The sequence below is a fragment of the Streptosporangium sp. 'caverna' genome, assembly GCF_003203775.1.
Classification (GTDB): Bacteria; Actinomycetota; Actinomycetes; order Streptosporangiales; family Streptosporangiaceae; genus Streptosporangium; species Streptosporangium subroseum.
The window spans coordinates 2,063,744-2,120,003 of record NZ_CP029711.1; the positions used below are offsets into that span (position 1 = coordinate 2,063,744).

Below are 56,260 nucleotides of genomic sequence, written 5' to 3' on the forward strand. Positions count from 1 at the left end.
CGCGATCATGTGTCGGAGGAGTCTCTGCACGGGCTTCTCCACTGCTTAGAGTAGTAACTTATAGGAAACTTTCCTTTAAGTTTTCCCGGATCGTAGACCTGGCCGATCTATGCGTCAACGGTCTGCAGGAATTTGCTGCGTAGTCGGCCCATTACTTCGATACCTTCGTGAAATATGGAGCAGGCTTTCTGCAACCGATGCGGCACACAGCTGGACGGGCTGCCGCTATGTCCCCGATGCGGGACCCCGGCCCACGAGCCACCGCCGTCCACGGAGCCCGATTCCGCCGACCGGCAGCAGCCGCCTCGGCCACCCTGGGAGCAGGATTCTTCCGTTCCACAACAGCCTCCACCGCCCGCCTGGGCGCAGGAGCCCTCGCCGTCCGGCTGGGGGCAGAGTCCCGGGGTTCCGCAGTCTCCGCCACCCGCGTGGGGGCAGGATCCTCCTGTTCCGCAGTCCCCGCCGCCTGGGTGGGGGCAGAATCCTTCCGTTCCGCAGCAGCCCTCGCCGTCCGGCTGGGGGCAGGATCCCTCGGCTCCGCAGCCCTCGCCGTCTGCCTGGGGCCAGGATCCTTCGACTCCGCAGTCATCACCGCCCGGGTGGGGGCAGGATTCTTCGACTCCGCAGCCCTCGCCGTCCGCGTGGGGCCAGGATCCTCCTGTTCCGCACCAGCCTGCGCCGTCCACTTGGGGGCAGGACCCCTCGGTTTCGCAGCAGTCCTCGCCGTCCAGCTGGCAGCAAAATCCCTCTGACTGGCAGCAGCACTCGCAGGCCCTGCGGCCCGAATCTCCCGCGGGGCATCAGCTTCCATCGCACGACGCCGCTGACCGGCAACCCCCGCAGCACGGTCCCTCCGACTGGCAGCAGCCCACGCGGCAGCCCGCACAGCAGACGTGGGAGCAGGGACCATCGCAGCCCGCCTGGCAGGAGCCGCAGCCGGGCAACTGGGCTCCGCCGCCCCAGCCGGAGTGGGAGAGAGGCGAACGGTCGGAAAAGGGACGCAGGACGTGGCTCGTGGTCGCGTCGGTCCTGGTGGTGATGATCGCCGCCGGGATCGCGTGGTTCGTCGCGCGGGACGACGGCCCGAACCTGGTGACGGGTGTCGAGACGGCTGCGACTTCGGGGCAGGAGTCCGAGGCCGGATCGTCCCAGGAGGCCGAAGACCCCTCGAAGAGCGCCTCCCCCGAGAGCGAGAAGCAGGCTGAGCAGCAGGCCAAGGTGCTGGACGCCCTGCTCACCGACAGCAGAGGCTCCAGATCGGGTCTCGGCCCCGCCCTCAACCAGCTCCGTTCGTGCACCGACACGGCCCCGGCCCTCGAGACGGTTCGCCGGGTCACCGACGCCCGCCGCGAGCAGGTGGTTCAGGTCAAGGCGCTGGACACCGGCGCGTTCGACGGCGGAGACACGGTCAAGAACCGCCTGACGGAGGCTCTGACCGCCTCGTTCAACGCCGACGAGGCGTTCCTCACCTGGGCGACTCGCCAGGACGCCGATTGCGACAAGGCATGGAGCGGCGACAAGGACTACCAGCGTGGTCTTGCCTTCTCCGGCAAGGCGACCGCCGCCAAGCGGAGTTTCCTGGAGCTGTGGAACCCCCTCGCCCAGCGCTACAACCTGCCCAAGCGGGCCGAACACGAAATCTGAGACACCCGAGACGCATGGAACTCCGGGGTGTGTACGGCCGTCCGCCGCACGCCCCGGAGCCGTTCTGCCAGGCGAATAGGCGGCTCGGAGCCGTCCTCGCGGTCCCGCGAGGACGGCTCCGAGCCCAGGGTTGAGGCCGTACCGGGCCCGCCCGGTGGTCGCGCCGGGCATGGCGGTGGCCGTATCAGGCCCGGCGGTGGCCCGTACCGGGCACGGCACGGGAGACGGCAGACTTGCACCGTGCCATCCACACTTCCCGACGGCGATCCCGTACCGGCCTCAGGCAGGCTTCCCGACAGTGCGCTCCAGGGGCTCGGCGGACGGCCCTTCGGTTTCTACGTCCACGTGCCCTTCTGCGTGACCCGCTGCGGTTACTGCGATTTCAACACCTACACGGCGTCCGAGCTCGGTCCCGGCGCCTCGCACAAGGACTACGCCGACACCGCCATCGACGAGGTACGGCGGGCGCGGGCCAACCTCGGAGACGTGGACCTCCCGGTCGAGACCGTGTTCTTCGGCGGTGGCACCCCGACCCTGCTCGCGGCCGGTGATCTGGTCCGGATTCTCGGGGCGATCGAGGAGGAGTTCGGGCTCGCCGCCGGTGTGGAGGTCACCACCGAGGCCAATCCCGAGTCCGTGGACCCCGCCTATCTGGCGGAGCTGCGCGCCGGCGGGTTCAACAGGATGAGCTTCGGCATGCAGAGCGCCCGTGAGCACGTGCTCCAGGTGCTGGACCGCCGGCACACGCCGGGCCGCCCGGCGCACGCCGTACGGGAGGCGAGGGAGGCGGGATTCGACCACGTCAACCTGGACCTGATCTACAGCACACCGGGGGAGAGCGACGACGACTGGCGGGCCTCGCTGGCCGCGGCGATCGAGGCCGGGCCCGATCACGTGTCGGCCTACTCGCTGATCGTGGAGGACGGCACCAAGCTGGCCGCCAGGATCCGCCGGGGCGAGCTGCCGATGCCCGACGACGACGTGGCCGCCGACCGCTATCTCATCGCCGACGCCATGCTGGCCGAGGCCGGGTTCGAATGGTACGAGGTGTCCAACTGGGCGACCTCCGAGGCCGGGCGCTGCCGGCACAACCTCCTCTACTGGACCGGCGGCGACTGGTGGGGGGTCGGCCCCGGCGCCCACAGCCATGTCGGCGGCACCCGGTGGTGGAACGTCAAGCACCCCGCCGCCTACGCCCAGCGCCTGGCCGCCGGCACCTCACCCGCGCACGCGCGGGAGGTGCTCACCCCCGAGGACAGGACGGTGGAGCGGTTGATGCTGGAGCTCAGGCTCGTCCAGGGCTTCCCGCTCAAGGAGCTCGAACGGCCGCCGGTGGTCGCACGGGCGCTGGCCGACGGCCTGCTGGAGGTGGAGCCGTTCAAGAAGGGCCGCGCGGTGCTCACGCTGCGCGGGCGCCTGCTGGCCGACGCGCTGGTCCGCGACCTCACCTGAGCGTGTGGGAACCTGAGCGCGGCGACCGGCGCGTCAAGGGCCCGGTGAGGGCCGGACGGGGGCATGCGAGAGGCGCCGGCCGGGTGACCGGCGCCTCGCAAGACGCGTCCTGAGCCAGAACACGGCGTTTCGTCAGCTGACGAAACGGATGTTCATTGGATAGCGGTAGTTCTCGCCCCGGTTGGCCGCGATGGCGGCGATGATCATAAAGATGATCGATCCGATCCAGACCACGAACATCAGGATGAAGCCGATCAGCACGAACGCCAGAATCCAGGAGACGGCGTAGGCGATCATCAGGGTGAGCTGGAAGTTGAGGGCCTCGGCGGCCTGGTCCCGTACGTAGGGGGCCTCGTCCTTCTTGGCGAGATACACCACCAGTGGGCCGACGAACCAGGTCAGAAGACCCAGCAGGTGGGCGAGCATGGCCAGGGTGGTGTCGTCGCTGCCGGGCCGCGGGCCGTACGTCCCCGGAGGCGCCTGATACCCGTAGCCGTACGCGCCGGGCTGGGGATAGCCGGCCTGGTGGCCGCCCTGGTATCCGCTCTGGTAGCCGTGGCCGCTCACGTCGTACGGAGGGACCGAGGGAGGCGGGTAGCCGTATCCCTGGCCGGAGGGCGGCTGACCCTGACCGGGTGACGGGTAGCCCTGGCCCTGCTGGTGGTAATTCTGGCTCTGCTGGGTGTGGCTCTGGCCCTGGCCGGGCTGGGGGTAGCTCTGGCCGGGTGGCGGGCTGAACTGGGGGTAGCCCTGGCCCTGCTGGGTGTGGCTCTGGTCCGGGTCGGGCTGCGGGTGACTCTGGCCGGGTGGGGAAGGCCGGTCGATGCGCCGCGTCCGGTCCTCGCCCGCGGACTCGCGCGGTGGATCCTCGGGGTTCTCGCTCATGGCCCCTCCTGGTGGGTTTAGGGACTAGCCATCCTCGCCGGGAACCGTCACAAAGTCGATCAATTCCTCGACCGGGCCGAGGAGCTCCGGCTCCAGATCGGCATATGTCGTGACCGATCCGAGAATGCGGCGCCACGCGTCGCCGGGCTCCAGTTTCCAGCCCAGGGCGGCGATGACGCCTTCCTTCCAGGGTACGCCGCGTGGTACCGACGGCCAGGAGGAGATTTTCAGCGCGGACGGCCTGACCGCCTGCCAGACGTCCACGAACGGATGCCCGACGATCAGCACGTGCGGTGAGGAGACCTGGGCGGCGATCCTGCTCTCCTTCGAGCCGGGGACCAGGTGGTCGACGAGCACGCCCAGGCGCCGGTCGGGGCCGGGGCCGAACTCGTCGACGATCGAGGGCAGGTGGTCGACACCTTCGAGATACTCCACGACCACGCCTTCGACCCGCAGGTCGTGGCCCCAGACCTTCTCCACGAGGGCGGCGTCGTGGATGCCCTCCACGTAGATCCGGCTCTCCTTGGCGACCTGCGCCCGCAGACCCTCCACCGCGATGGAGCCCGAGGCGCTCCGCCTCGGGCTCTGGGGCGCGGCGGCGGGACGGACGAGCGTCACCACCTTGCCCTCCAGGAGGAACGCGGCCGGCTCCAGGGGGAACAACCGCCGGCGCCCGAACCGGTCCTCCAGGGTGACGGCCTCCTTGTCGCAGGCCACCACGGCACCGCAGAACCCGCCGTCGGCGTCTTCCACGACCAGATCGAGCTCCGCGGGGACCTGAGGGATCTTCCCCTTCAAAGGACGTCGCCAGTTTCCCGCCAGCACGTCACGTTCGTACATCACCGACCGCCCACCACCTCGCGCCAGGAACCAGATGGACGTTAGCAAAAGCCGGGATCACCCGCCGTACGGTCCCTGAGGTCCCCACTGCCCCGCCGACGCGGCCTCGGCCTGGCGCCTGCGGGCGCCGCTCCGCCTCACCAGCACGACGATCGTCACGATGACGGCCAGCAGGAGCCCGCCGCTCGGCACCGCGAACAGGGCGATCACCCCGCCCAGCAGCGAGTCGGTGGAGAGCTCCCTGCCCACGCCGAACTCGGTGCCGGCCGCCTCGTCGGCGGTGCAGGTGAGCCGGTAGTCACCCGCCTTGTCGACCCCTACCAGCAGGCCCATCTCCCAGCTGACGCCGTTGACGGTGACGGTCTGCTGGCCCTGGGGCCGCGTGAGCGTGGCTGTTCCCGGACCGCCCTGGAACGCACACTCGAAATCGGTGGGTCCGGTCGTGGAGACGTAGATGACGGAACCGGCCGCGGGGTCGAGTTTGACCGTGACGGTCTTGCCCGAGCCGAAGGACGAGGTGGGCAGGACGTCCCCGAGCGCGCCGAAGACGCCGCCGACGAAGCCGCCGATGCCGACGACCACGCTGAGCACCGCGACAAGCCAGACGCCGACGATCCAGCCGATGCTGGGCTTGATCTTCGCCATGGGCGAAGGGCCCTGGGGGGTGCCGTAACCGGGACCGGGAGGGGCATAACCGTAGGAGGGGCCGTTCTGGTACTGCTGCTGGCCATATGGCTGCTGAGGAACGCCGTAACCGGATGCGCGCGTGGATGCGTCACCCGAAGAAGGACCGAAATCGTGGGACATGTGCCAAATTGTGGTTGGTGCCGCTTGGATAGCGATAGCAGTTGACTTGACGACGGCTTGGTCCGATCATCTGCCCCTCCTGTTATCGCACCTCGCGGCCGTGGGCCGTACACTTGGCACTCGGGAACACTGAGTGCCAGACCTGTGGTTTCCCCCTTCGGACGCAGGCAGGGAGGTGAGCACGTTGGTCGACGACCGGAAGCTCGCGGTGCTTCGCGCCATTGTCGAGGACTACGTGTCCACCAATGAGCCGGTGGGTTCCAAGGCTCTCGTCGAGCGGCACAACCTGGGTGTGTCGCCCGCGACCATCCGCAACGACATGGCGGTGCTGGAGGAGCAGGGCTACATCGCCCAGCCCCACACCAGTGCCGGCCGGGTGCCCACCGACAAGGGCTACCGGCTGTTCGTCGACCGGCTCTCTCAGGTGAAGCCGCTGTCGAGCGCGGAGAGGAAGGCCATCGAGACCTTCCTGGCCGGCGCCGTGGACATCGACGACGTCGTCATGCGCACGGTACGGCTGCTGGCGCAGCTGACCCGTCAGGTGGCGGTGGTGCAATACCCCACGCTGACCAACTCCACGGTCCGCCACGTCGAGCTGGTCCCGCTGAGCGAGCGGCGGCTGATGTTCGTGCTCATCACCAACACGGGACGGGTCGAGCAGCGCGTGGTCGAGCTGCACGAGACGGTCGACGAGGCCCGTGTCGCCCATCTGCGGGCGATGCTCAACTCCTCCCTGGACGGATGCGGTCTCACCAGCGTCCCCGACAAGGTCGTCGATCTGCCCGCGCGCCTCGCGGCCGAGGACAGGCCGCTCGCGGCGACGATCCTGTCGGTGCTGCTGGAGTCCCTGGTGGACCGGCACGATGAAAAGATTGTTTTTGCCGGGGCCGCCAACCTCGCGGGGGCCGACTTCACCGTCGGGCTCCGTGACGTGCTGGAGGCCCTGGAAGAGCAGGTCGTGCTCATGCGCCTGCTCGGCGAGACGTCCGATCTGTCAGCGCTGACAGTGCGGATAGGCTCGGAAAACCCCTATACCGGACTCCAGGGCACGTCGATCGTCGCGGCTGGATACGGTTCAGGAGACAAGCAGCTGGCCCGGCTCGGTGTGCTGGGTCCGACGCGAATGGACTACCCGGTCACGATGGGCGCGGTGCGCGCGGTGGCACGTTACGTCAGCCAAATTCTGGCTGCATCCTAAGAGGTCAACTAAGTGGCTAAGAGTGACTACTACGGCACCCTCGGGGTGCGTCGTGACGCCAGTGCGGAAGAGATCAAGAAAGCCTACCGGCGCCTGGCGCGGGAGCTGCATCCCGACGTGAACCCCGACCCTGAGACCCAGGAGAGGTTCAAGGAGATCACGCAGGCCTATGAGGTCCTGTCGGACTCCAACAAGCGGCAGATGTACGACATGGGCGCCGATCCGTTCGCCGCGGGCGCGGGTGCCGGGGCCGGCGGCTTCGGTGCGGGTTTCCCGTTCAGCGACATCATGGACGCCTTCTTCGGCGCGGCGGGCGGCGGTGGCCGCGGCCCCCGTTCACGGGCCCGCCGCGGGCGCAACGCCACCATCCGGGTCGAGCTCGACCTGAGCGAGTCGGCCTTCGGCACCACCCGCGAGCTGGTCGTCGACACCGCCGTGCTCTGTGAGGTCTGCACGGGCTCCGGCGCGGCGGCCGGCACCCACCCCGACACCTGTGACATGTGTCACGGCCGCGGTGAGGTGTCCCAGGTCACCCGGTCCTTCCTCGGCCAGGTCATGACCTCCCGGCCCTGCCCCCAGTGTGGCGGTTTCGGCTCGATCATCCGCAACCCCTGCCAGGAGTGCTCCGGCGACGGCCGGGTTCGCACGCGGCGGACCATCAAGGTCCGCATCCCGGCGGGCGTGGAGGACGGCACCCACATCCAGCTCGCCGGTGAAGGTGAGATCGGCCCGGGCGGCGGCCCGCCCGGAGACCTGTTCCTGGAGATCGTCGAGCGCCCGCACGACATCTTCGAGCGTCGGGGCGACGACCTGCACTGCACCGTGCAGATCCCGATGACCGCGGCCTCCCTCGGCACCATCCTGACCATGGAGACGCTCGACGGTCCCGAGGAGCTGGACATCCGGCCAGGCACGCAGTCGGGCCAGACCATTCCGCTCTACGGCCGCGGCATCCAGCACCTCAACGAGAGCGGCCGGGGCGACCTGCTGATCCACGTCAACATCGAGACCCCCTCCCGCCTTGACGCGGCACAGGAGGAGCTCATGCGCGAGCTCGCCAGGCTCCGCGGGGAGGAACGCCCGCCCGGCAAGTTCGCCCCCGGGCAGCAGAGCTTCTTCTCCCGCCTGCGAGACGCGTTCAATGGCCGCTGAGCGGGGCCCCTCCCGGGCCCGGCCGCACGGCTCCGACGGCCGATGACGGCTCCGGTCTTCCTGGCCGAGGCCGCCGATCTGGCGCTGGCGGAGTTCACGTTCGGCGGCTCGGAGGGACGTCACGCGGCGGCCGTACGGCGGTTGCGAGCCGGAGAACGGCTCGATCTGACCGACGGCGCGGGCGCCGTGGCCGAGTGCGTGGTCCTGTCCGCCGACAGGGACTCGCTCCGGGTCCAGGTGCTGCGCCGCTACGACGTGCCCGCACCGCGCCCTCGCCTGGTGGTGGTCCAGGGACTGCCCAAGGGCGACCGGGGGGAGCTGGCCGTGGAAATGATGACCGAGGCGGGAGCCGACGTGATCGTGCCCTGGGCCGCGGCCAGGTGCGTCACCCAGTGGAAGGGCGAGCGGGCGGCCAAGTCGCTGGCCCGCTGGCGGTCCACGGCGCGGGAGGCGGGCAAGCAGTCCCGCCGCTTCCACCTGCCCGAGGTGCTCGAACTCGCCACCACCGCGAAGGTCGCCGAGCTGCTTTCCGCGGCGGCGCTGGGCATCGTGCTGCACGAGGAGGCGGCCTCCCCGCTCTCGACCCTGCAGCTTCCCGGCGACGGCGACATCGTCGTGGTGGTCGGTCCCGAGGGCGGGGTCTCCGCAGAGGAGATCACCGCGTTCCACGAGGCGAAAGCCGTACCGGCGCTGCTCGGGCCGACGGTGCTGCGCACCTCGACCGCCGGGGTCGCCGCGGTGGCGGTGCTCCAGACGCGCACCGGCCGCTGGTGATCTTTCCGCGGTCCGGACGGCGCCCTCTCGTGACGGAGCCTCCGGCCAAGGCCGCGGTGGTCTGCACCCACTCCATGCCCACTGCGAGAGAAGGTTTCCCGCGCGGGGCGCGGCCGTGACACCGGAGCGCCTTCGCGCCGGACCCTAGCTGCCCGCGGGGGTGGGGACGGGCGTGCTCGCCTCCGTCGGCAGCGGGGGCGGCGTGTCGTCCGGCGGCGGGCACTCCGCGATCGGACATGGGTTCACCGGGGAGACCGAGGGCTCCAGAAGCGTCGGGGTCGGCGTCGGCGTCGGGGTCTCTGTCTCCTCGCACTTCTCGGGGGTTTCCTCGGGCGGGACCGGCTTGCTGGTGGAGGTCGGACAGGTCGGCGAGGGCGTGGCCTTGACGGTGGGCCTCGGCGTCGGCTTGACGCTCGGGGCGAAGCTCCTGGACTGGGTGGGCAGGGGCGCCGGCGCGGTCGACTTGATGACGGGCGGCGGTGGCTGCACCCCCTGGTTCGACGGAGGGCGTGAGGTGGCGGAACCGTCCGCGGGCGGGGTCGTCTCGGTGTAGTTGACCTCACCGGTGCGGAACTGCGGGATCACCTGCTCACGGAACTGCGGGACCACCATGACGACGGTGGCCGCGACGAGGACGACTCCCGCTACAGAGGCTCCGGCGCGCCACCACATCAGCCCGCGGAGCCCGCGCCTTTCTACGCGAGCGCGGATGATCTCCAGTCCATCCGGGGAGGGAACGACCGAGTTCGCCTCCGCGCTGAGGGCACGGCGAAGCAGCTCGCCGTACTCATCCGGGGAGTCGGTCATGACAGTTGCTCCAGTGATGTTCGTAGGGCGGCCATCCCGCGAGCCGTGTGACTCTTGACGGCGCCTTTGCTGATGCCCATCGCATGGGCGATCTGCGCTTCGGACAGATCTCCGTAGTAGCGCAGAACCAGTGCCTCACGCTGGCGTGTGGGCAGACCGCGGAGCGCCTCGATGACGGCGGACCTCTCGAACTCGCCGATCGCCCCGTTCTCGGCGCTCGGCGCGTCCGGCATGCCCTTGGGCGCGTATTTCTCCACGACCGCCCGGTGCCGAAGCACCGAGCGCGATCGGTTGACGACCGATTGGCGCAAGTAGGCGAGAGCCTTGTCGGTGTCACGCAGTCTGCGCCAGGCGCCATGAATGGCGACGAACGCGTCCTGCACGACCTCTTCCGCGGTTGCCATATCGCGGACGAGGAGGACGGCGAGACGCACAAGAGACCGATAGTGCGCGCTGTAAAGCGCGGTAACGGCCATATCGGCATCCCACCCGACGGGCACCGCCCCGAGCGACCTGTCGGCCACGAGAGTCTCGGTGGTCACATCAGTGGGACGCGCGGCCTTCCCAGACGGTTTACGTTCTTCCGGTTCATTAGGGGGCATGAGCCAGTCGTGTCCTCGCCAGGCGGCCATATCGTGCTAGTCACAGCGGTCTGTCATCGTTGAAGTTTTGCATACTCACCTTATCCGGGTGGATCTTTGTTTGCGGACGGCTAACCATCACCGATTCGCAACGTCCTCGGGGGTAGGGTGCCTGCATGGTAAGCGAAACCGACTGCCTATTCTGCAGAATCGTCGCCAAGGAGATCCCGGCGGAGATCGTCTACGAGACGGATCGCACGCTGGCGTTCCGGGACGTCAACCCGCAGGCGCCGACCCACGCGCTCGTGATCCCCAAGGACCACTACCCGGACGCGGCGGCTCTGGCGGCCGCCGACCACGGCCTGGCCGACGAGGTGCTCAGGACGGCGCACGCGGTCGCGGAGCAGGAGGGCGTCGCCGGCTCCGGTTACCGGATGGTCTTCAACACGGGCCCCGGGGCAGGCCAGACCGTCTTCCACGTGCACGCGCACGTCCTCGGAGGGCGCGGGCTGACCTGGCCGCCCGGGTGAAAACCCGAAGGCACGATCCTGTCGATCACGGATACGATGGCGTTGAAGTCCTACGTCGATATCTGGAGGCGAACAGGCCGTAAGGCCCGCCCATGTCCGAGACATACGATTCCAGCAGAACCCCATCGCCAAGATCCAAAGGTCCAAGCCGGACCCAGGCAAAGGTAGTGATTCCGGACGATCATTCGATGGTCAGCCTGCTGGGCTCGCGCGACGAGCTGCTGCGCGTCATCGAGGGCGCCTTCCGCGCCGACATCCACGTCCGGGGCAACGAGATCACCGTCACCGGCAGCCCGGAGGAGAGCAGCGCAGTGGTGCGCCTCTTCGAAGAGCTGGCCGAGCTCGTCCGCGGGGGCACGGAGCTCACGGCGGACGCGGTGGAGCGCAGCATCGCGATGCTGCGCATGACCTCCGACCGTCCGGCCGAGGTGCTCTCCCTGGACATCATCTCCTCGCGCGGCCGGACCATCCGGCCGAAGACCGTGAACCAGAAGCGTTACGTCGACGCGATCGACAAGTTCACCATCGTCTTCGGCATCGGTCCGGCGGGCACGGGCAAGACCTATCTCGCCATGGCGAAGGCCGTAAGGGCACTGCAGGACAAGAAGGTCACCAGAATCATTCTCACCCGCCCCGCGGTCGAGGCGGGCGAGCGGCTGGGCTTCCTGCCCGGCACGCTCTACGAGAAGATCGACCCCTACCTGCGTCCGCTCTACGACGCGCTGCACGACATGCTCGACCCCGACTCGATCCCCCGGCTGATGGCCGCGGGCACGATCGAGGTCGCACCCCTCGCCTACATGCGCGGCCGCACGCTCAACGACGCCTACATCATCCTCGACGAGGCGCAGAACACCTCGCCCGAGCAGATGAAGATGTTCCTGACGCGGCTGGGCTTCAACTCGAAGATCGTTGTCACCGGTGACGTCACCCAGGTCGACCTGCCCAACGGCACGCAGAGCGGTCTGAGGGTGGTGCAGGATATCCTCGAGGGGGTCTCCGACATCCACTTCAGCCATCTGACCAGTGCGGACGTGGTACGTCACAAGCTGGTGGGCGACATCGTGGACGCCTATGGGCGTTACGACGAGATTCAGCGGCAGAACGCGCCGCAGGCGATCAAGGGCGTCGTCAAGCGCTCCCGGGAGAGAACATGAGCGAGCAATGAGCACCGAGGTCAACAACGAGTCCGGCGTCGAGATCGACGAGGGGCTTATCGTCTCGCTGGCCGGGCACGTGCTGGAGCGGATGGGCATCAACCCGCTCGCCGAGCTGTCCATCCTCATCGTCGACGAGGAGGCGATGTCGGTGCTGCACGAGCAGTGGATGGGTGAGCCGGGCCCGACCGACGTCCTCGCCTTCCCGATGGACGAGCTGCGCCCGGGCCCCGGCCCCGGGCCCCGGCACGAGGGGGACATCCCCACCGATCCCGCGCTCCTCGGCGACGTGGTGCTCTGCCCGCAGGTGGCCGCCAAGCAGGCGGCCGAGGCCGGGCACAGCACCGAGGCGGAGCTGGAGCTGCTGTGCACGCACGGCATCCTCCACCTGCTCGGCTACGACCACGCCGAACCTGACGAGCACAAGGAGATGTTCGGCCTCCAGGGCGAGCTTCTCGAGTCGTGGCGGGAGGTGCGCCCCCAGCGGTGAACATCACCAACGGGTGGTTGTTCTCGGCCGTCTTCCTTGTCGTGGTCGGCGGGTTGATCGCCAGCGCGGAGACGGCCCTGACCCGGATCTCACGGGTGCGCGCCGAGGAGTTCGTCCGTGACGGGCGCCGGGGCGCGGTGCGCCTGCAGGCGATCGTCGCGGACCCGCCGCGTTACCTCAACCTGCTGCTCCTGCTCCGGTTGAGCTGCGAGCTGCTCGCCACGGTGATCGCGACGCTGCTGTTCATCGACTGGCTCGGTGACCAGGGCTGGGCGTACGCCGCCGCGGCGGCGATCATGATCGTGGTCAGCTACGTGATCGTCGGGGTCTCTCCACGCACCCTGGGCCGCCAGCACGCCGAGCCGATCGCGCTCGCCAGCGCGCCTGTGGTGTACGGCCTGACCCGGATCTTCGGACCCCTCCCCAAGCTCCTCATACTGCTCGGCAACGCCGTGACGCCCGGTAAGGGCTTCAGGGAGGGGCCGTTCACCTCCGAGGCCGAGCTGCGGGACCTGGTCGACCTGGCCGAGGAGCGCAGGGTCATCGAGCCCGACGAGCGGGAGATGATCCACTCGGTCTTCGAGCTCGGCGACACCCTGGTCCGCGAGGTCATGGTGCCCCGCACCGACATGGTGTTCATCGAGCGCGGCAAGACGCTGAGCCAGAGCCTGTCGCTCGCCCTGCGCAGCGGCTTCTCACGGATTCCCGTGGTCGGCGAGAACGAGGACGACGTCATCGGCATCGCCTACCTCAAGGACATCGCGCGCCGGGTGCAGGACACCGGGGACGACGGTCGTGCCGAGTCGGTCGAGTCGATCATGCGTCCGGCCACCTACGTGCCGGAGAGCAAGCCGATCGACCAGCTCCTCCGCGAGATGCAGGCCCGCCAGATCCACCAGGCCATCGTCATCGACGAGTACGGCGGCACGGCCGGTCTGGTCACGATCGAGGACGTCCTGGAGGAGATCGTCGGTGAGATCGCCGACGAATACGACCAGGAGGCTCCCCGGGTGGAGTCGCTCGAGGACGGTTCGGTCCGGGTGACCGCCCGGCTTCCGGTGGGCGATCTCGCGGACCTGTTCGCCGTCGAGCTCGAGGTGGACGACGTGGAGACCGTCGGCGGCCTGCTCGCGCACGCGCTGGGCAGGGTGCCGATCGCCGGTTCCGAGGCCGTGGTGGAGGGGCTCAGCCTGACGGCCGAGAGCCTCGCCGGGCGCCGCAACCGGATCGGCACGGTTCTCGTCAGGCGGGTCGCTCAGGCTGAGCCTGACTCGGTTTCGGCTTCCACCGAGCGGAAGTGACGGCAGTACGACCGATCTTCTCCGTGTTGCTCACTTAAGGGCGTTCTCAGCCGTGTCGTGTGGTTGAGGGCGCCCTTAGGCGTTTCCTGATGATTGCCGCTTTTGCCAATGGGGAAGGGAGGAAAGCGGGCGGCGGGGACAAAAACCCCGCACGTGACATCGGGGGAATTATCATGGCGCGGAGGACGTGTATTGCCGCTTTAGTGGTGATCTGTGGGCTTTTATCGGGTTCTTTGGTGAGCTGCGGTGCCGACAAGATGGGGCCCGGAACCGCTGCGAATCCGGGCGAGGAGTTGGCACGGCTACGAGGACTGCTGAAAGAACCGAAGGAACTCCCGGACGGTTTCTCCGCCCGGCAGCGTGACGGGTGGAAGACGCCTTTCCGGCCGGTCGGCAGTGACTGCCGGCTCGTTCTCGACACGGCCGGAGGCAGTCCGCCGCAGTGGGCTCCGGGGGCCCGGGTCGCCGTGACCTACCCGGGCGACAAACTGGGTGAGCTGGCCGGAGTCGGCCTGGCGTCATACACGGGCGACGACGCCAAGCTCCACTTCGCCGAGCTCACCAAGGCGCTGGGCAGCTGCCCGGTGGCGGCGAGCCCCCGGGCGGGCAAAATCACCTCCTTCAGGGTCTCCACCCTGAAGCTGGGAGGGGTCGGCGATGAGGTGCAGGCCAGGCGGCTGAGAGGCCGGCTGAACGGATATCCCTACGAGATGCACCTGGTCTTCGCCCGGGCGGGGAGCACGCTGGTCTCGCTGGTGCACGCCGGGATCTCGCGCGTCGACGTCGGACGCACCCGGCAGCTCGCCCACTTCCTGCTCGACCGGGCCGGGGCCTGACCCGGCCGCTCTGACGGGGCTGTGGTCTGGCCCGCAGGACTGTGGCCTGACCAGGACCGGCCTGACCGGACCGCGGCCCGACCTGATCGACCTGACCGGTTCGAGGCTGACCTGCCCGGATTGCGGCCTGGCCGGGGTCGCACCGCCTCCCACGAGCTGAATACTCTTGTGCCGTGAGTGACGCGACCCTCGATCCCGAGGACAACAAAATCATCGTTCTGGCCCGTTCCGCCCGCGCCCGCAACGGCACGGCCGAGGGTGCGGCCGTGCGTGACGAGACCGGCCGGACCTACTCGGCGACGAATGTGGCGCTGCCGTCGCTGACGCTGTCGGCACTGCAGGTCGCCGTGGCGATGGCCGTGTCCAGCGGCGCCGAGTCCCTGGAGGCGGCCGCACTGGTCACCGCGGGAGACGGGCCGGCCGACGCCGACGCGCAGGCGGTCCGCGATCTGGGCGGCAAGACACTGCTCGTAGCCGATCCCGACGGCACAGTGCGCCAGAGCTGAGAGCGGTCGCTCCGGCGTCTCGCGTCGGGAGTGAGACCGGTTTGCGACGGTAGGCGTGTCAGGGCCCGGGGCCGGTCGCTCCGGCGTCTCGCGTCCGGCCGGGGCCGGTCGCGATGGCGTGTCAGGTCAGGGTTCGGGGCCGGTCGCGGTGGCGTGTCGCGTCAGGGCCGGGGCCCGCGGCGATGGCCTGTTGTGCCAGGGTTGGGACCGTCGCGGCGGTGGATGCGTCAGAGCTGAGGTCGACATCGGCGACAATGGTTGACGTGAGTTCCTCAGCTGCTGATTTCCATGCCGGTTTCGCCTGCTTCGTCGGCCGGCCCAACGTCGGCAAGTCCACGCTGATGAACGCGTTGGTCGGCACGAAGGTGGCGATCACCTCATCCAAGCCCCAGACCACCCGCCGCGCCATCCGCGGCATCGTGCACCGCCCCGACTCCCAGCTCATCATCGTGGACACGCCGGGCTTCCACCGGCCGCGCACGCTGCTGGGCGAGCGGCTGGACAGCCTGGTGCTGTCCACGCTGACCGAGGTCGACGTGATCGGCTTCTGCGTGCCCGCGAACGAGCCCATCGGCAAGGGCGACCGGTTCATCGCGGAGAAGCTCGCCGCGATCAAGAAGACCCCGATCGTCGCCGTGGTGAGCAAGTGCGACCTGGCGAGCCGGGAGCAGATCGCCGAGCAGCTGCTCGCGGTCTCCCGGCTCGCGGAGTTCGCCGAGATCGTCCCGGTCTCGGCGAAGTCGGGGGAGCAACTCGACGTGCTGGCCGACATTCTGATCAAACGGCTTCCGGAGAGCCCGCCGCTGTACGCGGGTGGTCAGCTCACCGACGAGCCCGAGCAGGTGCTGGTGGGCGAGTTGATCCGGGAGGCGGTCCTGGAGGGCGTTCGCGACGAGCTGCCGCACTCGATCGCGGTCGTCGTCGACGAGATGGCGCCCCGGGAGGGTCGCGAAGATCTACTCGACATCTACGCGCACATGTTCGTCGAGCGTTCGTCCCAGAAGGCCATCGTGATCGGGCACAAGGGCAGCCGGCTCAAGGACGTCGGCAGCCGCGCCCGCACACAGATCGAGGCGCTGCTCGGCACCCGGGTCTACCTCGACCTGCGGATCAGCGTCGCCAAGGACTGGCAGCGCGACCCCAAGCAGCTGCGTCGCCTGGGCTTCTACGACTGACGTCTCGTATCTCAGCCCTCACGATCCATGCCCATGTCTCATGATCCAGGACTGACGCTTGGCGATCGATGCCGAGGCCTCACGCCTCGATCGACGGCTGACGCTTCACGATCGACGTCCTACGGCTGACGCTTCACGGCCGCCGCCTCGCCCCGCAGCAGGCGCTGCCGCAGCTCCACGGCGTCCCGGCCGAGGGCGGAGACCAGGGTGCCCGGTCCGGCCAGGGGAAGAACCGCCCAGCCGTCGCCGATGACCGGCTCGGGCGCCCGTCCGGTCATCAGGGTGCTGCCGACGCAGCGGGCGTCGCCGTAGACGGCCGGGCTGCCGTCGATCGCCGGTTCGCCCACCACGAACTCCTGCCGGAGCAGCGGGCCGCCCGCGAACGTGGCGTCGAAGCGGGAGTGGCAGCTGCCGGGCTGCTCGCCGTACCTGCCGAAGACGATCTCCTCGCGCCAGAACACCCGCGTGTCCTCGGCGAGTTCCAGCCGTACGACCATGCGGTGCAGGCAGCCCACGGCCAGCACCGTCGGCTCGGGCGTGAAACGCAGCGACGCCCCCGCCCCGACCCGGGCGGTGACCGTCATCAGTGACTCGCCCCCGGCGGTGCCGGGCAGCACCAGCGTGCTCGCGACCGACCGTACGTCCAGCGTGGTGCCCGGTGCCACCTCGATGTCGAGCGCGAGGTCGTCACCGCCGAGCGGTCCCGCCGCGGTGGACACCAGGTGCACCTGACCCGGCCCGGTCCTGCGCAACGTGATCGGCGGATCGGACCGCATCGTGGCGAGAAGGGTCCGGCCGTCCGCGTCGCGTTCGGTGACGATCGCCGCCCGAGCCCTCATCGAGCGCCGGGGGGCCGATCCCTGCCCTGATCGCCGAGGCGGGGTCGCGGTGATGCCGCCGAGGGCGGGCGGGACCGTGTCGCCAGGATCGGGAGAGACCGTGGCGGCGCCGTTGTGGCCGGGCGGGATCACGGTGGCGTTGTCGGGGCCGGGGGAGATCAGGACGGTGCCGTCGGGGCCGCATGAGACCCCGATGACGTTGTCGAGGCCGGGCGGGGTCGGGGCGGCGCCGGGGGCGGGATGGTTTTTGGTTATTTCGATGAGAGTGGTGGTTTCTGGTCTGGCGTTGCCGGAATCGGGTGGGGTCGCGGTGACGCCGTGAGCGGGTGAGGTCATGGCGAGCCGGTCAGGCGGGGACATGGTCGGGCTCGTGGCCGTGGTCAGGCTCGTGGCCGTGGTCGCCGGCCCAGGACTCGACGATGCCGCTGACCCACGTCGCGACCGCGTGCGCGCTCGGCTCCTCCCTGACCGAGGTGAACAGCACGGGCTTGCCGTCCCGTACGGCCGCCGCGTCGCGGGACATGACCGTGAGGTCCGCGCCGACCATCGGGGCGAGGTCGATCTTGTTGATCACGAGCAGGTCTGCCGCCGTCACGCCGGGACCACCCTTGCGGGGGACCTTGTCGCCGCCCGACACGTCCAGCACGAAGATCTGCCTGTCGGCCAGGCCTCTGCTGAAGGTGGCGGTGAGGTTGTCGCCGCCGCTCTCCACGATCACCAGGTCGAGCGGGCCGAACCGCTCCTCCAGGGTCTCCACCGCGTCGAGGTTGGCCGCGATGTCGTCGCGGATGGCGGTGTGCGGGCAGCACCCGGTCTGCACCGCGGCGATCCGCTCCGGATCGAGCACGCCCGCCTTCCTCAGGAAGTCGGCGTCCTCGGTGGTGTAGATGTCATTGGTCACCACGCCCAGGCGCAGGCTCTGGCCGAGGGTCCGGCACAGCGCCGCGGTCAGCGCGGTCTTGCCGCTGCCGACGGGGCCTCCGATGCCCAGGCGCAGCGCCCGGCCGTGCGGGTCGGCCGCGTGATGGTGGTCGTCGTGGTTGGCGCCCATGGGGTCACCGTCCTTAACTGGTCAGGAGACGAAAAGCCTCAACTCGGCGCGGATATGATGTTCGGCGAGCAGGTCGAGCGCGGGGGCGGCGTGCGCGGGCAGCGCCTCCCAGTCGGTGGGGGTGGTGGCCGCGACCCGTTCCAGGTCCGGAGCGAGGCCGGCGAGGAGGCCGTGGACCGCGACCGGGTCGAGGCCGAGCAGCCGTACCGCCGCGGTGGCCGGGCCGGTGACGGCGGTGTAGGCGGCTGCCAGAGCGGCCTCTCCGGGGACGCATCCCGCCGCGGCCGCCACCGCGCCGAGTGCCACCGGATGATGGGCGCCCTGCGGCAGGCTCTCCGCCAGGACGTCGAGCACCGGTGACGGCCAGATCCGCCGAGCGGTCCGCAGCAGCAGCCTGCCCTGCGTACGGCTGGCGTCCCGCTGGGCGGGGGAGGAGGTCCTGGCGTCGGCCTCCGCGTTCAGCCGGATCCATCCCGTACGGCTCGCGGACGATCCGTACTCGCAGGCCGCCGCCGCGAGAGCGGCCGTCACCAGGCCGGTGGTGGCCAGGCGCCCTCGCAGGAACGCGGCGAGGCTGGGCAGGTCGTGGATCGCGCCGATCCTGACCGCCTCCTCGACGCCTCCCGAGTGCCCGTGACCCCCGGCGGGGAGCCGGGAGTCGGCCAGCAGCAACAGCGCGGCGTGCATCAGAGGACGCCCCCCGAGTGTTCCTGACCCCCGGCGGGGAGCCGGGAGTCGGCCGGCGGCAGCGGCGCGGCGTGCATCAGAGGACGCCTCCCGAGTGTTCCTGACCCCCGGCGGGGAGCCGGGGGCCGTCCGGCAGCGGCGCGGCGTGCATCAGAACAGGAAGTAACGCTGGGTCATGGGCAGGGACTCGACCGGGGCGGGTTCGATCAGGTCGCCGTCCACGCGGACGGCGAAGGTGTCGGGATCCACGTCGATCCTGGGCATGGCGTCGTTGAGCGGCATGCTCTCCTTGCCCCGGCGGCGGACGTCGGCCACCGGAAGCAGGCGCCGCCGTACGGCCAGCCGGTCGGCCAGGCCGTCCTCGATCGCCAGTGGGGCGACGAAGTGGACCGAGGTGGCGGCGGCGGTGACGGGGGAGGCGCCGAACATCGGGCGGGGCATGACCGGCTGGGGGGTCGGGATGGAGGCGTTGGCGTCGCCCATCTGGGCGTAGGAGATCACGCCGCCCTTGACCACCAGGTCCGGTTTGATCCCGAAGAAGGCGGGGTCCCACAGGACCAGGTCGGCCAGCTTGCCGACCTCGACCGAGCCGACCTCGCCGTCCAGGCCGTGCGCCACCGCCGGGCAGATCGTGTATTTGGCGACGTAGCGCCGGGCACGGAGGTTGTCCGCGCCGCCGTCGCCCGACAGCGCGCCCCGGCGGCGCTTCATCACGTGCGCGGTCTGCCAGGTCCGGATGATCGTCTCACCCACCCGGCCCATCGCCTGGGAGTCCGAGCCGATCATCGAGATCGCGCCCAGGTCGTGCAGCACGTCCTCGGCCGCCATCGTGGACGGCCGGATCCGGGACTCGGCGAAGGCCAGATCCTCGGGGATGGAGGGGTTGAGATGGTGGCAGACCATCAGCATGTCGAGGTGTTCATCCAGCGTGTTGATGGTGTGCGGGCGGGTCGGGTTGGTCGAGGAGGGCAGGATGTTGCGGTAGGAGGCGACCTGGATGATGTCCGGCGCGTGACCGCCTCCCGCCCCCTCCGTGTGGTAGGCGTGGATCATCCGGTCGCCGATCGCCGCCAGCGTCGACTCCACGAACCCGGCCTCGTTCAGGGTGTCGGTGTGGATCGTCACCTGGGTGCCGGTGGCGTCGGCGACCGACAGGCAGGCGTCGATGGCGGCCGGGGTGGTGCCCCAGTCCTCGTGCAGCTTGAAGCCGGAGGCCCCGGCGCGCAGCTGCTCGTACAGGCCCTCGCTGCTGACCGTGTTGCCCTTGCCGAGCAGTGCGACGTTGATCGGGTAGGAGTCGAGGGACTCCAGCATCCGGGCGAGATACCAGGTGCCGGTCACCGTGGTGGCCTTGGTGCCCTCGGCGGGTCCCGTGCCGCCGCCGACGATGGTCGTCACCCCCGCGGCGAGGGCCTCGTCCAGGATCTGCGGGCAGATGAGGTGGACGTGGGAGTCGATCGCCCCGGCGGTCAGGATCTTCCCGTTGCCCGAGAGGATCTCGGTCGAGGGGCCGATGACCAGATCGGGGTGGATGCCGTCCATGGTGTCGGGGTTGCCGGCCTTGCCGATCGCGACGATCCGGCCGCTCCTGATCCCGATGTCGGCCTTGACCACGCCCCAGTGGTCGAGGACCACCGCACCGGTGATCACCAGGTCGGGCGAGCCTTCGGCCCTGGTGGTCCTGGCCTGGCCCATCGACTCCCTGATGACCTTGCCGCCGCCGAACACGGCCTCGTCGCCCGCCCCCGAGGGACCCATCGACAGGTCCTCGGTGACCTCGATGAGCAGGTCGGTGTCGGCCAGCCTGATCCGGTCGCCGACGGTGGGGCCGTAGAGCGCGGCGTAGCGTGATCGTTCAATGAACATGGGGGCTCCCGTCGAGAGGTCCGGCCCACTCGGAGCGGAGCCCGGGGACGATCCGGTTCCCGGCGATCGGCACGAGGGTCACGTCGCGCTCGACGCCCGGCTCGAACCGCGCCGCCGTGCCGGCGGGAATGTCGAGGCGGGTGCCCCAGGCCGCCTGGCGGTCGAACGCCAGACCGGGGTTGCACGCGGCGAAGTGGTAGTGCGACCCGACCTGGATCGGCCGGTCGGCGGTGTTGACGACGCGGACGGTGACGCGCTCGCGGCCCGGGTTGAGCGGGATGGGCGCCTCGCCGTACTGGATCTCACCGGGGGTCATCGGCGCTCACCGCTCCTTGGGAACTCGCCGGGTGCCGATCTTTGAGGATCATGGGATCGGCTGGTGGACGGTGACGAGCTTGGTGCCGTCGGGGAAGGTGGCCTCGATCTGCACCGAGGCCAGCATCTCGGGCACGCCGTCCATGACGTCCTGCCGGGACAGGACCTTGCGGCCCGCCTCCATCAGGTAGGCGACGGTCTGCCCGTCTCTGGCCCCCTCCATGAGGAAGGAGGCGATGATCGCGGTGGCCTCGGGATGGTTGAGCCGGAGGCCCCGGGACCTGCGGTCACGGGCGACACCGGCGGCGACGTGGATGAGCAGGCGTTCCTGCTCGTGTGGTGTGAGCCGCATTCCCGGACCATAAGAACCGACGGTTTCCACAATGTTGCACGGCGATGTCGAATCGGTTTCCACGTGCCGCATGTCCAAAATATGGAAAAGGGAGGGGGTGAAGCCGCCCTATGCCCGCCAGGCCGAGCCGGTACGGCCGCCGCCACCATGACTAATTAGCATATTTAAGCTCTTTGCCCGTTTTGGTGATGAAACTGGCATGAAGCGCCCTGGCGAAGAGCTGGCGGATGGAGCTCGTCGTCTGGCCTGCGTGCATCAGAGGTCCGTTTCTACTGCTCGCTGTCATCTGAGCTGGCGATTTGTCCGTACAGGTTTGTGCCTATTCCTCGCGATGCACTTGTACTGCCGCTTTCTGTCACCGCGGTGATATTCCGGTAAGCCGCAATTAACAAATGCGATCTCAACGGGAAACCTCACTCAGTCACCTTGGCGGCAGATAGATCGGTGCGGGGGCCGTACCGGCAAGGAGGAAAGTCATTGAGGAATTCAGTCTGGCGCTCCGGTGTCGCCATCGCGGCGCTGGCCACCGCCCTCACCGCGTGTGGCGGCGAATCCCCGGCGAGCGAGAGCGCCTCGGTCGCCGGTGGCGCCGGCGACACCATCAAGGTCGGCATCCTGCATTCCCTGAGTGGCACCATGGCCATCAGTGAGGTGACCGTCAGAGACGCCGAGCTGCTCGCCATCGAGGAGATCAACGCGTCCGGCGGCGTGCTCGGCAAGAAGCTCACCCCCGTCGTGGAGGACGGAGCCTCCGACTGGCCGACCTTCGCGGAGAAGGCCACCAAGCTGATTCGCCAGGACAAGGTCGCCACCACCTTCGGCGGCTGGACCTCAGCCAGCCGCAAGGCGATGCTGCCGGTCTTCGAGCGGAGCAAGGCCCTGCTCTGGTATCCGGTGCAGTACGAGGGACTGGAGAGCTCGCCGTACATCTTCTACACCGGCGCCACCACCAACCAGCAGATCATCCCCGGCCTGGACTACCTCAAGGAGCAGGGCAAGAAGAAGATCTTCCTGGTCGGCAGCGACTACGTCTTCCCGCGCACCGCCAACAAGATCATCAAGGCGTACGCGGCGGCGAACGGGATGGAGATCCTCGGCGAGGAGTACACCCCGCTCGGCCACACCGAGTACAGCACGCTGACCAACAAGGTCGTCCAGGCCAAGCCGGACGCGGTCTTCAACACGCTCAACGGCGACAGCAACGTCGCGTTCTTCAAGCAGCTCAACAGCGCCGGGATCACCGCGCAGGAGATGCCCGTGCTGTCGGTGAGCGTCGCCGAGGAAGAGGTCAAGGGCATCGGCGTGGACAACATCGCCGGCCACCCGGTCGCCTGGAACTACTACCAGACCACCGAGACCCCGGCCAACGAGAAGTTCGTCGCCGCGTTCAAGGCCAAGTACGGCGCCGACAAGGTGACCTCCGACCCGATGGAGGCCGGATACAACGCGGTCTACCTCTGGGCGGCGGCGGCCAAGAAGGCCGGGACCGTGGAGGTCGAGGCCGTCAGGAAGGCCGCCGGGGGAATCGCCATCGAGCGCCCCGAGGGCCTGGTCACCATCGACGGCGAGAACCAGCACATGTACAAGACGGCCCGCATCGGGGTCATCCAGCCCGACGGCCTCATCAAGGAGGTCTGGAACTCCGGCGAGCCGATCAAGCCCGACCCCTACCTGAAGGGCTACCCCTGGGCGAGCGGTCTGGCCAACGGCTGACGCCTCCCCGCAGACCGGCTTCGGATCCGGGTCGTACCTGATCACGGGCAGCACCGTGACGCGCCCACAACGCGGCACGGCCCGGTTCCGGAGCCACACACTCGTAGGAAAGGGGACACCGGTGGAGGCATTTCTCAACCAGCTCCCGATCGGCCTGTCCATCGGCGCCGTGCTGCTCCTCATCGCGCTCGGACTGACGTTCACGTTCGGCCAGATGGGCGTGATCAACATGGCCCACGGCGAGTTCATCATGGCCGGGGCGTACACCGCCTACCTGCTGCAGGACCTCACCGGCCGGATGGCCGTGATCGTGGCCCTGCCGGTGGCGTTCCTGGTCGCGGGACTGATGGGACTGATCCTGGAGCGGACCGCGATCAGGCACTTCTACGGACGCCCGCTCGACACCCTGCTTCTCACCTGGGGCGTCAGCCTCGTGCTCCAGCAGCTCGCCCGCGACCTGTTCGGGGCGCCCAACGTCCAGGTCCAGGCGCCGACCTGGCTGCAGGGCGGGATCGGGCCCCTGCCGTACAACCGGCTGTTCATCTTCGCCCTCGCGCTCGCCACCGTCGTCGGCATCTGGGCCTACATGAACCGCACCGGCCAGGGCCGCCGGATGCAGGCCGTGATGCAGAACCGGCAGCTCGCCGCGGTCAGCGGCATCAACACCGGCCGGGTGGACCAGCGCACCTTCTTCATCGGCTCGGGTCTCGCCGGAGTGGCCGGGGTGGCGCTCACCCTGATCGGCCCGGTCGGACCGGCGCTGGGCACCTACTACATCGTCGACGCCTTCCTCGTGGTCGTCGCCGGAGGGCTCGGTCAGCTGCGCGGAGCGGTCATCGCCGCCGCGGGGCTCGGCCTGCTCAACTCCTACGCCGAGTTCTGGAGCGACGCCAGCCTGGCGAAGGTCATCGTGTTCGCCGCGATCGTCGCCTTCCTCCAGTTCCGGCCGCAGGGACTGTTCGTACTCCGATCGAGGGCGCTGACATGAACCTCGCACGCCTCAAGGGACCGGGTGTCTTCGCGGCGGTGGCCGTGCTGGCCCTGGTCGTGGCCCCGCTCCTGCTGGAGCCCTTCCGTCTCGGCCTGCTGGCCAAATATCTCTGCTTCGCGATCGTCGCCCTGGGCATCGGCCTGGCCTGGGGACAGGGCGGCATGCTGGCGCTCGGCCAGGGGGTGTTCTTCGGGCTCGGCGGCTACGCGATGGCCATGCACCTGAAGCTGGTGGACGCCCAGGGAGACCTGCCCGACTTCATGGTCTGGAGCGGGGTCGAGCAGCTGCCCGCGCTCTGGAAACCGTTCGCCAATCCGGTGTTCGCGCTGGCCATGGTCGTCCTCGGGCCGATGCTGATCGCGACGGTGCTGGGCCTGCTGGTGTTCAGGCAGCGGGTGCGCGGCGCGTACTTCGCGATCCTCACCCAGGCGCTCGCCGCCGCGTTCGTCATCCTGCTCGTCGGCCAGCAGGGCCTGACCGGCGGCACCAACGGCCTGACCAACTTCTTCGACCTGTTCGGCCAGGACCTGGCGGCCGACTCCACCCAGCGGGGACTGTACTTCGCGGTCGCGATCACAACCGGGCTGCTCTATCTCGGTGCGCGGCAGCTGGTGAACAGCCGCTTCGGGCGGTTGCTCGTCGCGGTCAGGGACGGCGAGGACCGCGTCAGGTTCCTCGGCTACGACCCGGCCAGGGTCAAGACCGTCACCTTCGCCATTTCGGCGGGTATGGCCGGGCTCGCGGGCGCGCTGTTCGTGCCCGTCGTCGGGATCATCTCGCCGGCGCTGCTGGGGGTGGTCCCCTCCCTCGAACTCGTCGTCGCGGTCGCGGTGGGCGGCAGGTTCGCCCTGGCCGGGGCCATCCTCGGCGCGGTTGTCATGGGATACGCCAAGACATCCTTCAGCGAGCAGTTCGCCGACGGCTGGCTGTACCTGCAGGGCGCGCTGTTCATCCTCGTCATGACCCTGGCCCCCAAGGGGATCCTCGGCCTGGCGGCGTCGGCCCGCGAAGCCCTGGCGCGGCGGCGGACGGCCCGGAGCGGCGATCCCGAACCCCCACCCGCGGACGCCCCCGGCAGAAGAGTCATGGAGGAGGTCGCGTGAGCGCGATGATCGAGGTGCGCGGGCTGTCGGTGGTCTTCGACGGCTTCCGGGCCATCGACGGCATCGACCTGACCGTCGAACAGGGTGAGCTGCGGTTCCTGATCGGGCCCAACGGCGCGGGCAAGACCACGCTCATCGACGTCATCACCGGTCTCACCCGCCCGACCACCGGCGAGGTCGTCTTCGACGGGCGCAGCCTGGTCGGCCTGCGCGAGCACCAGATCGTACGGCTCGGCGTCGGGCGGACCTTCCAGACCTCGGTGGTCTTCGAGGAGCTCACCGTCCTGGAGAACCTCGATCTGGCCGCGTCGTTCCGGCAGCCGCTCTGGTCGCTGGCGCGGCGGAGACGAGGCGTTTCCGACGCCGTCGCCGAGGCGCTGGAGATCACCGAGCTCGGACCGCTGGCGGACCGTCCCGCCGGGGTGCTCTCCCACGGGCAGCGGCAGTGGCTGGAGATCGGCATGCTGCTCACCCAGGGGCCCAAGCTGCTCCTGCTGGACGAGCCGGTGGCCGGAATGTCGAAGGACGAGCGGGAGCGCACCGGCGAGCTGATGACGTCGGTGGCGCGCGACCACACGGTGATCGTGATCGAACACGACATGGAGTTCCTGCGCAGGTATGCCTCGCAGGTCACGGTCCTGCACGAGGGCAGGGTGCTCATCGAGGGATCGGTCGATCAGATCCGCGACGACCCGCGCGTGCAGGAGGTCTATCTCGGAAGGAAGCCAAGCGATGCTGTCGGTAAGTAATCTCGACGCCGGATACGGCAGGGCCAGGGTTCTGTTCGGGGTCTCCCTGGAGGTGGAGCCCGCGCAACTGGTCTGCGTGATGGGCCGCAACGGGGTGGGCAAGACCACGCTGCTCAACACCGTGATGGGCGTGCTGCCCGCCACCGCCGGATCGGTCACCTTCGAGGGCCGCGACGTGACGCGCCTGCCGCCCCACGAGCGGGTACGGCTCGGCATGGCGTACGTCCCCCAGGGGCACGAGAGCTTCCCCCAGCTCAGCGTGCTCGGCAACCTCCAGGTCACCCTGGAGGCCTCCGGCGGGCCGCAGGAGGCGCTGGAAGAGGCACTGGAGACCTTCCCCCGCCTGAAACCGCTGCTCAAACGGCGCGCCGGATTCCTGTCCGGCGGGCAGCAACAGCAGCTCGCCATCGCCCGCGCCCTGGTCACCCGTCCCAAGCTGCTCATTCTGGACGAGCCCACCGAGGGCATCCAGCCGTCGATCATCATCGAGATCGAGGAGGCGATCGAGCGGCTGCACGCCTCGGGCCTGTCGCTCCTGCTGGTCGAGCAGTACCTGGATCTGGCCCTGCGCCTGGCCGACCGCTTCCTCATCCTCGATGCCGGGCACGTCGTCCACTCGGGGGCGGCCGAGGAGCTGCGTGGAGAGGAGATTCACCGCCTCCTCGCCGTCTGAACGGGGTTTCCCACATCCGGAAAGCCGTATTCGACGTCCCGAAAGCGGCATTCGATCTCTTCTTGGTGAAGATGCTCCTGTGGCGGATGAGGGCGGCATACTCTGTCAAAAAACGGAGTCCGGGGGCGTTGTGGCGGATAAACCTACGGACGGGGGAACGCGTCCGGAGGAGTCTTCGGCTCCTTCCGAGCGGCATGCCCAAGAGCGCCACGGGTCGGCTGGTGACGCGCACGATCCGCCGCCCGTCGAGGATGACGACCAGGAAGCTCGGTGGGTCGGCGACGAGCATGATCCGCCGCTGGTCGCCGACGACGATCGGCAGGTCCGGTGGGCCGGCGACGAGCACGACCCGCCGTCCGGGGAGGGCGCTGACCAGCAGGTTCCGCAGCCCGGTGACGAGCGTGATCGATGGTCCGGGGAGCAGCGGGCCGAGGGCTCGGAGAACGCCGAGGTCGCCTGGCCGGGACCGTCGCTGAAGCCCCGCCTGCGCAGGTTCCGGCGATTCCGGCTGTCCGCGTGGATCGCGCTGGTCCTCGCCGCGGCAGTGGTCGGGGTGTCCGTCCTGTGGGGGAGCGGGCCGCCCACCGAGGCCGAGCTGTGGGAGCAGGCGGGACTGTCCAACAACAGGACCAAGAACACCAACGGGACCAACAACAAGATCCGAATCGGCGTGAAGGGCGATACCCCGTACATCGCCGAGCGCAAGCGGGGCGGCGGGTTCGAGGGCTTCGACATCGAGATCGCGCGCATGATCGCCGCGGACCTGGGTTACCTGCCGAAAGAGATCGAGTTCCTGTCCATCGAGACCGAGGACAGGGCGCGCATGCAGGGGCGGAACGACGACCTCATGCAGGGGAAGAACGCCGAGGGCAAGTCCGTCAGGGCGGACCTCGTGGTCGCGAGCTTCAGCGTGACGCCCGACCGACAGGCGAACCCCGCCGTCGGCTTCTCCAAGCCCTATTTTTTCACCGAGCAGTCCGTGGTGACGATGGAGGCGGGGACCAAGCTCCCCAAGAAGATCACCGATTTGAAGCAGCTGAGGGACAGCAGGGTGTGCACGCTCGGCACCTCGACCTCCGAGAGCGCGCTGTTCAACGCGACGGGGGGCCGGGAGTCGGGGACCGACATCACCGGCATGAACTCGCTCAAGGACTGTGTGGAGGGGCTGAAGAAAGGGGACTTCGACGCGGTGACCACGGATGCGGCCCTCCTGGCGGGATTCGTCAAGGACTCCGCGAAAAAGGGGCCCGCGGAAAGGCTGATCCACCACGATCTCGGGTTGGAGAAGACGGAGATGTGGGCGGTCAACGCGGGCAGCAACGCCGCACTGCGCACCCTGGTCGACCTCTCCCTTTACCGTTCCTACGCCGACCCCCGGGACCGGAGGTGGGAGGAGGCCTACGACAAATACATCCTTCCGCTGGACGACGGCTCCGGCGGCTACCAGGGGAGCGTGGCCCGGGCGGAGCAGCCCTGCATGCTTCCTCCCCCGGTACGCAGGTGGCCATGGGAGCGAACCCTCTCCGTTCTGGGGTGTTAGCCCGGATGAAGCCCAACACCCGGATCAAGAACGCGCCGAGGAACCAGGAATGGTTCCTCGCGCTGCTGCCGGTGTTCCCGCTCGTCCTGCTGGTGTTGCGGCTGTGGTACGCCAGCAAGCAGGACACCCAGACGCTGCTCCTGCTCGTGCAGACCGTCAGCCCGCTGGGCATGTTGAGCGCGGTCCTGCTGGCGATGCTGTGGGTGCTGCCCGTCGTCGTCCTCGGCGGACGGCTCCTCGGCACCCTCTACCGGATCAGTACGGGCCACTCGTCGTGGCTGGTGCGCGTCGCCGAGCGGTTGCCCGACTGGGTCGTGGTCCTGACCGTCGTGGTGGGCGCGTTCACCTGGCAGCTGCGATTCCTGCCGACACTGGCGATGCTCGCGCTGGCCGTGACGGGCCTGACGGTGCGCGATCGGTTCCCGGGCCACGCGGAACTGCGGACCACGTTCTGTTACGCGCTGCCGCTGATGGCGGCGGTGCTCTCCTACGTGCTGTTGTGGCCGGCCATCCTCATCGCGTTCGCCGAGGGGGATGTGGCGACCGTGCTCCTCCTCGTGCTTCCGCCGGGGTTCACGGCGCTGCTGACCGGCCCGGTGCCCGTGGCACCCGCCAAGGTGCTGACCCACGGCATCGCGATCGCGATAGCGACGCTCACGCCGTTCCTGGTCGGCGTGGTCGTGATAAAGGCGCCGATCCTGCCGCTGATCGCCATGACGATCACCGATGACGAGAAGGAGAAGGACTCGAGCAGCGTGATCGTGGGCTACCTGGTCGGCAGCGATGACCAGATGTCCACCGTCCTGGACCGCGAGGGCCGCGTCAGCTTCGTCCCGAACGACCGGCTCCGGTCGAGGGTTCTCTGCCCCGATCCCGGAGAGGTGCCCAGGACGTCCGTGAACCTGCACGGTTGGTACGTCGAGCAGAGCATGATCTCCTGGCTCGCCCCGGCCCTGCCGGTCACGCCCCCCGACTCACCTGACCTGGCCTGCCAAGGTCGCTTCACGGAGTCGGCCCCCGTTCCCGGCCCCACCCCGGACCCCGGCTGACCGCGGCCGTCCGCCGCCGGTCCCTCATCGATCACGCCCGCTTGGCCGCCCGCCGCGACCTGCCGGGCGTGTCCGCAGGGGTTTCCCGGAGCGGGCGACTACTGACGGTAGCCCTCGACCTCGTCGATCGGGCGCGGTGCCGCAGAGTCGGGGTCCTCCCCGAACTCCCGGCGTGCCCGGCGCTGCCTGAGCAGGTCCCAGGCCTGGTCGAGCGCCTCTTCCAACTGCTTGATCCGGTTGTTCTCCTCGTTCGAGGAGATCGCGTGGGTCCCCAGCCGGTCGCGGAGCTCGCGCTCCTCGGCGATGAGTTTGTTGATGTGGGCGAGAATATCGACGTCGTTCATACCGTTTCCCCTGTCAGAGTTTCCCTGGGACTTTATCCGATCAGCACGTGACCGTTCCGTCGGAGACGGGCCGGCGGCGGTGGCGCGCTCGACCGGGATCAAGCGGTCGGTGACCCCGGCCGCCGTCACCGGATCGGCGCCCCGACGATCCGGCGAATCGTCGGGGAGAAGCCCTCCGGAACGGCTCGCGGAGGCCGGAGATCTCATCATGTGGGCTTCGGTCTCAGGAATTCAAGGCCGTCTGCTAGCCTGCTAGTCATGCTGCGCGGCCTGCTTCTTAGCTGCCGCGACGAGGGCCTGTAGAGGTCGGCTCCCTCGTCGCGGAGAGAGCCATGCGCGTCGGCCGCGATTGTTTCACCAGTCGAGGAGCCATTGCATGTACCCGCAGCAGCAGCCCAGTCCCATGCCGTTCAAGCGTTATCAGCCCTTTGTCCCGGTCCGGCTCGATGACCGCACCTGGCCCGGCGAGGTCATCGACAAGGCCCCCCGTTGGTGTGCCGTTGACCTGCGTGACGGCAATCAGGCGCTGATCGACCCGATGGACTCCCACCGCAAGCTCAAGATGTTCGAGCTGCTGGTGAAGATGGGCTACAAGGAGATCGAGGTGGGCTTTCCGGCCGCCTCGCAGACCGACTTCGACTTCGTACGGCAGATCATCGAAGAGGGCCGGGTCCCCGACGACGTGGTCATCCAGGTTCTGACCCAGGCCAGGCCCGAGCTGATCGAGCGGACCTACGAGTCGGTGCGCGGCGCCAAGCAGGCCATCATCCACCTGTACAACTCCACCTCGACCCTCCAGCGCCGGGTCGTCTTCGGCCAGGACAGGGAGGGCATCACCGCCATCGCGGTCGAGGGCGCCAAGCTGTGCAAGAAGCTGGCCGCCGAGATGGACGACACGGAGATCTACTTTCAGTACTCCCCGGAGTCCTTCACCGGCACCGAGCTGGAGTACGCCGTGGAGGTCTGCGACGCCGTCAACGACGTCTGGCAGCCCACTCCCGACCGCAAGGTCATCATCAACCTGCCCGCCACCGTCGAGATGGCCACGCCCAACATCTATGCCGACCAGATCGAGTGGATGCACCGCAATCTGGCCTACCGCGACTCGATCGTGCTGTCCCTGCACCCGCACAACGACCGGGGCACCGCCGTGGCCGCCGCCGAGCTGGGCTACATGGCCGGGGCCGACCGGATCGAGGGCTGCCTGTTCGGCAACGGCGAGCGCACCGGCAACGTCTGCCTGGTCACGCTGGGCATGAACCTGTTCTCCCAGGGCGTCGACCCGGAGATCGACCTCTCCGACATCGACGAGGTCCGCCGGGTCACCGAATACTGCAACCAGCTGCCGGTCCACCCGCGTCACCCCTGGGGCGGCGAGCTCGTCTACACCGCCTTCTCCGGCTCCCACCAGGACGCCATCAAGAAGGGTCTCGAGCACCTGGAGCGCGACGCGGCCACCGCGGGCGTCCCGGTGGACGAGTTCACCTGGGCGGTGCCGTACCTGCCGATCGACCCCAAGGACATCGGCCGCACCTACGAGGCGGTCATCCGGGTCAACAGCCAGTCCGGCAAGGGCGGGGTCGCCTACATCATGAAGGCCGACCACCACCTGGACCTGCCGCGCCGCCTGCAGATCGAGTTCTCCCGCGCCGTACAGGCCCGTACCGACGCCCTCGGCGGCGAGGTGAGCCCGGCCCAGATGTGGGAGGCGTTCGCCGACGAATACCTGCCGAACGCGGCCAGCCCGTGGGGCCGCCTGGGCCTTCTGGCCCACCGTCACGTCTCCGGGGCCGACGAGAAGGACGCCATCAGCGTCGACCTGCGTGTCGGCGGTGAGATCCGCGAGGTCGAGGGGGTCGGCAACGGTCCCATCTCCGCCTTCTGCGACGCCCTGGCCGGAGTCGGGGTAGAGGTCCGCGTCCTGGACTACGCCGAGCACGCGCTGAGCTCCGGCGCCGAGGCCAAGGCCGCCTCCTACATCGAGTGCGAGATCGCCGGTCAGACGCTGTGGGGCGTCGGCATCGACGCCAACACCACCACCGCCGCCCTCAAGGCCGTCGTCTCCGCCGTCAACCGGACCGGACGCTGATCATCCGCGCCTTCCGCTGACGTACGGCCCGCGCCGCCCGGCACGACCTGCCGGGCCGCCGACACCCGCTGCCCGGTACGACCTGCCGATCAGTGCCGCCCGACAACCGCCCACAAGGCATCAACGTCGCTCACCCGACCGCGCCCACCGCGAAACCCGCACGGGCGCGGTCGAGTCACGTCCAGCCCAGCGCCGCCGGATCCCACGTGAAGCAGTGGCCACATGGTCTTCTTCGGCGTTGAACCGCATCGTTTCCCGATGGCCGGCACCATCCGCCTGCCGCGGGCTCGGAGGGGACAGCTGTGACCGAGATCGGCTCTCATGGCGACGGTTTTGGTGAGTTGGGAGCCGTAAAATGGGGAGAATCCCCAGATCAGCGCGTTTGTGCGGAGCGTCGGTATCGCCTCCGGCAGGGAACGCGGACCCGGTGTAGAACGGGGTGAATCGCCGATGGGCAAGCGGCTTTCCGGAGCTGCCCTCTCCCTCTCGGAGCGGGCGGCCATGCAGGATCTCCTGACCGCGGATCGTGAGAGCACGATGGTTCAGATCGCGGCGCTGCGGCGTGACTGGGACGACATCGTCGAATCGTCGACACTGGTGGCGAATGACGACGAGCATGATCCGGAGGGAGCGACGCTCGCCTTCGAGCGAGCCCATCTCGAAGCCCTGCTCGACAGGGCCCGCAGCCGCCTCGAGGACCTGGATCAGATGACCGAACGGCTCCGCGAGGGCACCTACGGCGTGTGCGAGGGCTGCGGACAGCCCATCGCCTTCGAGCGCCTGCAGGCGCGCCCGGTCGCGCGGACCTGCATCGGCTGCGCGGCCCACAGGCGGTGACAGCCCGGGGACGGTAATGGCCCGCGAGCGCGGTGACGGCTCGCGGGCAGTGCCGGCCTGCGGACGGTGACGGCTCGTGGGCAGTGCCGGCGTGCGGATGGTGACGGCTCGTGGGCAGTGCCGGCGTGCGGATGGTGACGGCTCGTGGGCAGTGCCGGCGTGCGGATGGTGACGGCTCGTGGGCAGTGCCGGCGTGCGGATGGTGACGGCTCGTGGGCAGTGCCGGCGTGCGGATGGTGACGGCTCGTGGGCAGTGGCGGTCCGTGGACGGTGACGGTCCGCAGGTGGTGTCACCCGCGGATGGGCGGGACAAAACCCTTGAACTACGCTTGGTGCGTCAGTGCCGCTGTCGTGCCCCTGTACGACCCGGCGTGAGGCGTGCATTGATCGCGCGCGGCCTGGCGTAAGGCGTAGAGAGGGCATACCTTGACCGGACGGCTGACGAACTGGGCCGGCAACATCACCTACGGTGCCGCGCGGATCCATCGCCCCGGCAGCGTCGAGCAGCTCCAGAAGCTGGTCGCGAAGAGCGACGCTGTGGGGGCGCTCGGCACCCGCCACTCCTTCAACGAGATCGCCGACAGGCCCGGTGGGGATCTCGTCTCGCTGGAGGACCTCCCGGGCCAGGCGGAGCTGGATTCAGCGCGCCGTACGGTCACGGTCGGTGCCGGGGTCCGGTACGGCGAGCTGAGCCGGTGGCTGCACGGGGAGGGCTACGCGCTGCACAACCTCGGCTCGCTGCCGCACATCTCGGTCGCCGGCGCCTGCGCCACGGCCACGCACGGCTCGGGTACGGCCAACGGCAACCTGGCGACCGCGGTGTCCGGCCTCGAACTGGTCACCGCCGACGGTGAGATCGTCGTCCTCAGCCGGGAGAAGGACGGTGACCGCTTCGCCGGTGCGGTGGTCGGGCTCGGCGCGCTGGGTATCGTCACCCGGGTCACCCTGGACGTCGTCCCGACCTTCGACGTGCGGCAGTACGTCTACGAGAACCTGCCGTGGGCCCGGTTGGAGGAGCACTTCGAGGAGATCATGTCCGCCGCGTACAGCGTGAGCCTGTTCACCGGCTGGAGTGGCCCTCGAATCGACCAGGTGTGGGTGAAGCAGCGCGTCGACGAGCCGGGTCCGTGGGAGGCGGCGCCGCGCTGGCTGGACGCCACCGCGGCGCCGGCCGACCGGCATCCCCTGCCGGGGCTGTCCGCCGTCAACTGCACCGCGCAGATGGGCGTGCCCGGGCCCTGGTACGACCGGCTGCCGCATTTCCGCCTGGACTTCACCCCCAGCAGCGGAGAGGAGCTCCAGTCGGAGTATCTGCTGCCGCGCCGCCACGCGATCTCCGCGCTCCGCGCGCTGGACCAGGTCAGAGACACGGTGGCCCCCGTCCTGCAGGTGTCGGAGATCCGCGCCGTCGCGGCGGACGACCTGTGGATGAGCACCTCCTACGGGGAGGACGTCATCGCCTTCCACTTCACCTGGAAGAAAGACTGGCCGGCCGTGCGCCGGGTGCTCGCGGTGGTGGAGGAGGCGCTGGAACCCTTCGAGGCGCGGCCGCACTGGGGCAAGCTCTTTGTCATGAGTCCCCAGCGGGTGCGATCCCTGTACGGGCGGCTCCCCGACTTCCAGCGGCTGCTCACCGACTACGATCCCACCGGCAAGTTCCGCAACGCGTTCGTCGACGGCCATCTCTTCGGCGAGGCCTGAGCGGAGTCCCGCCGCGTCCGGCCTCGTCGCGGATCCGCCTCGTAGCGGAGGGGACGACGCCTCTCTCCTCCTGGATCGGGTTTCCGCCGTCGACCATGACCTGGCCGTGAGGTAGCTCTCCTCCGGCGACGCGAGACAGGCGACCAGACTCGGGGTCGCAACGAGCGACCGGTCATTTTTGCAGCTAGTGGGAATGCCGGGAGTACCGCTGGCACGGGCTCGAAATGGGGGTTACCCGCGAAGACGGCGAGTTCCGGGAGCAGGATCATTGACGCTAGCCCCGTCTTCTCGCGTGTCTGGCGACATCCGATTTCCGCTGGCTGCCAGGGCGGATGGACGGTGGTCGGCGGCGTATAGAGCGCCCCGCGAATCAGCCCCTATTCCCGCCTGGAATCACATTCAGACTCCGCTCTCTGTTTCTCAAGGAGGACGATCAATGCAAATTCCAAGGCGCCTTGCACTGAGCGTGTCCGGCTTGGTTATCGCGGCAGGAAGCATCTTCGGGGTGGGTGCGGCCACACCGGCCAGCGCGGCGACCACGACCGTGGCGACCACGACCGCCGCACCTCAGACCGCGGTGCTCAGCGGTTACCACCGTTTCCACCGGCGCCATCACTATCGCTTCTACGGGGGCCACCGCTTCCACCGCTTCCACTGGCGGGGCTACTACTGAGGCGACGGCCCACGGACCATCCGGCCGGATGAGAGTCCGTGGAGCCCGGCATTCAGGTCGGGCGATCCCTCCGGGGGCGGCTCATCGCCCCCGGAGGGATCGCCGTGCGACCTGGGCCCCAGGCTCTTCCGGGGGAGCAGACCAGACGTCGATGTCGGGCCGGGACGTGAGAGCTCCACGATTGACGCCGGTAGGCACCGCACAGCGCCCGGCATGCCTGGGCGCGGGGTGACGGGCCTCCACCCCTTCCGAATCAGGGCAGGCCACGGTTGATGGCCTCCTCGCGGAGGCGTTTCAGCGGCACCGCGGCACCGCCCTGTTCGATCCGCCAGACGTCCCAGCCCGCGCAGGCCTTGGTTCCGGCGACCGCGGCTCCGGCGGCGGACAGGGAGTGGTAGGCCTGGCCCGTGGCCTCCACCCTGATCGTCCCCGCTTCCTCGACGGTGGCGAAGTGGACCTCGCCCCTGACCGTCCGGAAGATCTTGGAGTTGGGGGAGATCAGGCCTCCCCTGATCAGATCGAGGAGTTCGACGCCGTAGTGACGGCGGGCCGAGGGCGGCTCGGGAGGAAGCTCGATCACCGGCAGGCGGAAGCCGAGCCTGGAGGGGCTCCAGATCTCCTCGCAGAGGAGCCGGTAGAGCTGCTGCCGCCGCTCGATCTCCCGGACGCCGAACTCCGGGCAGGGCTGGAACGCCTTGTCGAGGCCCGAGTCCCTGAGGTAGTGGGTGAAAGGGGTGTTCCGCAGGCGGCTCTTGGGATGCAGCGAGGCGGCGAGCCGGTTCTCGGCGTAGTAGTGCTCGATCTTCCGGTTGTAGGGGTCGTCCCTGAAGCTCGCGTTGACGGACTTGGGCAGGAGCAGCAGGGCGCCGAGGCGGTTGCGCCGGAGGTAGAACTCCGCGGTGGTCTTGACGGAGTCCTTGTGCCGCTCGAAGCGGTTGGCCCAGATGTGCTCGATCTCGTAGTCGCGGGCTCCCCGGAGGAACTCGTACTCGTGCTCGCCCCCCTCGCACGCGTGCTGGACGTGCGCGGTCATGCGGGAGAGCAGGTAGCGGACCAGGCGGCGGTTGTTGGCCCGGAGCCCGAAGGAGGTGAGCTCGCGGAAGTCGTGCTCAAGCAGGGAGGTCTCCCGGCCGAGGACCGTGGCCACGTCGTCGGCCGTCCGGCAGATCCGCAGGACGGGGATCAGCCGGTGGACGATCTCGTCGAGGTCGCGGCGCTGTACGGGAAGGTTGTTGACGCATCGCCGTACGTAGACGAGGTCGAGGAACGTCGAGACCATCGAGCACTTCTGGATGAACACCTGGTCGGAGTCCTCCGGCGAGGCGACGGAGAGCAGGAGCGTGAACTGGTTGTCGATGCCGTGGTAGCCGTTGAAGTAGACGGCGGCCAGGTCGGGCCTGAACTCCTGGCCGGCGCGGAGCAGCAGGCAGTAGCGCTCGGATACGTGGGTGAGCCTGTGGATGAACTCCCGCGCTCCGGCCGGGCGGTCGAGGCCCAGCTGGACCTCGTTGCGCAGGATCCACTCGTGGACGGCTCTCCCGATGTCGGCGGCGTCCGCGGACGCCGCGTCGAGGTGCGCGTACTGCGCCAGCAGGAACGAGCGGACGTACGCGCTGGGCGTGTTGGCCTCGGGGGAGTCGGCCTCCGCGGTGGTGAGGCGGGCCAGCATGTCGGCCCACGACCGGCCCAGTCTTTCGCGCGTCGGCGGGTCGACCCGCCGGAAGAGGTGGCCTTGCAGCAGGTCCACGTGGCTCAGCCGGAGTCCCCGGTCGTTCATGGACACGAAGATCTCGCGCCCGTTCTCCTGGTCGAGGGCACGGATGCCGACGAGGCACACGCGGTCGAGCATCCATCGGACGAAGGGCACCAGGGCCTCGCCGCGCAGCTCTTCGGGGAACTCCCCGTCGATCTCCCTGCTCCGGTCGTGGAGGTTTCTCACCGAGACGTGGACGTCCTCGGGCATGGTGAATCCCTTGAGACCGTTCCAATCGGTGACCAGGGCGTTGAGCAGTTGCGCGCGGGCCAGCTCCTCGGTGCTGCCGACCTTGAAGCTCCGCCTGCCGTGCCGCGCCGTGTAGGTGAGCCCCTCCAGCTCGTCGGCGTAGATCCACTTCTCCTGGTCGAGCAGTAGCTGCCGGAGGTAGATGAGCACGAGGTGGAGCGTGGTGACGCGCTGCTGGCCGTCGACGAGGAAGGTGCGGCCCTCGCCCTCGTGGTACACGTAGGGGCCGAGGAAGTAGGGGGCGTAGCGGCTGACCTCGTCACGCTCGTGCAGGGGGTTCCACTGGCTGAGGAAGCGCTGGCTGAGGTCGTCGATCAGCGTGCCGACCTCGTGGCGGGTCCAGGTGTACTCCCGCTGGTAGTAGTCCAGGGCGAAGGAGTTGCGTTCGAAGAGGGTACGGACCGTTACGCCTTCGCCGTGAATGGGACTTTCCGCCATGGATCGGGAGCGCCTCTCGCCTGCGGGGAAACGGCTCGTTTGAGAGCCGAATCACTCTCATTTATCACGCCAGACACAAAAGCGTTACTAATCTCGGCGAAATCGTACTTTGTCACGCAGATAGTCCGAGGAAGAACGCGGAAGCCAGCGGATCGCCGGTCCTGTCAGGCGGGAAGGCCGAGGAAGCGGGCCTGGCAGCGCGCGGAATGGTCGAAGGCCGCGGCCGGGTCGAGGATCGTGTTCTTGAACTGGCCGAACAACTCGAAGTTGATCCAGCCGAACAGGCCCGTCCAGACGATCAGGGCGCGGGCGATGACGTCGTCGGGGACCTCGGGCATGATCTCGCGTACGCGCGCCGCGTCCTCGGCGAACGCGGGGGGCGCGGGCGGGCAGATGTCCGGCGGGGTGAGGGACCCGGCGCCGTGGGCGTCGGAGACGATCCGGCCGTATACGAGGGTGCCGCGGATCGCCGCGACGATGGTGTCGGCCGGAGCCTGGTAGCCGGGCACCGGCGAGCCGTACAGCAGGGCGTACTCATGCGGGTGGGCCAGCGCCCAGTCGCGTACGGCGTGGCACACGGCCAGCCATCGGCCGGTGTGGTCCTCACGCGGGCGGGCCGCGTCGGCGCTCTCCACGGCCTCGCCCACGGCGTTGTAGCCGTCGACGATCAGAGCCGTGAGCAGGTCGTCCCGGGACGGGAAGTAGCGGTAGATCGCCGAGGAGACCATGCCCATCTCGCGGGCGACCGCACGCAGGGAGAGGCCTCCCGCACCCTCGGTGGCGAGCTGGCTGCGGGCGATGTCGGTGATCTCACGGGTCAGCTCGGCTCGGACCCGTTCCCGTGCTGTGCGGCTTGAGCTCATGCCCAGGACCATACCAGAGCACCGGGAGGGAAAAAGAGCACTGCTCTTGACGCGCATCGCTCTCCTAAGAGAGCATTGCTCTCAGAACGGAATGCCACTCTCGAAGGAGCCCCCGATGCTGTCCTTGGCCAAGAACACCAACCTGCTGGTCATGTTCCTGCTGGAACTGGGCGTTCTCGCCTCGGTCGGCTACTGGGGTTTCACCGTGGGGCAGAACTGGCCGGTGAAACTGCTCCTCGGTCTCGGTGCGCCCGCGCTCTTCATCGCGGCCTGGGCCCTGTTCGGCGCGGCCAACGGCGCGGTGATCCCGCTCACCGGATTCGCCAGGGTCGTTCTGGAGGTCCTCTGGTTCGGCGGCGGCGCCGCGGCGCTGGTCATGGCGGGCAGCGTGACCCCCGGGATCGTCTTCGCCGCCGTCTACCTCGTCAACGCCGCGCTGCGACTGCTGTGGAACCAGTGAGGCGGACCGTCGAAACACCGTCGACACGGCTCCACCGGCTTCGGCATGACGCCGGCCCCGATGGACGAGACGCTGGTCAAGGCGCCCGCGTGGTGGTGAAACCGAACGGCGACGGCGGCGCAGGCCGTACGCTCGGAGCATGAAGATCGCCATGATCGGCCTCGGCGACATCGCGGAGAAGGCCTACCTGCCCGTCCTCTCCGCACTGCCCGGCCTTGACCTCCACCTGTGCACCCGCAACCAGGTCACGCTCGACCGTCTCGGCGACGCGCACCGGATCGAGCACCGCTTCACCTCGGTGGACGAGGTGCTCGGCGCGGGCGTCGAGGCGGCCTTCGTGCACGCGGCCACCAGCGCCCACGTGAAGATCGTCGAGCCGCTGCTCCAGGCGGGCGTCCACGTCTACCTGGACAAGCCGATCGCCTACACCCTCGCCGAAGCCGAGGCTCTGGTACGGCTGGCTCGGGAGAGAGGGCGGTCGCTGCTCGTCGGGTTCAACCGCCGCAGGGCGCCGTCCTACGCGGCGCTGCTCGACCTGCCCCGTCACCTGGTGGTGATGGAGAAGAACCGCAGGGACCTCCCGGAGGACCCGCGCACCGCGATCTTCGACGACTTCGTCCACGTCGTGGACACGCTCAGGTTCCTGGTGCCCGGCAAGGTCGAGCACACCGGGATCCGGACCCGGGTCAGGAACGGCCTGCTGGAGCACCTGACGCTGGAGCTGTCCGGGGACGGTTTCACCGCGTTCGGGATCATGAGCAGGGTGAGCGGTGCGGCCGAGGAGACCGTGGAGGTCATGGGCGGGGGAGTCAAGCGGCGAGTGGTCAACCTCGCCGATGTGATCGACTACGCCGGGACGGAGACGGTGACCCGCCGCGGCGACTGGACCCCGGTCTCCCGCCAGCGCGGCATCGAGCAGGTCTGCCTGGAGTTCCTGGACGCGGTCCGCTCCGGCGTCCGGATCAGCGCCGACGACGCCCTGGCCACCCACGCGATCTGCGAGGACATCGTCCGCGCCTGCGCGGGCTAGATCCCGGCCCCGGCAACGGGATCCGTCAGCCGGCCGGAGGCTCGTCAAGGGCGCGTGTGGACGGCCCGAGACGACTCGATCGCCGGCTCGGCCATCGATCACTCCGCTTCACGGGAGATCGAGACCGGCGGTCGTTCACTTCACGGGAGGCCGAGCCCGACGATCATGCGGGGAGCCGTCCCGCGCCGCGCGCCCCGGTGATACGTGGCGTGGGACGGCTCCCCGCGAGGTGAACGCCTTTTTTCGTCAGCGTTCGGCCAGATACCGCCGGCCAAGGGTGCGCAGCCGCTCGTGCGCCGACTCGTAGACGTCGGGCCGGCCCAGGTAGGCCTTGGGGATCTTGGCGACCATCGTGTAGTTGGTGTCGCAGACGTTGCCGACCGGCGCCTCGCCGATCTGGCTGACCAGCTGGTAGGCGTCCAGGGTCTCCAGCCCCGTCAGGTCCGCGGCCCAGGTGACCAGGTCGTGCTGGCTGATCCGGTAGGCGTCCTCCAGCGGGCGGGCCGAGCCGGTCGACATCAGGTGGTCGTCGTCCTCCAGGCGGGGCCACGGGGTGCCGACCCCCTTGATCAGCTCCACCGCCACCACGGTGTTCATCGCGGCCTCGACGGCCGTGCCGCACACCTCGCCGTGTCCCTGGCGGGCGTGACCGTCTCCCACCGCGAACAGCCCGCCCTCGACGTTGACCCCGAGGTACACGGTCACCCCGGCGCGCAGCTCGGGGGTGTCCATGTTGCCGCCGTGGGCGTCCGGGGTGATCGTCATACGGGCCTCGGACGCCCCGGGCGCGACGCCGACCGTGCCGTGCATCGGGTCGAGCGGGAGCTCCATCGTGAAGTCGCTCTTGCGGGCGTGGTAGCGGACCACGCCCTTCTCCACGTCGATGTCGTAGCGCCACACGACCTCGTCCAGCGGCGGGCTGAGCATGGCCGTGGTGTGCGTGCCGGTCAACGCGCCGAAGTGCGGGAACGTGGCGGACACCGCCCAGTCCCTGGCGGGCTCGATCGAGATGAAGTGCAGGGCGAGCGTGTCTCCCGGCTCGGCCCCCTCGACGTGGAAGGGACCGGTGACCGGGTTCAGGTAGGGAAACTCACAGACGCGTGAGGGCAGGTCGTCGACCGAGAGCACCCGGCCGCCGAAACAGTCCTCGGTGTACATCTCGAGGATCGTGCCGGGCTGGATCCTGCCCACGGCGGGCCGTCCGCCGAAGGTGTAGCTCAGATCTTCGAGCGCGGGACGGTAGGAGACGATGTTCACCGCGCACCTGCCCCGTCGAGGTTCCGCACCGTGGTGAGGAGAGAGGACGCGAAACCTTCCTCCACCTCGAGAAAAATCTCAAACATTGGTCTACCTTCGCATGATCGAATCTACGGGTGGGCACGGCGTGCCGGGGGGTGCGAGGCGGCTACTGCACGTACTTCGCTGACGGGTCCGGGGCATCCGGCACGTCGCTTATCCCGGCCAGGGTGGGGCGACGCTTGAGGACGTAGAAGACGATGAGCACCACCACGCCGATGCCGAACCAGATGGCGCCGAGGACCTGGGCCGCGATGTTGGCGTTGATCACGACGGCGAGCAGGATCCCGAAGCCGATCACCGGGGCGATCAGGTGCCTCCACCAGTCGCGGCTGCGCTGCCGCACGACGTAGTGGACGACCACCGACACGTGCAGCGCGAGGAAGGCGGTCATCGCGCCGAAGTTGACCAGCCCGCTGATCAGCGTGATGCCGTCGTCGCGGGTGTCCAGGTAGAGCCCGAGGCCCAGGGAGATCAAGGCCACCAGGAGGGTGGCGTTGACGGGCACCTTGTGCTTGGGGTCGATCTTGGCCAGGAAGGCGGGGAGCTGGCGGTCGCGGGCCATCGCGAACAGCAGGCGCGAGGTGGCGGCCTGGGCGACCAGCGAGTTGGCGAAACCCCAGGCGATGGCGGTCGCGACGGCGGTCAGCACGCTGAGCCAGTGACCCCCGGCGAACTCGGCCATGTCGTAGAAGGCGCTTCCCGCGGGGTCGCCGTTGGCCAGCAGGTCGGCCCGGTTGGGAGCGAGCAGCGCGGCCACCCAGGTCTGCGCGATGAACAGCAGGCCGGCCAGGGCGAGCGCGGCGACCATCGACTTGCCGAGCCGCCGCGAGTCCACCTGGCTCTCCTCGGCCAGCATCGAGATGCCGTCGAAGCCGAGGAAGGACAGGACCGCGACCGAGACCGCGCCGAAGATGAGGGACCAGGAGAAGGTCGAGGAGTCGAACAGCGGGGTGAGCGCGCCCGCCTGGGCCTTGCCCTGGGCGAGGGCGACCACGCCGACGATCATGAAGATCGCCAGCACGATGACCTCGCCGATCAGCATGAGTTTCGTGATGCGCGCGGTCATCTGGATGCCGGTGTAGTTCACGACCGTGTTGAGCACCACGAACACGATCAGCCAGCCCCAGATCGGGATGGCGGGGACGAACGACGCCATCGCCGCGCTCGCGATGAGGTAGAGCAGGGCGGGCACCAGCACGTAGTCGAGCAGGATCACCCATCCGGCGAGGAAGCCGACCGGTGCCGCGATGCCGCGGCCCGCGTAGGTGTAGACCGATCCGGCCATCGGGAAGGCGCGGGCCATCTGCGCGTAGGACATCGCCGTGAAGGCCATCGCGATCATGCCGACGGCGTACGCGAGGGCGACCATGCCACCGGAGGCCTGGAAAACGCTTCCGAAGATGCCGAACGGCGCGATCGGGACCATGAAGATCAGGCCGTAGACGAGCAGGTCCGTGAAGCTGAGGGATCGGCGGAGTTCCTGCTGGTAGCCGAATTGCTCCAGTGAAGGTTCGGTGGTCATGAAATGGCTCCTTATATGGCTGCAGGCCTGACCATAGAACCAAAACTTGAAAAGGAAAAGTTTCCAGGTGAAAGTTTTTACCGGACGATGTCGAAGTCGAGACCTTCGGCCCGTCCGATGTGCGCGCTCCGCCGTACTCCCCGGCCCTGGAGCGTCAGCCGTCCCCGCGCGGTGACGATGGAGGTGCCGTCGGCGATCGCGTCCACCTGGGGTACGGCGAGCGTCTTCGCCCGGGAGCCGAGGGCGGCGAGCATCAGCACCGCCTCGTAACACCCCTGCCCGTGCCCGTTCAGCAGCGGCGCGCTGGAGCCGAACCGGCGGATGTAGCGCTCGCCGAGGCTCAGGCTGTCATCGGTGACCAGGCTCGCGAAGTAGCCCATCGCCCCGTAGAGCTCGCCGGTGGCGTCGCCGCCGATGCCGAGCAGGCCGTGCTCCTCCAGCGCCCCGCAGAGCCGCGGGTAGGACAGTCCGGCCGCGACGAAGGCCCGGTTGAAGGTGACGAGGTCGCTGCCGATCAGGCTGAGCAGCACGGCGTCGGGCCGGCTGGCGACGAGCCTCTCCAGGATCGGGGCGAGATCTCGCATGCCGTACGGCACGAACCGTTCGCCGACCACCGTGACGTTGCGGGCGGCGAGGTGGCGGCGGGCGGCCCCGTGGACCAGGCGCGGCCAGACGTAGTCGTTGCCGAGCAGGAACCACCTGCGGGCGCGGCGCCGGTCGATCAGCCAGTCGAGGCCGGGCCTGAGCTGGCGACTCGGGGTCTCGCCCAGGAAGTAGACGCCGGGCGCGTGGCCGCCCCCCTCGTACGGCGGGGCGTAGACGAACGGCACCCTTCCGGCCAGCGCCCGCACCACCTCGATCCGCACGTCGCTGCCGTGGGTGCCGACCACCGCGTCGATCACACCGCTGTGTGCGAGCCCCGCGACCTGGGTGGCCACCTGTCTCGCCGGGCCGCCGCCGTCGATCAGGACCAGCTCCACCGGCCTGCCGAGTATCCCGCCCGCGAGGTTCACCTCGTCGGCGGCGAGGACCGCGCAGTTGATCGCGCACGGCCCCACCAGGCCGAGAACCCCGGAGACCGGCACGACCAGTCCGACGCGTAGTGCACTGCCCCGGATCAGCTCTGCTTCCAGGGGCTCTATGACGGGTGCGATGGCTTCTGCCACGGCGACGAGTATCCTCCTCATTGGACGGGTACGGCAGACCCGTTACATAGCCGGGATGCAGACGGGAGCTCCACGTGGTGACGACCGGGCTGGGATCCTCGCTCGCCTACCTGCTCAGCCGGGCTGAGCGCAGCGTCAACCGAGGTCTCGCCGCCGCGGTGACCGCGGAAGAGATCACCGTCGAGCAGTGGCGCATCCTGCGCGCCCTCGCCGACGGCAGGGGGCATTCGATGGGCGATCTGGCCGAGGCGGTGCTGATGCCGCACCCGACGCTGACCAAGGCCATCGACCGGCTCATCGACCGTTCCCTCGTCTACCGAGGGCATGACCCGGCCGACCGTCGCAAGGTCGCCGTTTTTGTCGCCGACAGGGGCGCCGACCTGCTCGCCCGCGTGGAGGGCGGAGTGGCCGACCACCATCGGCTGATAGAGGCAGCCTACGGCACCGAGCGCACCGAACGGCTCATGCGCGACCTGGAAGGCCTGGTCAGCGCCCTGGATGAGCCGACCGCGGTTCCCGAGCGGGACCTGGGCGGCCTCACCCGCTGAGCGCCGGGACGTCGCGCACGGAACGCCCTTCGTGCGCGGGACCTCCGCGGGCAACAGGCCCTCGTGAACCTTCGTGCGCGGGACCTCCGCGGGCGGCGGACCCTCGTGAACGCGGGCTCCCATGGGACGCGCACCCTCATGAACGCGGACCCTCATGAACGGAGTCTCCGCGGGAGACGGGCGTCGGCGGCCTTCACACGCGGAGTCCGCGCAGACGGTGGGCCTCGGCGACGCGACCGACGGCGATCACGTGGGCGGCCTGGCGCAGGGTGATCCCGCGCGCCGCCGACATCTCCGCGACCGCGTCGAACGAGCCGTCCATGAAGCCGCGGATCTTCGCGTCGACCTCGTCGGAGCTCCAGGAGCACGCCCGCACGTTCTGCGAGCATTCCAGGTAGGAGACGATCACGCCGCCCGCGTTGACCAGGATGTCGGGGACCACGGTGGTCCCGGCATCGGCCAGGATCCGGTCGGCCTCCGGCGTGACGGGACCGTCGGCGCCCTCCACGATCAGGCCGGCCCTGATCCGGGGGGCGTTCTCCGCGGTGATCGCGCCTCCCATGGCCGCGGGGACGAGCAGGTCCACGTCGAGCTCCAGCAGGTCCTCGGGGGACAGGGCGTCGGCGTGGCGGTAGCCGTGCACGCCGCCGGTCTCCTTCGCCCATGCCCGCAGATCGTCGAGGTCCAGGCCGGGGCGGGCGATCACGGCGCCGGTGACGTCGGAGACCGCGACCACGCGGCAGCCCGCGTCGGAGAGATGGCGCGCGGCCGGCGCCCCGACCTTGCCGAAGCCCTGGACCGCGACGGTACGGCCCTCGGGGGAGCCCCTCAGCGCCCTGAGCGCCGCGATCCGGACGCCGCGTGCGGTGGCCTCGACCAGGCCGGACGAGCCGCCGAGGGGCATCGGCTCGCAGGTCGTCACGCCGGGCATCGGATACCCCGCTCTCGTCGAGTAGGTGTCCGCGATCCAGGTCATGGTCTGCTCGTCGGTGCCGACGTCGGAGGTCGGGACGTCCTTCTCCGGGCCGATGATCGGCAGGATCTCGTTGACGTAGCGCCGGGTCACCCGCTCCAGCTCCCGCGTGGTCAGCGAGGCCGGATCCACGGAGATGCCGCCCGTGGCGCCGCCGTGGGGAATGCCGGCCAGCGCGCACTTCCAGGTCATCCACATGGCCAGCGCGGTGATCTCGTGGATGTCGGTCGCGGGATGGAAACGGATACCGCCTCTCGCGGGGCCGCGGGTAGTGTTGTGCTGGACCCGAAAGCCTTGTACGACGTCCATCCGGCCGTCCTCGCGCCGGACCGGCACCGAGACGGTGAGCGATCGGCGGGGGGTGGCGAGCATGGTGCGCAGGCCGTCGTCCAGGTGGAGCCGGTCGGCCGCCCGGTCGAGCTGGAACAGCGCGGAGTCGAGGGCCTGCCTCCCCGGAGCGAGGGGAGCGGTGGCTGCCGGCGTCGTCGACGGCACCGTAAGTGTCATGAAGGGAAACCTCCACACGGCGGGCGGAGCGTCCTTGCTCCGTCCAGGCGGTTTGTCATGATCAAAATAGTTGCGGTTTTTTGCCGGGTGATGCTGGGGATGTTGCGTTCTTATGATCGATCCTTGTGCGTTTCCCCACCTTGGGAGTGATCCGTTGTTATCCCTCGGAGGGCCGGGGCACTGTGTGGGATGAATAGACCGGTTTAGCGTGATCAACCGGCGTGCTTGATGATGTGTGTGCGGTGCTGAGGAGATGAACGTGCCAGAGCTTGTGGTCGGACCGATGCTGCGTTATGTGGACGAGACGAGTGCATCGGTGTGGGTCGAGACCAGTGAGCCGTGCGAGGTGACGATCGAGGTCGGAGGGACGCGCTCGCGGGCGAGCACGTTCACCGTGCACGGCCACCACTACGCGATCGTGGACGTCGAGGGCGGCGGAACCTACGAGGTCCGCCTCGGCGAGGAGACCGTCTGGCCGCTTCCGGACCAGGCGCCCAGCCGTATCCGCCTGCTCGACCCCGACGGACCCCGGCGGGTGATGTTCGGCTCCTGCCGGACCAGCGTGCCGCACGACACGATGCACACGATCTCGCACGGGGTGGACGTGCTGTGGGCGTACGGCAGCAGCCTGATGGACAGACCCGAGGAGGAGTGGCCCGACATGGTGCTCCTGCTCGGGGACCAGGTCTACGCCGACGAGCCGTCCGCCGAGATGCTGGAGCTCATCAAGAACCGCAGGGACAACGAGCCGAAGACCGAGATCGCCGACTTCGAGGAGTACGCCGAGCTGTACCGCCTGGCGTGGACCGACCCGGAGATCCGCTGGTTCCTCTCGACCGTGCCCAGTGCGATGATCTTCGATGACCACGACCTGCGCGACGACTTCAACACCTCCGCCTCCTGGCGTGAGCAGATGGAGAAGGTCGAGTGGTGGCCGCGCAGGGTGACCTCCGGCCTCGGGGCCTACTGGATCTACCAGCACCTGGGCAACATGTCACCGCAGGAGCGCTCGTCGGACGAGCTGCTCGGCAAGCTGTGCGCGATGGAGGGCGACGGGGCGGAGGCTCTCGACACGTTCGCCAAGCACGCCTACGACGTTCCCGCGGACAACCGGTGGAGCTACTCCCGCGACCTCGGCGGCACCCGCCTGCTCATGCTCGACTCCCGGTCCGCGCGGCAGCTCACCCCCGGAGACCGGCGGATGCTGGACCCGGTGGAGTGGGAGTGGCTCACCGGGGAGCTCAGGAAGGAGGGCGCGGAGCGTTTTGTGATCGGCACGTCGGTGCCGTTCCTGCTCCCCTCCGGCATTCACCACATCGAGAGCTGGAACGAGGCGCTGGCGCAGGGGGCCTGGGGCAGAAGGACGGCCCACTGGTCGGAGAAGATCCGCCAGGCCGTCGACCTGGAGCACTGGGCGGCCTTCCGCCGTTCGTTCGAGGACCTGTCCACGCTGCTGGCAGGGGTCGGCAAGCCCGTGATGCTGCTCTCCGGCGACGTGCACTACTCCTACGTGGCCAAGGCGGACGACCTGCCCATCTACCAGCTCGTCTGCTCCCCGATCCGCAACCCGCTGAGCCGTACGCTCCGCCTGGCCAACATCATCGCCCAGTTCGGCGTCGCGACCCTGATCGGACGCTCGCTCTCCCGGATGGCCAAGATCCCCAAGCCTCCGTTCAAGTGGCGGATCACCAACGGCCCGTGGTTCTCCAACGCGGTGGCCACCCTGTGCCTGGACAACAGCCCCGTGTCGGTCCGCTGGGACACCGCCGCCGGAACGAACGTCTCGGAGATCACCACGGTGGAGCTCGAGGAGGTCTCCGGCAGGAACCAGGCGACCGGAACACTCCAGCGCGGCGGCGTGTGACCGGCGCGTTCCGATGCCGTTCCGGCCGAGGCCGGCTGCCGCGCGGGCCGGGCAGGGTGATCCCGCCCTCGCCCGGGCGGTGATCCGGGTGCCGCTCCCGTCTCCGCCGAAGACAGGATGACGCCGGTACGGCTCACGCGTTCATGATCGCGCCAGCCGTACCGGGGGAGTCAGTTCGAGAACTCCGCGAGGACGTCGGCGAGCTGGTCGACGGCCCAGAGGAGGTCCTCCTCCGAGACGACGATCGGCGGGGCGAGACGGATGGTCGAGCCGTGGGTGTCCTTGGCCAGGACGCCGCGGCGCATCAGCGCCTTGGAGATCTCCCGGCCCGTCGCCAGGGACGGGTCGATGTCCACGCCCGCCCACAGGCCGCGCCCCCGTACGGTGACCACGCCGTGGCCGATCAGGCCGCGCAGCCTCTCGTGCAGCACCAGACCGAGCTCCTTGGCCCGGGACTGGTACTCGCCGGTGTTGAGAAGCTCGATGACCGCGTTGGCGACCGCGCAGGCGAGAGGGTTGCCGCCGAAGGTCGAACCGTGCTGGCCGGGCTTGATCACGCCGAGGACGTCCTCGTTGGCGGTGATGGCCGAGACCGGGACGACGCCGCCGCCCAGGGCCTTGCCCAGCACGTAGATGTCGGGGACGACACCCTCGTGGTCGCAGGCGAAGGTGTCGCCGGTACGGCCGAGGCCGGACTGGATCTCGTCGGCGATCATCAGGATGTTCTCCGCGGTGCAGAGCTCGCGGACCTGGGTGAGGTATCCGTCCGGCGGAACCAGCACGCCCGCCTCACCCTGGATGGGCTCCACCAGCACCGCGACGGTGTTGGCGTCGACCGCCTCGCGGATCGCCTCGACCGAGCCGTACTTCACGATCCTGAAGCCCGGGGTGTAGGGACCGAAGCCGTCATGGGCGTCGGGATCGGTGGAGAAGCTGACGATCGTGGTGGTGCGGCCGTGGAAGTTGTCCTCCATCACGATGATGTTGGCCTGCTCCGCGGCCACGCCCTTGACGTCGTAACCCCACTTGCGGGCCACCTTGATGGCGGTCTCCACGGCCTCCGCGCCGGTGTTCATCGGCAGGATCATGTCCTTGCCGGTGAGGTCTCCCAGCCCGGCGGCGAAGGTGGCGAACTGGTCGTGGAAGAAGGCACGGCTGGTCAGGGTGAGCTTCGCCAGCTGCTCCTGCGCCGCCTTGATGATCTTCGGGTTGCCGTGGCCGAAGTTCAGCGAGGAGTAGCCGGACAGACAGTCCAGGAACCGCTTGCCCTCGACGTCGGTGACCCAGGCGCCCTGAGCTTCGTGGATCACGACGGGAAGCGGGTGGTAGTTGTGCGCGCTGCGTCGTTCGCTGAGCTCGATGAACTCGTTGGTGGTGGTCATCCGATATTCGCCGTTCCTTGTTTCGTAAGCGTCCTGCCTGGCCTTATTTTCGGTTCATTCCCGGATCTCGAGCGTGCAGCACTTCGGGCCGCCGCCCGCCTTGCGCAGCTCCGACAGGTCGACCGGGATGACCTCGAAGCCCTGACGCTTGAGTTCGAGCTGGAGATTGCCCGCCTCGGCGTTGATCACCACGTGGGTGCCGTCGCTGACCGCGTTGAGGCCCAGCACGGCGGCGTCGTCCTCGTCGGCGATGACGGCGTCGGGGAAGAGGCTCTGCAGCACCTCCTGGCTTCCCGGGGAGAAGGCCCCCGGGAAATACGCCACCCGTCGTCCGTCCAGCGGGAAGAGCGCCGTGTCCAGGTGATAGAAACGCGGGTCCACCAGCTGCAGCGTCACCACCGGGCGGCCGAGAAACTCCTGGGCCTCCTTGTGCGCGGTGATGTCGGTGCGGAACCCCGTCCCGGCCAGCACCATGTGGTCGAGCGTGAGGAAGTCGCCCTCGCCCTCGTTGGTGAAGGCCGCCTCGCGCACCCGGTCGTAGCCGTTGCCGGTGAACCACTTCAGATACGCCGGCCCCTCGGCCGCGCGCTCCCGGTGGGTGAACCGCGCGCCGTACACGCGGCCGCCGACGACCAGGGCTCCGTTGGCGGCGAAGACCATGTCCGGCAGGCCCTCGACCGGGTCGATGAGGCTGACCCGGTGCCCGAGCTCCTCGTAGGTGCTCTTGAGCGTCTCCCACTGCCGGATCGCCACCTCGCGGTCGGCACCGGCCTCGGGATGCATCCACGGGTTGATCGCGTACTCAACCGCGAAGTAGTCGGGCCGACACATGAGGTAGTGCCTCGTCATGGGTAACTCCGCAGAAGACGTCGTAATGGGGGTCGCGGTGACTGACACACCGACAACGTCAACAGCTTACGAACGGTGTTCGCGCAGGCCAAGAGCATGTTCGTGCGTAGAGGCGCGGGTTTCCCGCGTTGTTCAGGCGATGAACGGCGGTTCGTTGCGTGCGGTGATGAGAGGGGCGTCGATGAGCCTGGAAAGCACTATTGAGCTCTTGGTTCGCACCACGAACGGCTCCGAGGAGATGCGCTCGATCACCTGCTCCACATGTCTCACGTCGGTGGCCCTGATGTGCAGCAGCGCGTCCGCCTCGCCGGTGATGGTGCAGGCGGAGACCACCTCGGGATGCCGGGCGACGGCGACCCCGATCTCCGACGGCGAGGTCTTGCCCGCGCAGAAGAGCTCCACGTAGGCCTCGGTGGTCCAGCCGAGTGCCGCGGGGTTCACCCTCGCGGTGAATCCGGTGATGGCCCCTGCCTCCCGCAGCCGGTCCACCCGCCGTTTTGTCGCCGACGCCGACAGGCCCACCCTCTGCCCGATCTCCGCGTAGGTGGTGCGGGCGTCCTCGACGAGCGCCCCGATGATGTCACGATCCAGCCGATCCAGTTCCACGCTGTTTTGTAACACAGGAGAGGACCGCGACAGTCCGTCGCGGTCCTCTCCCGGGATGTTACGGCGTGCCGTGCGTCATCTCGCGGCGCGCTGTTCGCGTCACCCGGTGCCCCGTGCTCGCGCCCGCACACCGCGACGCGCCGTGGCTGCGCGGTGTACGTCAGGCGGGCTCGGCGTCGCCGGTGGTCTGCTCCAGGACCTCCTCGGGCGAGGCCTCCAGGTCGTCACCCGCCTGGGCGAGCGCGGCGCCCTTGTCCAGGCGGACCCAGCTCGTCACGCTCTCGACGGCGAACAGCACACCGAGGTAGAGCGTGAGCGCGGCCAGAACCCAGGTCAGCACGCCCAGCGCGGCGCCGGCGCCGATCAGCAGCAGCCGGATCTCCCAGCCCAGTCCCGCGCGGAACACCCAGTCGGGCGGCCAGATGCTCTGCCGCGTTCGGTACACCGTGTCGTAGGTGTGGTAGCCGATCACGTAGAGCAGCACGTACAGCAGCCACTTGGGCGCGTCGGCGGCCAGGCCGATCAGGATGATGGTGAGGAACTCGGCCGCCCGGATCAGCGGGGGCATCAGCCAGTCGAGCTTGCCCAGGTGGTCGCGGGCCGCGGTGGGCAGCACCAGGACGATCATGATCAGCACCGGGACGAGCAGGATCGGGCCGTCGGTGAGCATGCCGGTCACCGACATCGCGATGATCGCGAGCAGCGCGACGAGCGCGGAGGGCACCGCGGGCAGCCCCGGCCCCACCTTGCCGCGGAGCAGCATCACCAGCGGGCCGTCGTCGCGGTAGGCGAGCAGCCGCGCGGTCTGGACGCGCAGCCGCTCCTCGTAGGGGTCTGGAACGGCGGGGGTGGTCTGCGGTTGGGTGATCATGCGAGCGACCTCATCAGGCGTCCGGTGAGTGAGTAGGCGGAACCGATGCCGCCCCAGATGATCAGGGTGAGGAAGGTGATCCTCGCGTCGAACAGGGCGCTGACGATCGCGATGGCGGCGAAGCGCTCGCCGATCGGGAACACGATCATCTTCCGAGCCCAGTGCACGGTCCGGTATTTGCCCGCCTTGCCCCACATCTTCAGCAGGCCGCGGATGCCTCCGGTCCGGGCCAGCTTGCGCTGCTCCAGTGCCGTGCGCAGGCCCGTGTCAGGGCTGATCGACAGCGCCAGCGAGGGCAGCGGCGACGGGGGTTTGCGCCGGTTGGCCGCGCCGAAGGAGAAGTCCAGCAGGTGCTTGATGGACTGCAGCCCGAGCGCGATCAGCGCCAGCGTCCAGACGTCGCCGACGCCGGAGACGGCCGCGCCGACCGCCAGCCCGGCGAAGACCACGTATTCCTTGAACCGGTCGAAGGTGGCGTCCAGCCACGCCCCGAGCACGCCGAACTTGCGGGCGTACCGCGCGACCTGGCCGTCCACGCAGTCGAACACGAACGCGAAGTAGATCAGGACGCCACCGGCGACCATCCCGGCCCGCTCTCCGGTGGCGAAGCACAGCGCCGCCGCCACGCCCAGGGCGATCGAGATCAGCGTGACCTGGTTGGGCGTGAGCCCGCGCCTGGCCGCCCAGCGGGCGATGTAGCGGGAGTAGGTGCTGACGAAGTAGGTGGTGAAGAAGCCGTCGGCGCCCTTCACCGCGTTGCTCAGCCGCGCCTTGTCCTCGTTGAACGTGGCCATCGCGGCCACCGCCTCGGCGGCCTGCTCCGGGGTGTCCACCCGGCTGTAGAACAGGTCGCGGCGGCCGCGGACGCCGACCGAGACGCCCCGCCGTACCAGACCCAGGACCAGGAGCTGGATCAGGTCGTCCTCGGGCCCGAGGAGATGGGCCATGTCGGCGAGCTCGCGGGCCGCCTCGGCCAGCGTGGCCGCGTGCTTGTGGTGCAGGTGCAGCGGGCCGAGCAGGACGGAGTTGGGCCGGGTCACCCCGTGGTAGGCCGAGCCCACCGAGATCACCCGGGACCGGCGGGAGCGCACCCGGACGGGGAGGCCCTCCAGCGTCCGGTCGCCGATCTCCGGCTGCGCCTCCTCGATCGGGACGTCGATGACGATGGCGTCGCCGTTCTCGTCCTCCTCGCGGGGCTCCTTGGTGATCAGCGCCAGCGCTCCGCGCTTGGACTTGGTGATCTGGTAGATCAGCTCGTCGTGGATCAGCGAGTTGGCCGGGAGGAGGAGCAGGTTCTCGGTGGCGTCCTCGACCGCGTCGGCCACGGCGCGGAGGTCGCCGGCCAGATCGGAGGTCTCGACGAGCCGGCCGGGGAGGCCCTGGTAGGCCGCCGCGTCGCCCGAACGGGCGATCGTCACCGGTGCGGGATCAAGAGAGGCGAGCTGGCCGTGCAGCTTGCCGATCACCGTGGGACAGCCGGGAAGCGCGGGCAGAGTCAGCGCGGCGGGCGGCGTCGACTGGCCGGTAGCGGCATCGGGGCTGGGCGATGAGCCCAGCAGGACCACGCGGGGCATGGCACCCTTTCGTGCGGGGGCGGGGGTAAAACGCGGGCGGGGGAGTTCGCCAGAAGCCAAAGTTTAGTGAGTTTTAGGTTAACAACATGCATCCGTGATCTATGAGGAGCAGTTGATCATGCTTGGGGTCTCGCCGGGCGCCCTCGTCCGTCACCGCGCCGCCCTCGGCGACTCCTCCGCCCACGCACCGTGAACGCCGCTCCCACCGTGCCTGTGAGGTGCGAGAACCCCGGTTCCGGCGCCGGCCCGCGGCCGTCCTGCGGCGGTCCACGCGGCACGAATGGTCATGAAAGATCGACGCTAGACTGCAAGGGTGAGTCTGTACCGGGACGACGGCATCGTGCTGCGCACCCACAAGCTGGGCGAGGCCGATCGCATCGTCACCGTCCTGACCAGACGCACGGGCAAGGTCCGGGGCGTCGCCAAGGGCGTCAGGCGGACGACGTCGCGATTCGGCGCCCGGCTTGAGCCGTTCACCCACGTTGACCTGCAGCTCCACACCGGCCGCACGCTGGACGTGATCACCCAGGCCGAGACCATCCGTCCGTACGGCGAGGCGCTCGTCGTCGACTACCCGCGCTACACGGCGGGCGTCGCGATGCTGGAGACCGCCGACCGGCTGGTCATGGGGGAGAAGGAGCCCGCGCTCCGCCAGTTCCTGCTGCTCGTCGGCGGCCTGCGCACGCTCGGCTCGGGGGAGCACGAGGCCAGGCTCGTCCTCGACGCCTACTTCCTCCGCTCGCTGGCCGTCGCCGGCTACGCCCCGGCCCTCGAATCGTGTGCCCGGTGCAAGGCCCCCGCGGTGCGGGCGTTCGCCATCGTGGCGGGAGGCGTGGTCTGCGGGGCCTGCCGTCCGGCCGGCGCCGCGGTGCCCGAGGGGGAGACCCTGGCCCTGATGATCGCGCTCCTGCGGGGTGACTGGCCCGCCGCCGACGCCTCCATCCCCCGGCACCGCGCCGAGTGCAGCGGCCTGGTCGCGGCCTACCTGCAATGGCATCTCGAACACGGCATACGCTCTCTTCGACACGTAGAAAGGGAGCTTGCCACGTGAACGTCCGTCCACCCGTCCCTCACCCCTCCGGCGCGACCCCGCCCCCGATCCCCCGAGACCTGGTGCCCCGGCACGTGGCGATCGTGATGGACGGCAACGGCCGATGGGCCAAGCAGCGCGGCCTGCCGCGGACCGAAGGCCACAAGGGGGGCGAGGCCTCGCTCTTCGACGTGATCGAGGGTGCGATCGAGCTCGGCATCCCCTATCTGTCGGTCTTCGCCTTCTCCACGGAGAACTGGAGGCGCTCCCCGGACGAGGTGCGCTTCCTGATGGGTTTCAACCGCGACGTCATCCGCCGCAGGAGAGACGGCCTCAACGCGATGGGGGTGCGGGTCCGCTGGGCCGGTCGCCCCGGACGGCTGTGGAAGAGCGTCATCCAGGAGCTGCGGGACGCCGAGGAGATGACCAAGGACAACTCCACGCTGACCCTGCAGTTCTGCGTCAACTACGGCGGCAGGGCCGAGATCGTCGACGCGGCCCTGCGCATGGCCGAGGACATCGCCGAGGGCCGGCTCAAGCCAGGCCGGGTGAAGGAGGAGACCTTCGCCCGCTACCTGGATGAGCCGGAGATCCCGGACGTGGACCTGTTCGTGCGCTCCTCGGGCGAGCAGCGCACCTCAAACTTCCTGATCTGGCAGACGGCCTATGCCGAGATGGTCTTCCTCAACCGCCTCTGGCCCGACTTCGACCGTCGCGACCTGTGGGAGGCCTGCGAGACCTACGCCAAGCGCGACAGGAGATACGGCGGAGCCGTGCCCAACGCCGTGCCGGATCCGGCCGTCAGGCCTTGACCTCGCGCAGGCGCCCGGTCTCGACCTCGTAGACGAAGCCGCGTACGGAGTCGGTGCGCGGGATGTAGGGGTCGTTCTTGATCCGGTTGATGGACTGGACGACGTCCGCGTCGAGGTCGGTGAAGGACTCGGCCGCCCAGTCGGGCTTGGTCCCGACCTCCTCCTGGATCTGCCGCTTGAAGTCGTCGTCGGTGAAGGTGAGCATGCCGCAGTCGGTGTGGTGGATGAGGATGATCTCCGTGGTGCCGAGCAGCCGCTGGCTGATGGCGAGGCTGCGGCGCTCGTCGGCGGTCACGACACCGCCGGCGTTGCGGATGACGTGCGCGTCGCCCTCGGTGAGCCCGAGCAGGCCGTAGGGATTGAGGCGTGCGTCCATGCAGGCGAGCACGGCCACCCCGCGAGCGGGTGGCAGGGGCAGGTCGCCCTTGTCGAAGGTGTCCGCGTAACGCTCGGCGTTGGCGAGAAGCTCGTCCGTGACACTCATGAAGCTCTCCCGGGGGAAGTAGGCGGCATCACAGGCCAACCTACCGCTATTACCTACTCAGTCAATAGGTAATAGCGGAGCGTGACATCAGACCCGGCGGCGGGCGCGGTAGGCGGCGACGTGCATGCGGTTTCCGCAGGTGCGGCTGTCGCAGTAGACCCGGGAGCGGTTGCGGGACTCGTCGAAGAAGACGTTGTCGCAGTCGGGGGCCGAGCAGGTGCGCAGCCGTTCCCATTCGTTCTCGACGAGCAGGTGGGCCAGGGCGACGCCCAGGTCGGCCGAGAGGTGCTCGTGGAGGGAGGCGTCCGGCGCGAAGTAGTGGACGTGCAGGGGATGGCCGTCGTGCTCGGTCAGGCGCGGGGTGATGCGGGTCTCGCTCAGCAGGGCGTTCAGCCAGGTGGTCGTGGTGGCGTGGTCGGAGACGGTGAAGACCCGGTGAAAGGCCTCACGCAGGGCGCGCACCTGGCTCAGGTCCGCGGCGCCGAGCTCACCGATGCCGCTGATCTGCCAGCGCTCCACGAAGTCGCCAAGTTCTTGCAGGTCGGTCAGCCGGTCTTCGCCTCCGGTGGAGGGGGAGGTGTTGACCAGGTCGACCACAACGGCGAGTGAGTGCACCATGTCATGTCCGAATGGCATGTTGACTCCTGTTGGAGGTGATTCCAGCGTACGGCGGCTCGCCGTCTCGGAAGCGTATCTCTCCGGCGAGCCATCGTGGCGCTCTCGCGGACCCGCATCGCCGAGGTCTCCCCGCCGCCTCGCGTCCGGCGGCGACCGTGGCGCTCGGGCGCCGGCGCTCCGCGGCCTCGCCGGGCATGGCGGTCGCCTCGAAGGCCTCCGCGTCCGGGGGTGCGGCCCGACGCTCAGAAGCTGCTCGACGCTCCAGCCATCTTGAGGGCTTCGGAGCAGGAGGCGCAGGTGCCGAAGATCTCGACCGTGTGGGTGATCTCGGTGAAGCCGTGTTCGGAACCGACCGTCTCGGCCCAGCGTTCCACCGCGGGTCCGGCCACCTCCACCGTCCGGCCGCACGTGCGGCAGACCAGATGGTGGTGGTGATGGCCACTGGCACAGGCCCGGTAAACCGACTCCCCGTCGTCGGTTCTGAGCATGTCGACATGACCGATGTCGGCGAGTGCCTGTAAAGCCCGATAAACCGTTGTAAGTCCAATTTTGGCGCCTTCTGCACGCATTTCTGCGTAGACATCCTGCGCACTGCGAAAACCTTCGCTCTGGCGCAGAATCGCATGGACGGCATCACGTCTGTTGCTCATAAGTT

Annotated in this window: 57 protein-coding genes (2 of these 57 cut by a window edge); 29 read left to right on the forward strand and 28 right to left on the reverse strand. The window is 69.0% G+C overall.

Going from position 1 to position 56,260, the window contains the following annotated elements:
• Window positions 1-30, reverse strand: partial view of a glycoside hydrolase family 18 protein gene (locus tag DKM19_RS09180; protein ID WP_204358720.1) — the start only. The gene continues 1,266 nt to the left of window position 1, outside the view; the window shows 30 of its 1,296 coding nt (coding positions 1-30); its start codon is at window positions 28-30; its stop codon lies off the left edge, out of view.
• 984 nt (window positions 31-1,014) lie between these two features.
• Here DKM19_RS09180 and DKM19_RS09185 point away from each other — a divergent pair.
• Window positions 1,015-1,644 carry a hypothetical protein gene (locus DKM19_RS09185; RefSeq protein WP_110695329.1) on the forward strand — a complete coding sequence of 210 codons (630 nt, stop codon included), beginning with the start codon at window positions 1,015-1,017 and terminating at the stop codon, window positions 1,642-1,644.
• 240 nt (window positions 1,645-1,884) lie between these two features.
• Window positions 1,885-3,096 (forward strand): radical SAM family heme chaperone HemW, encoded by a 1,212-nt coding sequence (gene hemW, locus DKM19_RS09190; RefSeq protein ID WP_089209452.1) that lies wholly within the window; start codon window positions 1,885-1,887, stop codon window positions 3,094-3,096.
• Window positions 3,097-3,228: 132 nt separating this feature from the next.
• Here the strand turns inward: hemW and DKM19_RS09195 are convergent, their stop codons facing one another.
• From DKM19_RS09195 to DKM19_RS09205, 3 genes are read right to left on the reverse strand one after another with little or no spacing between them, the layout of a single operon-like run.
• On the reverse strand, window positions 3,229-3,981 hold the full coding sequence (locus DKM19_RS09195) for a DUF4870 domain-containing protein (protein ID WP_110695330.1): 753 nt from the start codon (window positions 3,979-3,981) through the stop codon (window positions 3,229-3,231).
• Window positions 3,982-4,005: 24 nt separating this feature from the next.
• On the reverse strand, window positions 4,006-4,821 hold the full coding sequence (locus tag DKM19_RS09200) for a DUF3097 domain-containing protein (RefSeq protein WP_110695331.1): 816 nt from the start codon (window positions 4,819-4,821) through the stop codon (window positions 4,006-4,008).
• Between the two features lie 57 nt (window positions 4,822-4,878).
• The gene (locus tag DKM19_RS09205; protein ID WP_162641379.1) at window positions 4,879-5,628 is read right to left on the reverse strand and encodes a hypothetical protein; all 750 of its coding nucleotides are present in this window, start codon (window positions 5,626-5,628) and stop codon (window positions 4,879-4,881) included.
• A gap of 184 nt (window positions 5,629-5,812) precedes the next feature.
• Here DKM19_RS09205 and hrcA point away from each other — a divergent pair, with 184 nt between their 5' ends.
• The 3 genes from hrcA to DKM19_RS09220 are packed head-to-tail and all read left to right on the forward strand — an operon-like array spanning window position 5,813 to window position 8,752.
• Window positions 5,813-6,826: a heat-inducible transcriptional repressor HrcA gene (hrcA, locus tag DKM19_RS09210; RefSeq protein ID WP_089209448.1), complete on the forward strand. Its 1,014-nt coding sequence runs from the start codon at window positions 5,813-5,815 to the stop codon at window positions 6,824-6,826.
• Between the two features lie 12 nt (window positions 6,827-6,838).
• A complete protein-coding gene (gene dnaJ / locus DKM19_RS09215; protein WP_110695333.1) occupies window positions 6,839-7,978 on the forward strand; it encodes a molecular chaperone DnaJ in 1,140 nt (379 codons plus the stop codon).
• 42 nt (window positions 7,979-8,020) lie between these two features.
• Window positions 8,021-8,752 (forward strand): 16S rRNA (uracil(1498)-N(3))-methyltransferase, encoded by a 732-nt coding sequence (locus tag DKM19_RS09220; protein WP_110695334.1) that lies wholly within the window; start codon window positions 8,021-8,023, stop codon window positions 8,750-8,752.
• 144 nt (window positions 8,753-8,896) lie between these two features.
• Here the strand turns inward: DKM19_RS09220 and DKM19_RS09225 are convergent, their stop codons facing one another.
• Window positions 8,897-9,559 (reverse strand): hypothetical protein, encoded by a 663-nt coding sequence (locus tag DKM19_RS09225; RefSeq protein WP_110695335.1) that lies wholly within the window; start codon window positions 9,557-9,559, stop codon window positions 8,897-8,899.
• A complete protein-coding gene (locus DKM19_RS09230) occupies window positions 9,556-10,035 on the reverse strand; it encodes a SigE family RNA polymerase sigma factor (protein ID WP_089209491.1) in 480 nt (159 codons plus the stop codon). Before DKM19_RS09230 ends, DKM19_RS09225 begins: the two co-directional genes overlap by 4 nt.
• Window positions 10,036-10,316: 281 nt before the next feature.
• On the opposite strand from DKM19_RS09230, the gene DKM19_RS09235 reads away from it, so the two are divergent.
• From DKM19_RS09235 to era, 7 genes are all read left to right on the forward strand, one after another.
• Entirely contained in the window at window positions 10,317-10,670 is a 354-nt protein-coding gene (locus tag DKM19_RS09235; RefSeq protein WP_089209444.1) for a histidine triad nucleotide-binding protein, read from the forward strand.
• A gap of 92 nt (window positions 10,671-10,762) precedes the next feature.
• A complete protein-coding gene (locus DKM19_RS09240; RefSeq protein ID WP_110695336.1) occupies window positions 10,763-11,827 on the forward strand; it encodes a PhoH family protein in 1,065 nt (354 codons plus the stop codon).
• Between the two features lie 7 nt (window positions 11,828-11,834).
• Window positions 11,835-12,317, forward strand: a complete 483-nt coding sequence (gene ybeY, locus DKM19_RS09245) for an rRNA maturation RNase YbeY (protein WP_110695337.1) — start codon at window positions 11,835-11,837, stop codon at window positions 12,315-12,317.
• Window positions 12,314-13,618 carry a hemolysin family protein gene (locus tag DKM19_RS09250; RefSeq protein ID WP_110695338.1) on the forward strand — a complete coding sequence of 435 codons (1,305 nt, stop codon included), beginning with the start codon at window positions 12,314-12,316 and terminating at the stop codon, window positions 13,616-13,618. Before ybeY ends, DKM19_RS09250 begins: the two co-directional genes overlap by 4 nt.
• A 293-nt stretch (window positions 13,619-13,911) precedes the next feature.
• Complete coding sequence (locus tag DKM19_RS09255; RefSeq protein ID WP_162641380.1) at window positions 13,912-14,454, forward strand: hypothetical protein; 543 nt, start codon at window positions 13,912-13,914, stop codon at window positions 14,452-14,454.
• 173 nt (window positions 14,455-14,627) lie between these two features.
• Entirely contained in the window at window positions 14,628-14,960 is a 333-nt protein-coding gene (locus DKM19_RS09260) for a cytidine deaminase (protein ID WP_110695340.1), read from the forward strand.
• Between the two features lie 254 nt (window positions 14,961-15,214).
• Window positions 15,215-16,135, forward strand: a complete 921-nt coding sequence (gene era / locus DKM19_RS09265; protein ID WP_110695341.1) for a GTPase Era — start codon at window positions 15,215-15,217, stop codon at window positions 16,133-16,135.
• A gap of 119 nt (window positions 16,136-16,254) precedes the next feature.
• On the opposite strand, the gene DKM19_RS09270 is transcribed toward era, so the two are convergent.
• From DKM19_RS09270 to DKM19_RS09295, 6 genes are all read right to left on the reverse strand, one after another.
• Window positions 16,255-17,334 carry an urease accessory protein UreD gene (locus DKM19_RS09270; protein ID WP_239514166.1) on the reverse strand — a complete coding sequence of 360 codons (1,080 nt, stop codon included), beginning with the start codon at window positions 17,332-17,334 and terminating at the stop codon, window positions 16,255-16,257.
• The gene (gene ureG / locus DKM19_RS09275; protein ID WP_110695342.1) at window positions 17,321-18,025 is read right to left on the reverse strand and encodes an urease accessory protein UreG; all 705 of its coding nucleotides are present in this window, start codon (window positions 18,023-18,025) and stop codon (window positions 17,321-17,323) included. Before ureG ends, DKM19_RS09270 begins: the two co-directional genes overlap by 14 nt.
• Window positions 18,026-18,046: 21 nt before the next feature.
• Window positions 18,047-18,712: an urease accessory protein UreF gene (locus tag DKM19_RS09280; protein WP_110695343.1), complete on the reverse strand. Its 666-nt coding sequence runs from the start codon at window positions 18,710-18,712 to the stop codon at window positions 18,047-18,049.
• A gap of 150 nt (window positions 18,713-18,862) precedes the next feature.
• Window positions 18,863-20,578, reverse strand: a complete 1,716-nt coding sequence (locus DKM19_RS09285) for an urease subunit alpha (protein WP_110695344.1) — start codon at window positions 20,576-20,578, stop codon at window positions 18,863-18,865.
• Window positions 20,568-20,894, reverse strand: a complete 327-nt coding sequence (locus tag DKM19_RS09290) for an urease subunit beta (protein ID WP_089209436.1) — start codon at window positions 20,892-20,894, stop codon at window positions 20,568-20,570. The genes DKM19_RS09285 and DKM19_RS09290 overlap by 11 nt, the downstream gene beginning before the upstream one ends.
• A gap of 48 nt (window positions 20,895-20,942) precedes the next feature.
• Complete coding sequence (locus DKM19_RS09295; RefSeq protein WP_089209435.1) at window positions 20,943-21,245, reverse strand: urease subunit gamma; 303 nt, start codon at window positions 21,243-21,245, stop codon at window positions 20,943-20,945.
• A gap of 477 nt (window positions 21,246-21,722) precedes the next feature.
• Here DKM19_RS09295 and urtA point away from each other — a divergent pair, with 477 nt between their 5' ends.
• The 7 genes from urtA (at window position 21,723) to DKM19_RS09330 (ending at window position 29,063) form a co-directional block, all read left to right on the forward strand.
• On the forward strand, window positions 21,723-22,958 hold the full coding sequence (gene urtA, locus DKM19_RS09300; RefSeq protein ID WP_239514167.1) for an urea ABC transporter substrate-binding protein: 1,236 nt from the start codon (window positions 21,723-21,725) through the stop codon (window positions 22,956-22,958).
• 121 nt (window positions 22,959-23,079) lie between these two features.
• Window positions 23,080-23,946: an urea ABC transporter permease subunit UrtB gene (urtB, locus tag DKM19_RS09305; protein WP_110695345.1), complete on the forward strand. Its 867-nt coding sequence runs from the start codon at window positions 23,080-23,082 to the stop codon at window positions 23,944-23,946.
• Window positions 23,943-25,052: an urea ABC transporter permease subunit UrtC gene (gene urtC / locus DKM19_RS09310; RefSeq protein ID WP_110695346.1), complete on the forward strand. Its 1,110-nt coding sequence runs from the start codon at window positions 23,943-23,945 to the stop codon at window positions 25,050-25,052. The genes urtB and urtC overlap by 4 nt, the downstream gene beginning before the upstream one ends.
• A gap of 5 nt (window positions 25,053-25,057) precedes the next feature.
• The gene (gene urtD / locus DKM19_RS09315) at window positions 25,058-25,801 is read left to right on the forward strand and encodes an urea ABC transporter ATP-binding protein UrtD (RefSeq protein ID WP_110705589.1); all 744 of its coding nucleotides are present in this window, start codon (window positions 25,058-25,060) and stop codon (window positions 25,799-25,801) included.
• Window positions 25,785-26,474 (forward strand): urea ABC transporter ATP-binding subunit UrtE, encoded by a 690-nt coding sequence (gene urtE, locus DKM19_RS09320; RefSeq protein WP_110705588.1) that lies wholly within the window; start codon window positions 25,785-25,787, stop codon window positions 26,472-26,474. Before urtD ends, urtE begins: the two co-directional genes overlap by 17 nt.
• A 130-nt stretch (window positions 26,475-26,604) precedes the next feature.
• Window positions 26,605-28,014, forward strand: a complete 1,410-nt coding sequence (locus DKM19_RS09325) for a transporter substrate-binding domain-containing protein (RefSeq protein ID WP_162641382.1) — start codon at window positions 26,605-26,607, stop codon at window positions 28,012-28,014.
• Window positions 28,015-28,019: 5 nt separating this feature from the next.
• Window positions 28,020-29,063, forward strand: a complete 1,044-nt coding sequence (locus DKM19_RS09330) for a hypothetical protein (RefSeq protein WP_110695348.1) — start codon at window positions 28,020-28,022, stop codon at window positions 29,061-29,063.
• A gap of 98 nt (window positions 29,064-29,161) precedes the next feature.
• Here DKM19_RS09330 and DKM19_RS09335 read toward each other — a convergent pair whose 3' ends face one another.
• The gene (locus tag DKM19_RS09335) at window positions 29,162-29,407 is read right to left on the reverse strand and encodes a DUF2630 family protein (RefSeq protein ID WP_110695349.1); all 246 of its coding nucleotides are present in this window, start codon (window positions 29,405-29,407) and stop codon (window positions 29,162-29,164) included.
• A 376-nt stretch (window positions 29,408-29,783) separates the two neighbouring features.
• Here DKM19_RS09335 and leuA point away from each other — a divergent pair, with 376 nt between their 5' ends.
• From leuA to DKM19_RS49350, 4 genes are all read left to right on the forward strand, one after another.
• Entirely contained in the window at window positions 29,784-31,496 is a 1,713-nt protein-coding gene (leuA, locus tag DKM19_RS09340) for a 2-isopropylmalate synthase (RefSeq protein ID WP_110695350.1), read from the forward strand.
• Between the two features lie 450 nt (window positions 31,497-31,946).
• On the forward strand, window positions 31,947-32,333 hold the full coding sequence (locus DKM19_RS09345) for a TraR/DksA C4-type zinc finger protein (RefSeq protein WP_239514168.1): 387 nt from the start codon (window positions 31,947-31,949) through the stop codon (window positions 32,331-32,333).
• Window positions 32,334-32,759: 426 nt separating this feature from the next.
• On the forward strand, window positions 32,760-34,034 hold the full coding sequence (locus DKM19_RS09350; RefSeq protein WP_110695351.1) for an FAD-binding protein: 1,275 nt from the start codon (window positions 32,760-32,762) through the stop codon (window positions 34,032-34,034).
• A 466-nt stretch (window positions 34,035-34,500) separates the two neighbouring features.
• Window positions 34,501-34,707, forward strand: a complete 207-nt coding sequence (locus DKM19_RS49350) for a hypothetical protein (RefSeq protein ID WP_162641383.1) — start codon at window positions 34,501-34,503, stop codon at window positions 34,705-34,707.
• A gap of 253 nt (window positions 34,708-34,960) precedes the next feature.
• Here the strand turns inward: DKM19_RS49350 and DKM19_RS09355 are convergent, their stop codons facing one another.
• Together DKM19_RS09355 and DKM19_RS09360 are read right to left on the reverse strand one after the other, a co-directional pair.
• Window positions 34,961-37,147: a DUF262 domain-containing protein gene (locus tag DKM19_RS09355; RefSeq protein WP_110695352.1), complete on the reverse strand. Its 2,187-nt coding sequence runs from the start codon at window positions 37,145-37,147 to the stop codon at window positions 34,961-34,963.
• 164 nt (window positions 37,148-37,311) lie between these two features.
• A complete protein-coding gene (locus DKM19_RS09360; protein WP_110705591.1) occupies window positions 37,312-38,010 on the reverse strand; it encodes a TetR/AcrR family transcriptional regulator in 699 nt (232 codons plus the stop codon).
• Window positions 38,011-38,125: 115 nt separating this feature from the next.
• On the opposite strand from DKM19_RS09360, the gene DKM19_RS09365 reads away from it, so the two are divergent.
• Window positions 38,126-38,470: a YrdB family protein gene (locus DKM19_RS09365; protein WP_110695353.1), complete on the forward strand. Its 345-nt coding sequence runs from the start codon at window positions 38,126-38,128 to the stop codon at window positions 38,468-38,470.
• A 139-nt stretch (window positions 38,471-38,609) separates the two neighbouring features.
• Window positions 38,610-39,500 (forward strand): Gfo/Idh/MocA family protein, encoded by an 891-nt coding sequence (locus tag DKM19_RS09370; RefSeq protein ID WP_110695354.1) that lies wholly within the window; start codon window positions 38,610-38,612, stop codon window positions 39,498-39,500.
• A 246-nt stretch (window positions 39,501-39,746) separates the two neighbouring features.
• On the opposite strand, the gene DKM19_RS09375 is transcribed toward DKM19_RS09370, so the two are convergent.
• The 3 genes from DKM19_RS09375 to DKM19_RS09385 all read right to left on the reverse strand — a co-directional run bounded on the left by DKM19_RS09375 (window position 39,747) and on the right by DKM19_RS09385 (window position 43,487).
• Window positions 39,747-40,757 (reverse strand): acetamidase/formamidase family protein, encoded by a 1,011-nt coding sequence (locus DKM19_RS09375; protein ID WP_110695355.1) that lies wholly within the window; start codon window positions 40,755-40,757, stop codon window positions 39,747-39,749.
• 148 nt (window positions 40,758-40,905) lie between these two features.
• Entirely contained in the window at window positions 40,906-42,321 is a 1,416-nt protein-coding gene (locus tag DKM19_RS09380; protein WP_110695356.1) for an APC family permease, read from the reverse strand.
• A gap of 77 nt (window positions 42,322-42,398) precedes the next feature.
• On the reverse strand, window positions 42,399-43,487 hold the full coding sequence (locus DKM19_RS09385) for a substrate-binding domain-containing protein (RefSeq protein WP_110695357.1): 1,089 nt from the start codon (window positions 43,485-43,487) through the stop codon (window positions 42,399-42,401).
• Window positions 43,488-43,561: 74 nt separating this feature from the next.
• Here DKM19_RS09385 and DKM19_RS09390 point away from each other — a divergent pair, with 74 nt between their 5' ends.
• Window positions 43,562-44,035, forward strand: a complete 474-nt coding sequence (locus DKM19_RS09390; protein ID WP_110695358.1) for a MarR family winged helix-turn-helix transcriptional regulator — start codon at window positions 43,562-43,564, stop codon at window positions 44,033-44,035.
• Between the two features lie 193 nt (window positions 44,036-44,228).
• Here DKM19_RS09390 and DKM19_RS09395 read toward each other — a convergent pair whose 3' ends face one another.
• Entirely contained in the window at window positions 44,229-45,515 is a 1,287-nt protein-coding gene (locus tag DKM19_RS09395) for a Glu/Leu/Phe/Val dehydrogenase (protein ID WP_110695359.1), read from the reverse strand.
• A 259-nt stretch (window positions 45,516-45,774) separates the two neighbouring features.
• On the opposite strand from DKM19_RS09395, the gene DKM19_RS09400 reads away from it, so the two are divergent.
• Window positions 45,775-47,379, forward strand: coding sequence for an alkaline phosphatase D family protein (locus DKM19_RS09400; protein ID WP_110705592.1), 1,605 nt, complete (start codon window positions 45,775-45,777; stop codon window positions 47,377-47,379).
• Between the two features lie 170 nt (window positions 47,380-47,549).
• Here DKM19_RS09400 and rocD read toward each other — a convergent pair whose 3' ends face one another.
• From rocD to DKM19_RS52480, 5 genes are all read right to left on the reverse strand, one after another.
• Window positions 47,550-48,761 carry an ornithine--oxo-acid transaminase gene (gene rocD / locus DKM19_RS09405; protein WP_110695360.1) on the reverse strand — a complete coding sequence of 404 codons (1,212 nt, stop codon included), beginning with the start codon at window positions 48,759-48,761 and terminating at the stop codon, window positions 47,550-47,552.
• Between the two features lie 54 nt (window positions 48,762-48,815).
• Window positions 48,816-49,637: a dimethylargininase gene (gene ddaH, locus DKM19_RS09410; protein ID WP_369990452.1), complete on the reverse strand. Its 822-nt coding sequence runs from the start codon at window positions 49,635-49,637 to the stop codon at window positions 48,816-48,818.
• A gap of 105 nt (window positions 49,638-49,742) precedes the next feature.
• Window positions 49,743-50,216: an Lrp/AsnC family transcriptional regulator gene (locus tag DKM19_RS09415; RefSeq protein ID WP_089209406.1), complete on the reverse strand. Its 474-nt coding sequence runs from the start codon at window positions 50,214-50,216 to the stop codon at window positions 49,743-49,745.
• Between the two features lie 160 nt (window positions 50,217-50,376).
• Window positions 50,377-51,087, reverse strand: a complete 711-nt coding sequence (locus DKM19_RS52475; protein WP_110695362.1) for a DUF5941 domain-containing protein — start codon at window positions 51,085-51,087, stop codon at window positions 50,377-50,379.
• The gene (locus DKM19_RS52480) at window positions 51,084-52,661 is read right to left on the reverse strand and encodes a CDP-alcohol phosphatidyltransferase family protein (RefSeq protein ID WP_110695363.1); all 1,578 of its coding nucleotides are present in this window, start codon (window positions 52,659-52,661) and stop codon (window positions 51,084-51,086) included. Before DKM19_RS52480 ends, DKM19_RS52475 begins: the two co-directional genes overlap by 4 nt.
• 313 nt (window positions 52,662-52,974) lie before the next feature.
• Here DKM19_RS52480 and recO point away from each other — a divergent pair, with 313 nt between their 5' ends.
• Window positions 52,975-53,712 (forward strand): DNA repair protein RecO, encoded by a 738-nt coding sequence (gene recO, locus DKM19_RS09430; RefSeq protein WP_110695364.1) that lies wholly within the window; start codon window positions 52,975-52,977, stop codon window positions 53,710-53,712.
• On the forward strand, window positions 53,709-54,503 hold the full coding sequence (locus tag DKM19_RS09435; RefSeq protein WP_110695365.1) for an isoprenyl transferase: 795 nt from the start codon (window positions 53,709-53,711) through the stop codon (window positions 54,501-54,503). The genes recO and DKM19_RS09435 overlap by 4 nt, the downstream gene beginning before the upstream one ends.
• Here DKM19_RS09435 and DKM19_RS09440 read toward each other — a convergent pair.
• The 4 genes from DKM19_RS09440 to DKM19_RS09455 all read right to left on the reverse strand — a co-directional run.
• Window positions 54,493-54,987, reverse strand: coding sequence for a carbonic anhydrase (locus DKM19_RS09440; RefSeq protein WP_110695366.1), 495 nt, complete (start codon window positions 54,985-54,987; stop codon window positions 54,493-54,495). The genes DKM19_RS09435 and DKM19_RS09440 overlap by 11 nt on opposite strands.
• Before the next feature lie 87 nt (window positions 54,988-55,074).
• Window positions 55,075-55,623, reverse strand: coding sequence for a CGNR zinc finger domain-containing protein (locus DKM19_RS09445; protein ID WP_110695367.1), 549 nt, complete (start codon window positions 55,621-55,623; stop codon window positions 55,075-55,077).
• Window positions 55,624-55,847: 224 nt separating this feature from the next.
• The gene (locus DKM19_RS09450) at window positions 55,848-56,255 is read right to left on the reverse strand and encodes a Fur family transcriptional regulator (RefSeq protein WP_110695368.1); all 408 of its coding nucleotides are present in this window, start codon (window positions 56,253-56,255) and stop codon (window positions 55,848-55,850) included.
• Window positions 56,252-56,260, reverse strand: the 3' end of a protein-coding gene (locus DKM19_RS09455) for a metal ABC transporter permease (protein WP_110705593.1). 825 nt of this gene lie beyond the right edge of the window; only the last 9 of its 834 coding nucleotides appear in the window; its start codon lies beyond the right edge, outside the window — the gene reads right to left on this strand; it ends in the stop codon at window positions 56,252-56,254. The genes DKM19_RS09450 and DKM19_RS09455 overlap by 4 nt, the downstream gene beginning before the upstream one ends.

Coding starts and splice junctions, on each gene's coding strand:
- DKM19_RS09205 (WP_162641379.1), bottom strand. CDS start 5,628: ATGTCCCACGATTTCGGTCCTTCTTCGGGTGACGCATCCACGCGCGCA.
- leuA (WP_110695350.1), top strand. CDS start 29,784: ATGTACCCGCAGCAGCAGCCCAGTCCCATGCCGTTCAAGCGTTATCAG.
- DKM19_RS09450 (WP_110695368.1), bottom strand. CDS start 56,255: ATGAGCAACAGACGTGATGCCGTCCATGCGATTCTGCGCCAGAGCGAA.
- DKM19_RS09270 (WP_239514166.1), bottom strand. CDS start 17,334: ATGTCCCCGCCTGACCGGCTCGCCATGACCTCACCCGCTCACGGCGTC.
- DKM19_RS09290 (WP_089209436.1), bottom strand. CDS start 20,894: ATGACCCCCGGTGAGATCCAGTACGGCGAGGCGCCCATCCCGCTCAAC.
- DKM19_RS09240 (WP_110695336.1), top strand. CDS start 10,763: ATGTCCGAGACATACGATTCCAGCAGAACCCCATCGCCAAGATCCAAA.
- DKM19_RS09195 (WP_110695330.1), bottom strand. CDS start 3,981: ATGAGCGAGAACCCCGAGGATCCACCGCGCGAGTCCGCGGGCGAGGAC.
- DKM19_RS09220 (WP_110695334.1), top strand. CDS start 8,021: ATGACGGCTCCGGTCTTCCTGGCCGAGGCCGCCGATCTGGCGCTGGCG.
- DKM19_RS09355 (WP_110695352.1), bottom strand. CDS start 37,147: ATGGCGGAAAGTCCCATTCACGGCGAAGGCGTAACGGTCCGTACCCTC.
- DKM19_RS52480 (WP_110695363.1), bottom strand. CDS start 52,661: ATGCCCCGCGTGGTCCTGCTGGGCTCATCGCCCAGCCCCGATGCCGCT.
- DKM19_RS09380 (WP_110695356.1), bottom strand. CDS start 42,321: ATGACCACCGAACCTTCACTGGAGCAATTCGGCTACCAGCAGGAACTC.
- urtE (WP_110705588.1), top strand. CDS start 25,785: ATGCTGTCGGTAAGTAATCTCGACGCCGGATACGGCAGGGCCAGGGTT.
- DKM19_RS09445 (WP_110695367.1), bottom strand. CDS start 55,623: ATGCCATTCGGACATGACATGGTGCACTCACTCGCCGTTGTGGTCGAC.
- DKM19_RS09365 (WP_110695353.1), top strand. CDS start 38,126: ATGCTGTCCTTGGCCAAGAACACCAACCTGCTGGTCATGTTCCTGCTG.
- DKM19_RS09395 (WP_110695359.1), bottom strand. CDS start 45,515: ATGACACTTACGGTGCCGTCGACGACGCCGGCAGCCACCGCTCCCCTC.
- DKM19_RS09335 (WP_110695349.1), bottom strand. CDS start 29,407: ATGAACGACGTCGATATTCTCGCCCACATCAACAAACTCATCGCCGAG.
- rocD (WP_110695360.1), bottom strand. CDS start 48,761: ATGACCACCACCAACGAGTTCATCGAGCTCAGCGAACGACGCAGCGCG.
- DKM19_RS52475 (WP_110695362.1), bottom strand. CDS start 51,087: ATGATCACCCAACCGCAGACCACCCCCGCCGTTCCAGACCCCTACGAG.
- urtC (WP_110695346.1), top strand. CDS start 23,943: ATGAACCTCGCACGCCTCAAGGGACCGGGTGTCTTCGCGGCGGTGGCC.
- urtD (WP_110705589.1), top strand. CDS start 25,058: ATGATCGAGGTGCGCGGGCTGTCGGTGGTCTTCGACGGCTTCCGGGCC.
- DKM19_RS09235 (WP_089209444.1), top strand. CDS start 10,317: ATGGTAAGCGAAACCGACTGCCTATTCTGCAGAATCGTCGCCAAGGAG.
- DKM19_RS09285 (WP_110695344.1), bottom strand. CDS start 20,578: ATGTTCATTGAACGATCACGCTACGCCGCGCTCTACGGCCCCACCGTC.
- ureG (WP_110695342.1), bottom strand. CDS start 18,025: ATGGGCGCCAACCACGACGACCACCATCACGCGGCCGACCCGCACGGC.
- era (WP_110695341.1), top strand. CDS start 15,215: ATGGTTGACGTGAGTTCCTCAGCTGCTGATTTCCATGCCGGTTTCGCC.
- DKM19_RS09360 (WP_110705591.1), bottom strand. CDS start 38,010: ATGAGCTCAAGCCGCACAGCACGGGAACGGGTCCGAGCCGAGCTGACC.
- DKM19_RS09370 (WP_110695354.1), top strand. CDS start 38,610: ATGAAGATCGCCATGATCGGCCTCGGCGACATCGCGGAGAAGGCCTAC.
- DKM19_RS09230 (WP_089209491.1), bottom strand. CDS start 10,035: ATGGCCGTTACCGCGCTTTACAGCGCGCACTATCGGTCTCTTGTGCGT.
- DKM19_RS09345 (WP_239514168.1), top strand. CDS start 31,947: ATGGGCAAGCGGCTTTCCGGAGCTGCCCTCTCCCTCTCGGAGCGGGCG.
- DKM19_RS09440 (WP_110695366.1), bottom strand. CDS start 54,987: ATGAGTGTCACGGACGAGCTTCTCGCCAACGCCGAGCGTTACGCGGAC.
- DKM19_RS09225 (WP_110695335.1), bottom strand. CDS start 9,559: ATGACCGACTCCCCGGATGAGTACGGCGAGCTGCTTCGCCGTGCCCTC.
- DKM19_RS09280 (WP_110695343.1), bottom strand. CDS start 18,712: ATGCACGCCGCGCTGTTGCTGCTGGCCGACTCCCGGCTCCCCGCCGGG.
- ybeY (WP_110695337.1), top strand. CDS start 11,835: ATGAGCACCGAGGTCAACAACGAGTCCGGCGTCGAGATCGACGAGGGG.
- DKM19_RS09330 (WP_110695348.1), top strand. CDS start 28,020: ATGAAGCCCAACACCCGGATCAAGAACGCGCCGAGGAACCAGGAATGG.
- DKM19_RS09295 (WP_089209435.1), bottom strand. CDS start 21,245: ATGCGGCTCACACCACACGAGCAGGAACGCCTGCTCATCCACGTCGCC.
- DKM19_RS09200 (WP_110695331.1), bottom strand. CDS start 4,821: ATGTACGAACGTGACGTGCTGGCGGGAAACTGGCGACGTCCTTTGAAG.